Annotated in this window: 52 protein-coding genes (1 of these 52 running past the window's edge); 29 read left to right on the forward strand and 23 right to left on the reverse strand. The window is 69.2% G+C overall.

Going from position 1 to position 55,200, the window contains the following annotated elements; genetic code table 11:
- A protein-coding gene (locus GXW78_RS00560) for a sigma-70 family RNA polymerase sigma factor (RefSeq protein ID WP_211865089.1) crosses the window boundary here: on the reverse strand, positions 1 to 303 show its 5' portion. 192 nt of this gene lie to the left of the window's left edge; 303 of the gene's 495 nt are visible here — the first part of the coding sequence; the start codon lies at positions 301 to 303; the stop codon falls past the left edge of the window.
- Between the two features lie 62 nt (positions 304 to 365).
- On the opposite strand from GXW78_RS00560, the gene GXW78_RS00565 reads away from it, so the two are divergent.
- The 4 genes from GXW78_RS00565 to GXW78_RS00580 all read left to right on the forward strand — a co-directional run bounded on the left by GXW78_RS00565 (position 366) and on the right by GXW78_RS00580 (position 3,659).
- The gene (locus tag GXW78_RS00565) at positions 366 to 1,085 is read left to right on the forward strand and encodes a response regulator (RefSeq protein ID WP_211865090.1); all 720 of its coding nucleotides are present in this window, start codon (positions 366 to 368) and stop codon (positions 1,083 to 1,085) included.
- An 86-nt stretch (positions 1,086 to 1,171) separates the two neighbouring features.
- Positions 1,172 to 1,372: a CsbD family protein gene (locus GXW78_RS00570; protein ID WP_211865091.1), complete on the forward strand. Its 201-nt coding sequence runs from the start codon at positions 1,172 to 1,174 to the stop codon at positions 1,370 to 1,372.
- 123 nt (positions 1,373 to 1,495) lie between these two features.
- Positions 1,496 to 1,660, forward strand: a complete 165-nt coding sequence (locus GXW78_RS00575) for a DUF1328 domain-containing protein (protein ID WP_211865092.1) — start codon at positions 1,496 to 1,498, stop codon at positions 1,658 to 1,660.
- A 160-nt stretch (positions 1,661 to 1,820) separates the two neighbouring features.
- Positions 1,821 to 3,659 (forward strand): ABC transporter ATP-binding protein/permease, encoded by a 1,839-nt coding sequence (locus GXW78_RS00580; protein WP_211865093.1) that lies wholly within the window; start codon positions 1,821 to 1,823, stop codon positions 3,657 to 3,659.
- Between the two features lie 20 nt (positions 3,660 to 3,679).
- Here the strand turns inward: GXW78_RS00580 and GXW78_RS00585 are convergent, their stop codons facing one another.
- A complete protein-coding gene (locus GXW78_RS00585; protein ID WP_211865095.1) occupies positions 3,680 to 4,921 on the reverse strand; it encodes a class I SAM-dependent methyltransferase in 1,242 nt (413 codons plus the stop codon).
- Between the two features lie 109 nt (positions 4,922 to 5,030).
- On the opposite strand from GXW78_RS00585, the gene GXW78_RS00590 reads away from it, so the two are divergent.
- Together GXW78_RS00590 and rlmN are read left to right on the forward strand one after the other, a co-directional pair.
- On the forward strand, positions 5,031 to 5,549 hold the full coding sequence (locus tag GXW78_RS00590; protein WP_211865097.1) for an invasion associated locus B family protein: 519 nt from the start codon (positions 5,031 to 5,033) through the stop codon (positions 5,547 to 5,549).
- Positions 5,546 to 6,727, forward strand: a complete 1,182-nt coding sequence (rlmN, locus tag GXW78_RS00595) for a 23S rRNA (adenine(2503)-C(2))-methyltransferase RlmN (RefSeq protein ID WP_246521729.1) — start codon at positions 5,546 to 5,548, stop codon at positions 6,725 to 6,727. Before GXW78_RS00590 ends, rlmN begins: the two co-directional genes overlap by 4 nt.
- On the opposite strand, the gene GXW78_RS00600 is transcribed toward rlmN, so the two are convergent.
- The 5 genes from GXW78_RS00600 to GXW78_RS00620 all read right to left on the reverse strand — a co-directional run bounded on the left by GXW78_RS00600 (position 6,724) and on the right by GXW78_RS00620 (position 9,336).
- Positions 6,724 to 7,389 carry a glutathione S-transferase family protein gene (locus tag GXW78_RS00600; protein ID WP_211865101.1) on the reverse strand — a complete coding sequence of 222 codons (666 nt, stop codon included), beginning with the start codon at positions 7,387 to 7,389 and terminating at the stop codon, positions 6,724 to 6,726. The genes rlmN and GXW78_RS00600 overlap by 4 nt on opposite strands.
- Before the next feature lie 285 nt (positions 7,390 to 7,674).
- Positions 7,675 to 8,052 carry a rhodanese-like domain-containing protein gene (locus tag GXW78_RS00605; RefSeq protein WP_211865103.1) on the reverse strand — a complete coding sequence of 126 codons (378 nt, stop codon included), beginning with the start codon at positions 8,050 to 8,052 and terminating at the stop codon, positions 7,675 to 7,677.
- Between the two features lie 29 nt (positions 8,053 to 8,081).
- Positions 8,082 to 8,474 carry an MAPEG family protein gene (locus GXW78_RS00610; RefSeq protein WP_211865108.1) on the reverse strand — a complete coding sequence of 131 codons (393 nt, stop codon included), beginning with the start codon at positions 8,472 to 8,474 and terminating at the stop codon, positions 8,082 to 8,084.
- Complete coding sequence (locus GXW78_RS00615; protein WP_211865110.1) at positions 8,474 to 8,947, reverse strand: YbaK/EbsC family protein; 474 nt, start codon at positions 8,945 to 8,947, stop codon at positions 8,474 to 8,476. Before GXW78_RS00615 ends, GXW78_RS00610 begins: the two co-directional genes overlap by 1 nt.
- Before the next feature lie 2 nt (positions 8,948 to 8,949).
- Positions 8,950 to 9,336 carry an MAPEG family protein gene (locus tag GXW78_RS00620; RefSeq protein ID WP_211865112.1) on the reverse strand — a complete coding sequence of 129 codons (387 nt, stop codon included), beginning with the start codon at positions 9,334 to 9,336 and terminating at the stop codon, positions 8,950 to 8,952.
- A 62-nt stretch (positions 9,337 to 9,398) separates the two neighbouring features.
- Here GXW78_RS00620 and hemW point away from each other — a divergent pair, with 62 nt between their 5' ends.
- Positions 9,399 to 10,553, forward strand: coding sequence for a radical SAM family heme chaperone HemW (gene hemW / locus GXW78_RS00625; RefSeq protein WP_211865114.1), 1,155 nt, complete (start codon positions 9,399 to 9,401; stop codon positions 10,551 to 10,553).
- 64 nt (positions 10,554 to 10,617) lie between these two features.
- Positions 10,618 to 12,522, forward strand: a complete 1,905-nt coding sequence (locus tag GXW78_RS00630) for a hypothetical protein (RefSeq protein ID WP_211865116.1) — start codon at positions 10,618 to 10,620, stop codon at positions 12,520 to 12,522.
- A 43-nt stretch (positions 12,523 to 12,565) separates the two neighbouring features.
- On the opposite strand, the gene GXW78_RS00635 is transcribed toward GXW78_RS00630, so the two are convergent.
- The gene (locus GXW78_RS00635; RefSeq protein ID WP_211865118.1) at positions 12,566 to 13,327 is read right to left on the reverse strand and encodes a tellurite resistance TerB family protein; all 762 of its coding nucleotides are present in this window, start codon (positions 13,325 to 13,327) and stop codon (positions 12,566 to 12,568) included.
- Positions 13,328 to 13,458: 131 nt separating this feature from the next.
- Positions 13,459 to 16,548 carry an AAA family ATPase gene (locus GXW78_RS00640; protein ID WP_211865120.1) on the reverse strand — a complete coding sequence of 1,030 codons (3,090 nt, stop codon included), beginning with the start codon at positions 16,546 to 16,548 and terminating at the stop codon, positions 13,459 to 13,461.
- Between the two features lie 56 nt (positions 16,549 to 16,604).
- Here GXW78_RS00640 and GXW78_RS00645 point away from each other — a divergent pair, with 56 nt between their 5' ends.
- On the forward strand, positions 16,605 to 16,952 hold the full coding sequence (locus GXW78_RS00645) for a hypothetical protein (protein WP_211865122.1): 348 nt from the start codon (positions 16,605 to 16,607) through the stop codon (positions 16,950 to 16,952).
- 60 nt (positions 16,953 to 17,012) lie between these two features.
- Here GXW78_RS00645 and GXW78_RS00650 read toward each other — a convergent pair whose 3' ends face one another.
- Positions 17,013 to 17,669, reverse strand: coding sequence for a hypothetical protein (locus GXW78_RS00650; RefSeq protein ID WP_211865123.1), 657 nt, complete (start codon positions 17,667 to 17,669; stop codon positions 17,013 to 17,015).
- Between the two features lie 144 nt (positions 17,670 to 17,813).
- On the opposite strand from GXW78_RS00650, the gene GXW78_RS00655 reads away from it, so the two are divergent.
- The 4 genes from GXW78_RS00655 to GXW78_RS00670 all read left to right on the forward strand — a co-directional run bounded on the left by GXW78_RS00655 (position 17,814) and on the right by GXW78_RS00670 (position 21,337).
- Positions 17,814 to 18,665, forward strand: coding sequence for a SirB1 family protein (locus GXW78_RS00655; protein WP_211865125.1), 852 nt, complete (start codon positions 17,814 to 17,816; stop codon positions 18,663 to 18,665).
- A gap of 128 nt (positions 18,666 to 18,793) precedes the next feature.
- A complete protein-coding gene (locus tag GXW78_RS00660) occupies positions 18,794 to 19,762 on the forward strand; it encodes a Bug family tripartite tricarboxylate transporter substrate binding protein (protein ID WP_211865127.1) in 969 nt (322 codons plus the stop codon).
- A gap of 67 nt (positions 19,763 to 19,829) precedes the next feature.
- Complete coding sequence (locus tag GXW78_RS00665) at positions 19,830 to 20,603, forward strand: (Fe-S)-binding protein (RefSeq protein WP_211865129.1); 774 nt, start codon at positions 19,830 to 19,832, stop codon at positions 20,601 to 20,603.
- Positions 20,600 to 21,337 carry a 2OG-Fe dioxygenase family protein gene (locus tag GXW78_RS00670; RefSeq protein ID WP_211865131.1) on the forward strand — a complete coding sequence of 246 codons (738 nt, stop codon included), beginning with the start codon at positions 20,600 to 20,602 and terminating at the stop codon, positions 21,335 to 21,337. The genes GXW78_RS00665 and GXW78_RS00670 overlap by 4 nt, the downstream gene beginning before the upstream one ends.
- 312 nt (positions 21,338 to 21,649) lie before the next feature.
- On the opposite strand, the gene GXW78_RS00675 is transcribed toward GXW78_RS00670, so the two are convergent.
- Genes GXW78_RS00675 through GXW78_RS00690 form a run of 4 tightly spaced genes read right to left on the reverse strand, consistent with a single transcriptional unit; the run spans position 21,650 to position 27,184 of the window.
- Complete coding sequence (locus GXW78_RS00675) at positions 21,650 to 22,369, reverse strand: maleate cis-trans isomerase family protein (protein WP_211865133.1); 720 nt, start codon at positions 22,367 to 22,369, stop codon at positions 21,650 to 21,652.
- 13 nt (positions 22,370 to 22,382) lie between these two features.
- The gene (locus GXW78_RS00680) at positions 22,383 to 24,098 is read right to left on the reverse strand and encodes a hydantoinase B/oxoprolinase family protein (RefSeq protein WP_211865135.1); all 1,716 of its coding nucleotides are present in this window, start codon (positions 24,096 to 24,098) and stop codon (positions 22,383 to 22,385) included.
- Complete coding sequence (locus tag GXW78_RS00685) at positions 24,095 to 26,176, reverse strand: hydantoinase/oxoprolinase family protein (protein ID WP_211865138.1); 2,082 nt, start codon at positions 26,174 to 26,176, stop codon at positions 24,095 to 24,097. Before GXW78_RS00685 ends, GXW78_RS00680 begins: the two co-directional genes overlap by 4 nt.
- 42 nt (positions 26,177 to 26,218) lie before the next feature.
- Complete coding sequence (locus GXW78_RS00690) at positions 26,219 to 27,184, reverse strand: Bug family tripartite tricarboxylate transporter substrate binding protein (protein ID WP_211865139.1); 966 nt, start codon at positions 27,182 to 27,184, stop codon at positions 26,219 to 26,221.
- A gap of 233 nt (positions 27,185 to 27,417) precedes the next feature.
- Between GXW78_RS00690 and GXW78_RS00695 the strand changes: the two genes are divergently transcribed.
- The 3 genes from GXW78_RS00695 to GXW78_RS00705 all read left to right on the forward strand — a co-directional run bounded on the left by GXW78_RS00695 (position 27,418) and on the right by GXW78_RS00705 (position 31,611).
- Entirely contained in the window at positions 27,418 to 28,812 is a 1,395-nt protein-coding gene (locus tag GXW78_RS00695) for an aminotransferase (RefSeq protein WP_211865141.1), read from the forward strand.
- A 72-nt stretch (positions 28,813 to 28,884) separates the two neighbouring features.
- Positions 28,885 to 30,126 carry an NAD(P)/FAD-dependent oxidoreductase gene (locus GXW78_RS00700; RefSeq protein ID WP_211865143.1) on the forward strand — a complete coding sequence of 414 codons (1,242 nt, stop codon included), beginning with the start codon at positions 28,885 to 28,887 and terminating at the stop codon, positions 30,124 to 30,126.
- Between the two features lie 3 nt (positions 30,127 to 30,129).
- Positions 30,130 to 31,611 carry a M81 family metallopeptidase gene (locus tag GXW78_RS00705; protein ID WP_211865144.1) on the forward strand — a complete coding sequence of 494 codons (1,482 nt, stop codon included), beginning with the start codon at positions 30,130 to 30,132 and terminating at the stop codon, positions 31,609 to 31,611.
- Here GXW78_RS00705 and GXW78_RS00710 read toward each other — a convergent pair.
- Genes GXW78_RS00710 through hisD form a run of 3 tightly spaced genes read right to left on the reverse strand, consistent with a single transcriptional unit; the run spans position 31,608 to position 34,468 of the window.
- Positions 31,608 to 32,378 (reverse strand): enoyl-CoA hydratase-related protein, encoded by a 771-nt coding sequence (locus GXW78_RS00710; protein ID WP_211865145.1) that lies wholly within the window; start codon positions 32,376 to 32,378, stop codon positions 31,608 to 31,610. The two genes, GXW78_RS00705 and GXW78_RS00710, sit on opposite strands and share 4 nt — an antisense overlap.
- An 11-nt stretch (positions 32,379 to 32,389) precedes the next feature.
- Positions 32,390 to 33,154 carry an SDR family NAD(P)-dependent oxidoreductase gene (locus GXW78_RS00715; protein WP_211865146.1) on the reverse strand — a complete coding sequence of 255 codons (765 nt, stop codon included), beginning with the start codon at positions 33,152 to 33,154 and terminating at the stop codon, positions 32,390 to 32,392.
- Between the two features lie 6 nt (positions 33,155 to 33,160).
- Positions 33,161 to 34,468, reverse strand: a complete 1,308-nt coding sequence (gene hisD, locus GXW78_RS00720; protein WP_211865147.1) for a histidinol dehydrogenase — start codon at positions 34,466 to 34,468, stop codon at positions 33,161 to 33,163.
- 165 nt (positions 34,469 to 34,633) lie between these two features.
- Here hisD and GXW78_RS00725 point away from each other — a divergent pair, with 165 nt between their 5' ends.
- Genes GXW78_RS00725 through GXW78_RS00735 form a run of 3 tightly spaced genes read left to right on the forward strand, consistent with a single transcriptional unit; the run spans position 34,634 to position 38,245 of the window.
- Positions 34,634 to 35,503: an FAD binding domain-containing protein gene (locus GXW78_RS00725; protein ID WP_211865148.1), complete on the forward strand. Its 870-nt coding sequence runs from the start codon at positions 34,634 to 34,636 to the stop codon at positions 35,501 to 35,503.
- Between the two features lie 4 nt (positions 35,504 to 35,507).
- Positions 35,508 to 35,990: a (2Fe-2S)-binding protein gene (locus GXW78_RS00730; protein WP_211865150.1), complete on the forward strand. Its 483-nt coding sequence runs from the start codon at positions 35,508 to 35,510 to the stop codon at positions 35,988 to 35,990.
- A complete protein-coding gene (locus GXW78_RS00735) occupies positions 35,987 to 38,245 on the forward strand; it encodes a xanthine dehydrogenase family protein molybdopterin-binding subunit (RefSeq protein ID WP_211865152.1) in 2,259 nt (752 codons plus the stop codon). Before GXW78_RS00730 ends, GXW78_RS00735 begins: the two co-directional genes overlap by 4 nt.
- A gap of 42 nt (positions 38,246 to 38,287) precedes the next feature.
- Here GXW78_RS00735 and GXW78_RS00740 read toward each other — a convergent pair whose 3' ends face one another.
- The gene (locus GXW78_RS00740) at positions 38,288 to 39,259 is read right to left on the reverse strand and encodes a tripartite tricarboxylate transporter substrate-binding protein (RefSeq protein ID WP_211865154.1); all 972 of its coding nucleotides are present in this window, start codon (positions 39,257 to 39,259) and stop codon (positions 38,288 to 38,290) included.
- A 148-nt stretch (positions 39,260 to 39,407) separates the two neighbouring features.
- Between GXW78_RS00740 and GXW78_RS00745 the strand changes: the two genes are divergently transcribed.
- The 3 genes from GXW78_RS00745 to GXW78_RS00755 all read left to right on the forward strand — a co-directional run bounded on the left by GXW78_RS00745 (position 39,408) and on the right by GXW78_RS00755 (position 42,908).
- Positions 39,408 to 40,964: a D-aminopeptidase gene (locus GXW78_RS00745; protein ID WP_211865156.1), complete on the forward strand. Its 1,557-nt coding sequence runs from the start codon at positions 39,408 to 39,410 to the stop codon at positions 40,962 to 40,964.
- Positions 40,965 to 41,028: 64 nt separating this feature from the next.
- Positions 41,029 to 41,988 carry a Bug family tripartite tricarboxylate transporter substrate binding protein gene (locus tag GXW78_RS00750; protein WP_211865159.1) on the forward strand — a complete coding sequence of 320 codons (960 nt, stop codon included), beginning with the start codon at positions 41,029 to 41,031 and terminating at the stop codon, positions 41,986 to 41,988.
- On the forward strand, positions 41,985 to 42,908 hold the full coding sequence (locus tag GXW78_RS00755) for an SMP-30/gluconolactonase/LRE family protein (RefSeq protein WP_211865160.1): 924 nt from the start codon (positions 41,985 to 41,987) through the stop codon (positions 42,906 to 42,908). The genes GXW78_RS00750 and GXW78_RS00755 overlap by 4 nt, the downstream gene beginning before the upstream one ends.
- A 21-nt stretch (positions 42,909 to 42,929) precedes the next feature.
- Here GXW78_RS00755 and GXW78_RS00760 read toward each other — a convergent pair whose 3' ends face one another.
- Together GXW78_RS00760 and GXW78_RS00765 are read right to left on the reverse strand one after the other, a co-directional pair.
- On the reverse strand, positions 42,930 to 44,504 hold the full coding sequence (locus GXW78_RS00760) for an ABC transporter substrate-binding protein (RefSeq protein WP_211865161.1): 1,575 nt from the start codon (positions 44,502 to 44,504) through the stop codon (positions 42,930 to 42,932).
- A gap of 50 nt (positions 44,505 to 44,554) precedes the next feature.
- Complete coding sequence (locus GXW78_RS00765) at positions 44,555 to 45,244, reverse strand: GntR family transcriptional regulator (RefSeq protein ID WP_211865162.1); 690 nt, start codon at positions 45,242 to 45,244, stop codon at positions 44,555 to 44,557.
- Positions 45,245 to 45,345: 101 nt separating this feature from the next.
- Here GXW78_RS00765 and tcuA point away from each other — a divergent pair, with 101 nt between their 5' ends.
- The 5 genes from tcuA (at position 45,346) to GXW78_RS00790 (ending at position 50,564) form a co-directional block, all read left to right on the forward strand.
- Entirely contained in the window at positions 45,346 to 46,743 is a 1,398-nt protein-coding gene (tcuA, locus tag GXW78_RS00770; protein ID WP_211865163.1) for an FAD-dependent tricarballylate dehydrogenase TcuA, read from the forward strand.
- Positions 46,744 to 46,748: 5 nt separating this feature from the next.
- Complete coding sequence (gene tcuB, locus GXW78_RS00775; protein ID WP_211865164.1) at positions 46,749 to 47,867, forward strand: tricarballylate utilization 4Fe-4S protein TcuB; 1,119 nt, start codon at positions 46,749 to 46,751, stop codon at positions 47,865 to 47,867.
- 179 nt (positions 47,868 to 48,046) lie between these two features.
- Entirely contained in the window at positions 48,047 to 48,661 is a 615-nt protein-coding gene (locus tag GXW78_RS00780; protein WP_211865165.1) for a M35 family metallopeptidase, read from the forward strand.
- Between the two features lie 326 nt (positions 48,662 to 48,987).
- Positions 48,988 to 50,160 (forward strand): thiolase domain-containing protein, encoded by a 1,173-nt coding sequence (locus GXW78_RS00785; protein WP_211865166.1) that lies wholly within the window; start codon positions 48,988 to 48,990, stop codon positions 50,158 to 50,160.
- A gap of 5 nt (positions 50,161 to 50,165) precedes the next feature.
- Positions 50,166 to 50,564, forward strand: coding sequence for a Zn-ribbon domain-containing OB-fold protein (locus GXW78_RS00790; RefSeq protein WP_211865168.1), 399 nt, complete (start codon positions 50,166 to 50,168; stop codon positions 50,562 to 50,564).
- Between the two features lie 70 nt (positions 50,565 to 50,634).
- Here the strand turns inward: GXW78_RS00790 and GXW78_RS00795 are convergent, their stop codons facing one another.
- A complete protein-coding gene (locus GXW78_RS00795) occupies positions 50,635 to 51,378 on the reverse strand; it encodes an enoyl-CoA hydratase/isomerase family protein (protein ID WP_211865170.1) in 744 nt (247 codons plus the stop codon).
- A 219-nt stretch (positions 51,379 to 51,597) separates the two neighbouring features.
- Between GXW78_RS00795 and GXW78_RS00800 the strand changes: the two genes are divergently transcribed.
- Positions 51,598 to 51,993, forward strand: a complete 396-nt coding sequence (locus GXW78_RS00800) for a CHAP domain-containing protein (protein WP_408904152.1) — start codon at positions 51,598 to 51,600, stop codon at positions 51,991 to 51,993.
- A gap of 4 nt (positions 51,994 to 51,997) precedes the next feature.
- On the opposite strand, the gene GXW78_RS00805 is transcribed toward GXW78_RS00800, so the two are convergent.
- On the reverse strand, positions 51,998 to 52,645 hold the full coding sequence (locus GXW78_RS00805; protein ID WP_211865172.1) for a hypothetical protein: 648 nt from the start codon (positions 52,643 to 52,645) through the stop codon (positions 51,998 to 52,000).
- Positions 52,646 to 52,812: 167 nt separating this feature from the next.
- On the opposite strand from GXW78_RS00805, the gene GXW78_RS00810 reads away from it, so the two are divergent.
- Positions 52,813 to 53,793 carry a Bug family tripartite tricarboxylate transporter substrate binding protein gene (locus GXW78_RS00810; RefSeq protein WP_211865174.1) on the forward strand — a complete coding sequence of 327 codons (981 nt, stop codon included), beginning with the start codon at positions 52,813 to 52,815 and terminating at the stop codon, positions 53,791 to 53,793.
- A gap of 41 nt (positions 53,794 to 53,834) precedes the next feature.
- Here GXW78_RS00810 and GXW78_RS00815 read toward each other — a convergent pair whose 3' ends face one another.
- On the reverse strand, positions 53,835 to 54,839 hold the full coding sequence (locus tag GXW78_RS00815) for a TerC family protein (RefSeq protein ID WP_211865176.1): 1,005 nt from the start codon (positions 54,837 to 54,839) through the stop codon (positions 53,835 to 53,837).
- Between the last annotated feature and the right edge of the window lie 361 nt (positions 54,840 to 55,200).

The raw sequence follows: 55,200 nt of genomic DNA on the forward strand, positions 1-55,200 counted from the left end.
CGCATCACGCCCCGGCTGGGTCGGTTCGGCCACGTCGGGCATCTCGATGATGGCTAGACCCTTCTGCTCAACCCGTCGCCGCCGTTGCTGGTCGAGGAACAGGTTGCGCAACACCCGGAAGATCCAGGCCCGTAGATCGCTTCCCGGCGTCCACGCATCCTGGCGCTCCAGCGCCCGCAGAACCGTGTCCTGCACCAAGTCGTCGGCCCGCACCGCGTCGCGCGCCAGGAACCGGGCAAAAGCCCGCAGCTGCGGTACGAGGGCGACGATAGCCTCGCGATATGCATCGCGGTGTTGTTTCATACGCCGCCGGCATGGGCTGCATCCATCCACCCGAGCATAGGACCGTTCCAGAAGGTGCCAAGATGAACGCCACGAACCAGACGGAGTTGCTGCGCGTGCTGCCCTATGCCCGCCGTTACGCGCGGGCGCTGACGGGCGCGCGGAGCAGCGGTGACGAGCTTGTCGCCGCCGCGCTGTCGGAGCCGCTGCCCGATATCGCGCCCCGCCTCGCGCTCTATGCGGCGGTTGCCCGTGCCGCGCCGGCCAGCGGGCCCGATGGCCTGCAGCGCAATCTTCTCCTGCTCACTGCCCTCGAGGATCTGACGGTCGACGATGCGGCCACGATCCTCGGCATCGACCGCGAACTGGCGGAACGGGAGTTGGAGGCCGGGCGCCTCGCATTGCGGGCCAGTGCGGCCACCGACATCCTGGTCATCGAGGACGAGCCGGTGATCGCGCTGGACCTGAAGCGCCTGGTCGAGACCTGCGGACACCGTGTCGTCGGTATCGCGGCGAGCGAGGCGGCGGCGGTGCGCCTCGCCGCGCAGAAGCGGCCGGGGCTGATCCTTGCCGACATCAATCTCGGCCGCGGCGGGGATGGCAGCAACGCCGTCGCCCGCATCCAGGAGGCGATGACCGTGCCCGTGATCTTCGTGACCGCGTATCCGGAGCGGCTGCTCACGGCCGAGGGCGTCGAGCCGACCTTCATTATCAGCAAGCCCTTTGAGCCGCTCGCGCTTGCCATCGCGACCTATCAGGCGGTGAATGGCGGGCGCGTGCCGGACGTCTCGATCGCTTCGTGAAGCCGGGGGTGGGCAACCGGGACGCCGCCGGCGCGTTTTTTCCGTCGAGGCCGCCATTAGCGGCGGCTGTGTGACAGGAGAACGCTATGAACAGCGATCAGTTCGCCGGCAACTGGAAGCAGCTCAAGGGCAAGGCGAAGGAGCAGTGGGGCAAGCTGACCGATGACGACCTGACGGTCATCGAAGGAAAGCGGGACCAGCTCGTCGGCCGGGTGCAGGAGCGCTACGGGATTGCCAAGGAGAAGGCCGAGGAAGAGGTGTCCGCCTGGGAGAAGCGCGGCCTCTGATCGCGCGGCTCACTTTGGGCCTTGAGAACGCCGCCGGGGTGTCCCCGGCGGCGTTTTCTTTTCGTGCAACCGCCTTTCCGCCGTCGACGTTGCTATGCCACGACCGCAACGGAGAGGACCCCCATGCTCTACTGGACCTTGATCTTCCTCGTGATCGCCATCGTCGCCGGCGTCCTCGGCTTCGGCGGTATCGCCTCCGCTGCGAGCGGCATCGCGAAGGTTCTGTTCGTTATCTTCCTCGTGCTCTTCCTCGTTTCGCTGATCGCCGGCAGGGGCTTCGCGGGATAACGTGGCGCCGGCCGGGCCATGGCCCGGCCGGGCGACCATCCTGTCGGAAAGGCCGTTCTCCGCCGCGGGTAAATACCGGCTGACGGGCGGGAGGGGGTTCCGGCAGAACTGTCGCGGCGCCGGTGGGGCGCCGCGGACCCGCAAGCCTCGGTGGTGTTGCATGTCCGACGTGACCGCTGCTGGCGCCACCGGGCGCCCTGGGACCTCCGACCTGCGGGGATTCTGGCGGTGGGTTCGAGCGTGGCTGGTCGCGCCCGACCGCGGGAAGGCGCGGCTGTTGATCGCCGGCGTCGTGGCCATGACGCTGGCGCAGGTTGCGATCCAGATCCGCTTCAATACCTGGAATCGCGACTTCTTCGATGCGCTGGACAAGCGCAATCCTGATGCTTTCCAGTACCAGATCATGGTCTTCCTCGTGCTTGCCGCTCTGTCCATGACGGCAGCGGTGTACCAGCTCTACCTCAAGCAGCTTCTGCAACTCGCCTGGCGGGAATGGCTGACGCGGCGGCTGACCAAGGCCTGGCTGCATGAGAGCCGGCAGTACCAGCTCGAAGCCGGGGCCGCCGAGGCGGACAACCCGGATCAGCGCATCGCCGAGGATGTCAGGCTTGCCGCCGACCTGTCCGTCGATTTCGTCGTCGGTCTGCTCGTATCGATTACTATGCTGATCGCCTTCGTGGGCATCCTGTGGTCGCTGTCGGGACCGCTCGACGTCGTGCTCGGCGGGATGAGCTTCCACATTCCCGGCTACATGGTCTGGGCGGCGGTTCTGTATGCGCTGATCGGCTCGGGCCTCACTTGGTGGGTGGGGCGCCCCATGGTCCGCATCCAGGTGCGGCGCACGACCGCCGAGGCCGATTTCCGCTTCGGGCTCACCCGCGCGCGCGAGAGCAGCGAAAGCATCGCCCTGATCCGCGGGGAGGCCGACGAGCGCCGTGGCATCGACCGGCTATTCGGCGAGGTTCGCGGCGTCTGGCGCGAACTCATGCGCAGCCAGCGCAATCTGATGTGGCTGACCAGCGCCTATGGCACGCTGGCAATGATCTTCCCGACCGTCGTGGCCTCCCCGGCCTATTTCGCGGGGGCAATGTCGCTAGGCGTGCTGATGCAGGTCGGCGCCGCCTTCGCGCAGGTGCAGGCGGCACTGAACTGGTTCGTCGACCGGTTCCCCAGCATCGCCGAATGGCGCAGCGCGACGTCCCGCCTGGTCGCCTTCCAGGACGCCCTGGACGATCTGGAAGCCCTGGCGGCCGATCCGGAACAGACGACGATCTCCATGGAGGAGACGAAGGAGGGCGAGCCGGAGAGGCTGGAGCTCGACCAGCTCGAGATCGCCCTGGCCGACGGCACCACGGTCATTGCCGGTGCTTCCGCCACGATCGAACCGGGCGAGCGCGTGCTGATCAAGGGTGAGTCCGGATCCGGCAAATCCACGCTGTTCCGTGCCATCGGCGGGCTCTGGCCCTGGGGCGGTGGGCGCATCATCACTCCGCCGCGCGAAGCCATGGCCTTCCTGCCGCAGCGGCCCTACGTGCCGCTCGGCACGCTCAGCGGCACGCTGACCTATCCGTCCTCGGCGGAATCCTTCGACAAGGACAAGCAGGTCGATGTGCTGGAGCGCGTCGGTCTCGGGCATCTGACAGACCAGTTGGAGGACGACCAGCGCTGGGACCGCGTGCTGTCCCTCGGCGAACAGCAGCGGCTCGCCATGGCGCGGCTGCTGCTGCAGGAACCGCGCTGGATCTTCCTCGACGAGGCGACGGCCGCGCTCGACGAGGAGAACCAGGATCTGATGATGACGATGCTGATCGACTCCCTGCCCGACTCCGCGATCGTGTCGATCGGCCACCGGCCGGGGTTGGACGCCTTCCACACGCGGACGTTGATGCTGGAAAAGCGGGAGGGTGGCGCCGGCTTCCGCCGTGCGGCGCCTAGGGTGGTCAGCGAGCGGACGAGGCGGCGTCGGGAGCGGTTCCTGCACCGGCGGATGCCGGTGTAGCGGGCGGTCGGGCGCGGGCGTTACCGCGCCGCCAGCAGCATCCGGTTCACACGTTCCATTGCCCCCGCGAGGGCGGCGAAATCCTTCGCGAAGGCTTCGCGGGAAACGCCGATCCCCGCCAGCTCGTCGCCGATCGCGCCGACGCTCCGCTGCCCATCCACCCGCGCGAGGATCGCCTGCGCGAGCCGCGGAAGCGGCATCGGCACGGTCAGCCCGTCGAAGGCGACGCGCAGGATACCGTCGGGCGGGATGCTGGTGGCGAGCTTCGTCCCATCTAGTTCCCGCAGCACCGGCACCGATTCCGGGTCGTCCCAGGCCGGCAGGGGGGCGGGTTCGCCCGCCCGGACGCAGTAGGCGATGTGGATGCCCATATTGCCGGTCGTCGCCTCGGCCAGCGCGGCGCGCTGCACCGGGTCGAGGCCCGCCGCGCGCTCGCGCAGACGCGGATCGACCAGAAAGCTGTCCGGGTCGTAGCGGAAAGGTTCGACAAAGCACCGAAGTTCAAGCCCTGCCGACGCTACCAGCGCGGCCAGGGCCGGCACGGTGAAGGCGACGTCGCGGGGGTTCAGGAGCAGGTCGTAGAGCCCGGCATCGCCGCCCTTCACATGGTCGGTGATCCAGGTGTTGCGGCGCAGCCAATTGGTTTCGGGCATCTGGCGCCAGAGCCGCTTGGCGATCTCGACCCGCTCGGCCGGCGGGCGGTTGGGCGGGGCGATCAGCCGCAGCGCGTCCTGCACCATGTAGACGCCGGTGCGTCCGTGCGGTGCGTAGACCATCAGCCCGATGCCACCCCCAGGCGCGAGCACGGAGACCAGCGCGCGCAGGCCGGCGGCGGGGTCGGGCAGGTGGTGCAGCACGCCGCAGCAATCGATGTAGTCGAAGGGGCCGAGCCCGCTGCCCGCGAGGTCGAGGATCGACCCCTCCTCGAACCGGACATTGCCGAGCGAGCGAGCGGCCACCCGCGCGCCGGCGATCTTGCGCGCCGCGGCCGACCGGTCGAGCCAGGTGACGACCCCCGGCCGGCCCGCGCTTTCCATCTGCTGCGCGAGCATCACGGTCGCATCACCCGACCCGCCGCCGGCGACCAGGGCGTTAAGCGGCCGGCCGGCTTGCCGCCTGGCGCCGAAGATCCAGTGGTCGATCTCCCGCAGATGGCTCGGGCTGCCGACGATCAGGCGCTTCGCTTCGTCGCGCGGGTCCCGCTGGGGATAGGGATAGGCTTCGTACTGGGCGGCCAGGGCAGCGTCGGCGGCGTCGGTCATGCGCAGGCTGTAGACCATTTGCCGGCGCAGCGGCACCGGGACACGATTCCGGGCCGCACGAGGATGCCCGCGGTTGCTCCCGGGAGCCGGGCTTCGTATCTAGAGCCCCATGCGGAAGCTCCTTCTCGTTACTGGCCTGATGGCCCTGGCTGTCGGTCCCGCCCTGGCTCAGCAGCGCGGCGGCACCGCCACGCCACAGGGGCCTCGACGGCTGGGCGATTTCCAGTCCTGGACCGCTGCCGTCCACACCGAGGGCGGACAGAAGGTCTGCTATGCCTTCACCCGGGCGACGCGCACCGACCCATCCCGGGAAAACGTCATCCTGACGGTGACGCACCGGGCCAATGGGCGCGATCAGGTGGCGCTGTCCGCCGGCTACGCCTATCCGCGGAACGCCGCGGTGACGGTCACGGTCGGTCAGCGGGAGCTTGCCTTCTATACCGGCGGCAATTCCGCCTTTGCGAGGGACGGACGGGCGGCGGTGACGGCCTTTCGCGGCGGCGCCGCCGCGACGGCCCGCGGCCCGCGCACGGGGGGCCGGGGGAACGCCACCGACACCTTCAGCCTGTCCGGCTTCACCGCCGCCTATGACGCGATCAGCGAGGAATGCCCGGCGGGGCGGCGATGACCACGGCCCCCGCCACGGACGGGCTGGCCGAGGCGGAACGGGCACGCATCCTCGCCAAGTCCGCCATTTTCGCCCCGCCGCCCGCCACCCTGCCGGATGGCCGCCGCGACCTGGTCGGCCTGTCGCGTGAGGAACTCGCCGAGGAAATGCTGGCGATCGGCGAGAAGCCGTTCCGTGCAAAACAGCTCTGGCACTGGATCTACCACCAGGGCGAGACTGATTTCGCCCTGATGACGACGATCGCGAAGCCGATGCAGGCGAAGCTCGCCGAGCGCTTCGTGATCGGCCGGCCGGAGGTCGCGACGCAGCAGGACAGCGCCGACACCACGCGCAAATGGGTTTTCGCCTTCCGCGACGCCCAGCGGGTCGAGACGGTCTACATTCCCTCGGTCGATGAGGATCGCGGCGCGGTCTGCATCAGCACGCAGGTGGGGTGCACCCTGTCCTGCAAATTCTGCCACACCGGCACGCAGAAGCTGGTGCGCAACCTCGGCGCGGCCGAGATCGTCGGCCAGTTCATGGCGGCGCGCGATTCCTACGGCGAATGGCCATCCCCCAAGGACGGCACGGCGCGGCACCTGTCGAACATCGTCGTCATGGGCATGGGCGAGCCGCTCTACAATTACGAGAACGTCGCCAAGGCGCTGAAGATCGTGATGGACCACGAGGGCATCGGGCTTTCGCGGCGCCGCATCACGCTCTCCACCTCCGGCGTCGTACCGATGATGGATCGATGCGGGGCGGAACTCGGCGTTGGGCTCGCGGTGTCCCTGCACGCCGTGACGAACGAGCTACGCGACGAGATCGTGCCGCTGAACCGGAAGTATCCGATCGAGGAGCTGATGGCGGCCTGCCGTCGCTATCCCGGCGCTTCCAATGCGCGGCGCATCACCTTCGAATACGTCATGCTGCGCGGCGTGAACGACAGCGAGGCCGAGGCGCGCGAGCTGATCCGCCTGCTGCGCGGCCTGCCGGCCAAGGTGAACCTGATCCCGTTCAACCCGTGGCCGGGCAGCGCCTACAAGACCTCGACCTCCGAGGCGATCCAGCGCTTCGCCGCCATCCTGAACGATGCAGGCTACGCCAGCCCCATCCGGCGCCCGCGCGGGCGGGACATCCTCGCGGCCTGCGGTCAGCTCAAGACGGAAAGCGAGCGGAAGCGGGCCTCGGCGGCCTAAGACCCGGTTTCACCGCTGCTGCGCGCCACGAATACCGCATGCTGCGCGTCGTAGGCGCGCTGGTAGGCAGGGCGGGCCAGCCCGCGGGCGATGTAGGCCGGCAGGTTCGGATAGGTCTCAAGGATGCCGGACCGTTCCAGCCGGCGCAGCACCGTCACCATCAGCAGGTCCCCGGCGCTGAAGGCACCATCGAGCCAGTCGGCGTCGCCCAGGCGATCCGACAGGCGTCGCACCCGGTTGTGGATGCGGTCTTCGAGAATGGGCCGCCGCTCCTCGAACCAGGTCCTGTCGCGCTCCGTGAAGCCGGCGACCTCGCGTTCGAGGATTGGCGGCTCGATCGTGTTGAGCGCGCAGAACATCCAGCCGATCGCGCGCGCCCGGGCGTCCGGGTCGTTCGGCAGGAGGCCCGCCCGCTGCTCGGCGATCCGCAGCACGATCGCCCCGGATTCGAACAGGGCAAGGTCGCCTTCCTCGTAGGTCGGGATCTGACCGAAGGGCTGGAGCGCTAGATGCGCCGGCTCCTTCATGGTTTCGAACGACACCAGCCGGACGTCATAAGGCTGGCCTACCTCCTCGAAAGCCCAGCGGACGCGCATGTCGCGGGCGAAGCCGCGGCCGCGGTCGGGCGAGTTCCTGAATGCGGTGATGACGGGGAGGGACATGGTCTGCCTCCTGGTTTACGGAGCGGGTCGGAGAGGGATGCTGCCCTGCTCGTTACTTTGGCGGCGGTGCCGCCAAGGCCGAAAGGCCTTTGCAAACCTCAACCTGGCGCCGTGCACGCCCGTCAGAATGCTCGTCGAGGTCCGCTTCCGCGCCCGAACTGCGCTGTGGGAGACGGCAGGCCTGCCGTTGTGCCCTGCGCCAACAGATTGCGGTCCAGGATGCCCAGCATCCTGGCGGGGAGAGCCCGAGAGGGGCGGCGCCCCTCTCGGTCCCGCATCCCCTGACTACTTCTCCACTTCGCCGCCGGCTTCCAGCCAGTTCTTGAACCCGCCGAGGTTCCGGACCTTCTTGTACCCCATCTCCTTCAGCGTCTTGAGCACCAGGGCCGACCGGCCGCCGGAGGCGCAATAGGCAACGACGGTCTTGTTCGGGTCGAAGGCCTTGTCGTGGGATGCGGCGGTGGTGTCGGCGCGGAACTCGACCAGGCCGCGCGGGACGGCGACGGCGCCCGGCACCTTGCCGGAGGCGGCGACCTCGGCCGGTTCGCGCACATCGAGGAACAGCACGTCAGGGCGGCCGACCAGTCCCTTCGCCTCCTCGGCGGAAATGCGCGGCACGGCGGCCTCGGCGGCGGCGAGCATCTGCTGGACGGTAAGCGGCATGGGCGATCCTCCTCGGTTGGTCAGACAGCCTAGCCCCATCCCGACAGAGAGGCGACCAGGCAGGCGGCGGCCCCGAGGGCGATGGCGGCGAAGGTGGCCGACATGCCGACGACGCGGAAGCGGATGTCCTCGACCTGCCGCGTGATGCCCCAGGCGTGGATGACGCGGCCGACGAGCAGCAGCGCGCCGATTGCGTTCACCGCCCAGCCGGGCGTGCCGCTGGCCTCGGCCAGCGCCAGCAGCAGCAGGGCGAAGGGGGCATATTCGGTGAAGTTCGCCTGGGCGCGCACGGCGCGTTCGAGGGCCGGATGACCGCCCGTGCCGATTTCGACATCCATCGCGTGGCGCATCGGCACGATGCGCATGGACAGCCAAAGCAGCAGCGGCGCATGCAGCGCGGCCCAGAGCGCGGTCGCCTGCATCAGCCGTCTTCCTTTACATCTGCCGCCGTCGCGCGGGTCAGGCGCAGCAGCTCGGCGGGGGAGGAGCGGAACACATGCATGGGCGAGCCGGCCGCCGCCCATACGGCATCGAGCGCCAGCAGGTCCTGGTCGAGCAGCAGGATCGGTGGTGAGAGATGGCCGACCGGAGACACGCCGCCGATGGCGAAGCCCGTGGTGTCCCGCACCCAGGACCCGTCGGCGCGCTTCACCGGCTGGCCGATAGCGGCGGCGACCTTGGCCATGTCGACGCGGTTGGCGCCGGAGGCGATCACGAGCACGGCCCGCGGCCCGGCGCGGAAGACGATGGATTTCGCGATCTGCGCGACGTCGCAGCCGACCGCGGCGGCGGCGTCCGCGGCGCTGCACGTGCCTTCGGGGAAGGCCGTGATGGTGTCGGGGTGGCCGGCGGCGGTGAGGGCGGCGCGGACGCGATCGACGGAGGACCCGCTCACGGTCAGCCCATCCCGGCCGCCATGGCCATGACCCCCGCGCCGACCAGCGCGCCGAGGGTCAGCAGCATGCCGAGCCCGCGCAGCGACAGGATGTCCGGCTCCCGCGACACGCCGGCGGCGTGGCACAGGCGCCCGGCCAGCATCGCCGTCCCGGCCACGTGCAGCGCCCAGGGGGCGGCGCCGCAGAGTTCCGCCGCCAGCAGCGTCGCGAGAAACAGCGGCACGTATTCCGTGAAGTTCGCGTGCACGCGGGACGCGCGTTCCAGCAGCGGATCGCCGCCGCTGCCGATCATCACCTGCTTCGGGAAGCGCAGGGCCATCACGCGAATGGTCAGGAGCAGGAACAGCAGGATCAGCGGCGCGGCGTAAAGGGCGGTGATCTTCGGCATCGTGGTTCCCTCGGTTCGACACGGCGGGCCCGACGCGCCATATGCGCCCCGTGGGACACAGCATGACCGAACCCCTCGCCCTGTACATCCATTGGCCGTTCTGCGCCGCCAAGTGTCCTTATTGCGACTTCAATTCCCATGTGCGGGACCGGCTGGACCAGGCACGCTTCCGCGACGCGCTGCGGCGGGAACTGGCACATGAGGCCGCGCGGGTCGGCCGCCGGCCGCTCGCCAGCATCTTCTTCGGTGGCGGAACACCGTCGCTGATGGACCCGGAGACGGTCGCCGCGCTGATTGCGGATGCCCGGTCGCTGTTCGATGCCGGTCCGGAGATCGAGATTACGCTCGAGGCCAACCCGACCAGTGTCGAGGCCGCGAAGCTCGCCGCCTTCCGCGATGCCGGGGTGAACCGGGCGAGCCTCGGTGTGCAGTCGCTGGAGGAGGAGGCGCTGCGCTTCCTGGGCCGCAGGCACGACGCAGCGCAGGCGATCGCGGCGCTGGAGACGGCGCGTGGCATCTTTCCCCGCCTGTCCTTCGACCTGATATACGCCCGCCCCGGCCAGGACGAGGCGTCCTGGCGCGCCGAGCTGCGCCGGGCGCTGGCGCTCGCCGCCGACCACCTCTCCCTCTATCAGTTGACCATCGAGCCGGGGACGCAGTTCGCAACGCTGCACGCCCGCGGTGCCTTTGCGTTGCCCGAAGGGGATGATGCTGCGCGTCTGTACCATGCGACCGCGGAGGAGGCGGCGCGCTTCGGCCTGCGCTCCTATGAAGTCAGCAACTATGCGAAGGCGGGCGCGGAAAGCCGGCACAACCTCGCCTATTGGCGGTATGGCGACTATCTCGGCATCGGCGCAGGGGCGCATCAGCGCCTGCTGATGGATGGGAGGATGCTTGCCACCCGCCGGCATCGTGCGCCCGAGGAATGGGCCAATCGCGTCGAACGCGACGGCCACGCAGCGGTCGAGGAAGAGGAGCTGGTCCCGGCCGACCGCGCGCGGGAGGCGCTGTTGATGGGCCTGCGCCTTGCCGAGGGCATCGACCCGGCGCGCGTCGAGGCACGATCCGGCCTGCCATTCGATCAGGCTATCGACCCCGCCATGCTGGGGGCCCTGCTGGACGAGGACTACCTGACCTGGACGCCCGAGGGCCGCCTGCGCGCGACCGAGGAAGGCATCGTCCGGCTGGATGCGGTGCTGCCCGTGCTGCTGCGGTGACCCGCATCGCTTGACGGACCGCACCGATGCCGGAACGGTGAGGCCGATCACGGAGGCCAGTGCGATGCGGTTTGGTGCCCTTTTCCGGCGCGGCTTCTGCCGCTGTGGCTCCGCCTCGGACCTGGCGCCGCTGAACGCGCAGGCGGTCGCGCCCGTGCGCGGCGGCGACCCTGCGCTCGGCCCTGCCTTCGGGCCGCTGCCGGCGCCGCTCGCGGCCTGGAAGACCTTCACGGATGGGCCGGTCAGCATCGTCTACACGACCGATGCGGCCGCGCATCGCTTCCACGCGCTGGCGCCCGAGGCCTGCGCCGCGCCGGGCAGCGTGCCGGAAGCCTGCGTGGTCGCCGACATCGACCTCGGCCGGCTGACGGACCCGGCGCATCCGGCGCAGGTCCAGCGCACGGCGCGGATGGCGGCGCATTCGCTCGCGGTGTTCCGCGACCTCGGCTTCCGCGTGCCGGACACGCTGACCATCCGCCTCTGCACCTTCGGCCGCGAGAAGGGGGCGAATTACCGTGGCGGGACGGAGGTGTGGCTTGACCACGTCTGGGTCTCGACCCGGCTGAGCGATGCCGATGCGCTGCTGACCGTGGCGCATGAGGTCTTCCACCGGGTCCAGTACCTGTATAATGCGACGAGCAACAAGACGTCGCCGCTATACGCCGCACTGCGCGAAGGCGGCGCTCGGCTCGCCGAGGACTGGGTGCTCGATTCCGGCGACCGCTATCTGAAGGACGGGTCCGAGCTGCTCGGTGATCCTGGTCGCCCGCTGCTGCACCATGCCGCGCCGGGCGGGGAGATCGCGCCGCATTCCTATGCCGCGGCGCTGTTCTGGCGCTGGCTCTGCGAACAGCATGGCGAGCGGGCCGGCGCATCGGATTTCGGCCATGAGGTGATGCGCACTGTCCTCGAACGGATGGTCGACGACAGCGGCTACATCCTGCAGGACCTGCGGGAAGCGCGCGGGCTGGTGTACGGGGAGGGGCACCTCGACCGCTTTCAGCACCTGGACGTGGCGGGCGGCGAAACGCTCTCGACCGAGACGGATTGGGGCAACTTCCTCGTCGCGAACTGGCTGCACGGCACGGGCAAGCCGACGCCGGACCTGCGATTCGACTATGTCGAGGATGATGCGGGCGACGGCGCCTTCAGCGGCAAGCGCCCCTTCGTATGGCCGGGCGAGGCCCTGCGCGCGGAACAGCTCCCCGCCAAGCCGTACAGCTTCGTCATCCCCGGCGGGGCGGTCCGCGCGGGGTTCGCGGCGCGCTACAACACGATCGACGTGACGGGCTCGTCCCCACCGCTCGTGCAGCTCGACTTCGAGGTGCAGGACGGCATGGAGGATCCGCTCGTCCAGGTGCTGATGGTCAGCCGCGACGCCGACGGCCGGGAAAAGCTGAAGGACCTGATCCGCAGCGACCGGACCCGCTGGAGCACCGTCATCCCGACGAAGGGCCTGGCGCAGATCGTCGTCATCGTCGCGGCACGCGAGAAGCCGGGACGCTATCGGCTGGCCCTGTCGGCCGCAGCAGGCCAAGCGGTGCTGCACGTCGCGCCGTGCAACGCCGCGGCGGGCACGAGCTTCGAGACCGACCCGCGCGCCGGCGCCTGGCCCTGGACGTCGCCGGACGTCGCCCTGGACGGAACGGATATCCGCATCCGCGTCACCAACCGCGGCGATGTCGTGAGCGGGCAGGCGACGGTGGCTTTGGCGGCTCAGGGGACGACCGCCGACGTGCCGCTGAAGGCCGCGGCTTGGCGGCCGGTGGGGGACGGCACGCTGCCGCCCATCGAACCGGGTGCCACGGCCACGTTGCGCATCCCCTGGCAGGCCCCGGCTGTCCCGAAGGCCGCGACCGGGTGGGGGCTGCGCGCCACCGTGACCGACGAAGCCGGTGGCGAGAGGCTGGTCGTATTGTCGTCGGTCGGCGCGCTGGCGCGGCCGCGGCGGTTCGATACGGTGTTGTAGGGCAGTCAGCGGGGCGGCGTTGTGCCGCCCCTTCCCGATTGGGCTATCGCTGCCCCGACGCCGCCATATCCGCCTGCCGGTCGAGATGGGCGACGAGGTCGCCCGGCAGCTTCAGCCGGTGGGCGAGGGCTTCGAGATACGCCCGTTCCGACGGATCGTCAGGATCAACGGCCAGGCGGGAGACCAGATACAGCTCGGACGCCTGTTCCTGTGTCGTCGCGGCGGCGGCGACCTCGCTGACGCCGACCGGCGCGTTCAGGGTATCGAAGACGAAGGCCTTGGCCTCGGCATCGAGGCCGGCCTGTTCGACCTGCGCGAAGATGCGGCGATGCTCCTCGGCGTCGATATGGCCGTCGGCGCGGGCGGCGCCGATCATGGCGCGGATCAGCGACAGCTCGAAGGGCTCGCCGCCGGCCGCGGGCGCGGCGCCGGGCAGGAAGCGCGGATCCACCGAAGCGACATCGTTCTGCGTGGGCGGCACGGCGCCGGCCGGCTGGCGGCCCGCCTGCCAGTTCTGCACCGCGCGGTCGGCCAGGGCGCCGAGCAGCGCGGCGCCGCCATGGCTCAGGAAGCTGCCGCCCCGACCTTTCTTCTTGCCGACCAGGAGCGAGAGAAGGCCGCCGGCCGCGGCGGCACCGGCCAGCCCGCCAACCCCGCCCTGGCCGAGGACCTGCCGGGCCTTGTCGGCGATGCCGCCGGCGCCCCCGAGCGCAGAGGGAGCCGCGTTTGGCTGCCCCATGGCCTGATTGGTGGACCCCGAGCCGGCGCCGAGGAAGCGGTTCAACAATGCCTGAGCGTCAATCATGCGGCGTGAGATCGGGATGCGATGCGGCTGCGGCAAGATTGCCGAAAGTTTAAGTTTTCTGCGGAAGAAGGGCCTGCGCCGTGTGATGCAGATCGCAGTCACGTCCGCGCGATGGCCCGACCATCGGCAACTCAGAGAAGATCGGGACCGGCCATGCTGCGGATGCGCGTCGCCAGCGGACGAAGCGACAGGGCCTGCGCCAGGTCGAGCGCAGTTTGAAAGCGGCGGCTGGCCAGCGCGTCATCGCCGGACATCTGGGCGATGCGGGCTTCAACCGCCAGGGCGTGGGCCAGGGCACCGCGCGCGCCCTGCCGCTCGGCGAGGCCGCGTGCTGCCTCGGCCTGCGCGGCGGCTTCCGGGACTTGGCCCTCCGCGAGATGCGCTTCGGCGAGGAAGGCGAGGCGCAGCGGTTGCTGGAACATGAAGCCCATCGCCTCCGCCTCGCGCACCGCGGCGGAGAGGTGGCGCACGCCGTCGGACCAGCGCCCCGCCGCCGTGCAGGCTGCGCCGAAGAAGCCTTCCGCGACCGGCATCATGAGCTGCGTCTCGGACCGACGGCAGAACTCAACGGCCTCCTCGAGCGGCGCCATGGCGGCGGTGGGCTCGCCGGTCATCAGCCGCAGATGGCCCTCCGCGATGGTCGCGAAGATGGAGGTGAAGGGCTTCCGCACCGTCTCAGCCAGCGTCTTGCACGCATCGACGGCTTCCGCGGCGCGCTGGAAGTCGCCGAGTTCGCCGAGTGCGCGCGCGCGATAGCCGAGCGCGACAACGGTCAACGGCCGTTCCAGGCCGAAACGGTCGAGATAGCCCGGCTGCTCGGCGAACTCCGCGACAGTCGCCATGGCGGTTGCGGCGGCCTCGAACTGGCACAACCCCATCTGGCCGAGCGCGGCCTGGAAGCCGGCCCGGACCACCAAAGCGGGGTCGTCGGCGCTGCGGCCGATCGCGGCGGCGCGCTCGGCGGCGCCGATCGCGCCGGCGTTGTCGCCGGCGAGCCAGCGCTGGTGGCTCATGAACAGCGCAAGCTGGCCGAGGCGTTCATGGTCGCCGAGCCGCTCGGCCAGCGTCTCGGCCTCCCGCAGCCGATCGAACAGCGGGCCGACCTGGCCGAGCCGGAACAGCGGCGTTCGCAGGTCGAAGCGCAGGTCGACGGAATCGCGCAGCACCTCGCCGCTCTCGGGCAGGCGGGTCAGCGCGTCCATCGCCTGTTCGAAGAACTGCACGGCCTCCTGGTTCGCCGATCGCGCCGCGGCCTTGCGGCCGGCATCCCGCCCGTAGCGCGCCGCCTTCTCCCATGCCTCGCCGCGGCACGCGTGCAGGGCGAGCGCCTCGATCCGATTGGTCAGCCGGTCGCCATGCTCGCCTTCGAGCACGTCGACGAGCCGTGCATGCTGCGTGCGGCGATGCGACCGCAGCATGCCGGCATAGGTCGTCTCCTGGATCAGGGCGTGACGGAAGTTGAAGGCCGTGCTGTCCGCGCCGCCGGAGACGAGCAGGTTGGCATGCTGCAACCGCGCGAGGGCCGGGCTGATCTCAGCCTCGGTGCGGTCGAGCATGGCCGCGAGCACGGCCGGCTCCAGCTCCCGCGACATGATCGCCGCCGCCTGCATCACCGCCTTGTCGGCCGGCAGCAGCCTGTCGAGACGGGAAGCGATGATGCTGCGGACGGTGTCCGGCAGGTCGAGCGCCTCGATCTCCGCGACCAGCCGATAGGCGCCGCGCTGGCCGATCAGCGCGCCCTGCTCGATCAGCGAGGCGATGCACTCCTCGAGGAAGAAGGGGTTGCCGCCGGTGCGCTCGACCAGCAGGCGGGCGAGGCGCCGATTGCCGATCTCGTCGCCGAGGATCTGGCGGATCAGCTCATGTGTGTCGTCGGGCGTCAGCGGTTCGACATGCAGCGCGTTGATCGAGGACGGCCAAGCATGAGTGAACTCCGGCCGGTGGTCGAGCAGCAGCATCTGCCGCGTCGCCGGCAGTTCCGCTGCGACGCGGTCGAGCACGGCGAGCGTCTCGCCATCCGCCCAATGCAGGTCCTCAACGGTCAGCACCAGGGGGCGAGTGTCGGCCATGTGTCGGAACAGGCCGACAAAGGCGGAATGCAGCCGCCGCTGCCGCTGATCGGGCGCGAGCGCCCGCCAAGCGGCTTCTTCGGCGCCCCGACTGAGGCTCGCGACGAGGGCCGGGATGGCGTCGCCCATCCGGGGGCCCGCATCGCGCAGGCCGGCGTCGACCCGCTCGTGGACCCGGTCGGTGTCGTCGTCGGGCGTGATGCCGAAATGTGCCCGCGCCAGCGTGGCGAGCGGCGCGAGCGGCGTCGCGGAATCGTAGCGCTGGCAATGCGCGTGCATCACCAGCGGGTTGTCCTGCGGCTGTCGCGCGAGGAATTCGTGGACGAGCCGCGACTTGCCGCAGCCGGCATCGCCAACCAGGACGACGCCGGCGCCATGTCCCGCCGCGCTGCGGGACAGGGCGTCCTCAAGCACCGACAATTCGGTGGCGCGGCTGACGAAGGGCGCGTGGCCGCGCCGGGCGGTGAGCTGAAGCCGCGGTCGGCGCGGATCGGCGGCGACCAGCCGGTACACCTCGACCGGCTCGGTGGCACCGCGCAGGTCGAGCTGCCGCGGCGTGTCGGCGGTGACATAGCCTTCCACGAGACGGTAGGTCGCCGCCGAGATCCAGGCTTCACCGGGTTCCGTCGCCTGCTCGATGCGGGCGGCGATGTGCACCACGGCACCGGCGGCATCGAGGCCAGTAGAAAGGTCGTTGGCGACGTCGTGCACCACGACCTCGCCCGAATGGACGCCGATGCGGGCGGCGAGATCGACGCCATGCTGCGCCCGCTGGTCCCGCGCGACGGCGCGCAGGGCGTCGCGCATGGCAAGCGCGGCGCAGCAGGCGTTGAGCGCGTGCTGCTCCATCGCGGCCGGGGCGCCGAACATCGCCATGACGCCGTCGCCGAGGACGCGATTGACCGTGCCGCCGAAGCGGCGGATCGCCTCGACCATCGCGTCGACTGCGGGTCTCAGCAGTTCGCGCGCACGCTCCGGATCCTCATTGTAGATCAGCCGCGTCGAGCCGCGGATGTCCGCGAAGAGCACGGAGAGCGCCTTGCGTTCCTCGCTGGGCGGGGGCGTCGTCAGGGACTGGCCGCAGGCGTGGCAGAACCGCGCCGCTGCGACGACCGGCGTCGTGCATTTCGGGCAGCGCGGCGAATCTTCCACGGCGGACATCGTAGTGCGATACCACACACATCGTTACGGAGAGGATCGACAATCCTATGACCGATGACCCCTTTGACAAGATGCCGCTCGCCAGGGCCCGCGAGGCGGCGTTCGACGCCGATGCGGACCTCGCGACGTACGAGATCCTGTGGACCCCGGGGTCGGTGACACGCGCGGTGTTCCATCCGGGGCCGTTCAGCGTGACTTATCGCCAGTCCGGCCGCATCCAGCGCTACCTGATGAAGGACGGGGAGTGGGAGGCGCAGCCGCCGGAGGATGTCGTCGCCGGGAAGCCGGTCCGCCGCGATGAGACGGGGGTCATCCAGCGCGTGGTCAATCTCGGTGACGGCGACCTCGAGGCCGACAAGGACCAGGAAGGCGGGCGCTCCAAGGTCTGGCCGTGATGCGGTGCCGCGCCAGGGCGCACTGAGCGCACGCCCTGGCGCTGGACGCTCCATCCCCGCTCAGCGGGGGGTTCGCGCGGCGACCGTTGCCATGGCCTGCTGACGTTCGAGGCGGGCGAGGTCCTCGACCAGATAGCCGCGCAGCGTATCGGCGGAATCGATGGTGGCGGTCTGGGCGCGCTCTGCGCGGGCGATGCCGGGCGCCGCCGCCTGGCGGATCTGTTCCGCACGGTCGGCGAACCAGGCATCCCGCGCCGCGGCGGAGGCGAAGGGTTGCGGTGGCAGTGGCACGACCGTGTCATCGTAGCGGCGGGTGATGCCGCTTCGTACCGCGACGAGGTTCTGCGCGACGCCGGTGCCGATCGGCTGCGGGTGGTGGATGTTCGCGGCGAAATCCCGGACCGGTCGGATGGCCACCGTGGTTTCCATGCTGCCGGGCGCGACGCAGGTGGCGTCGATCGCCGCCGTGCTGCGAGGAAGCGGCACGGTGGCGGGTGTGGTGACATCGGCAACGAGGGTGCTCGTTTCCCGGTTGGTCAGCACGCAGCGAGCGCCGCTCGGATCCGAGGCGAGGGCGATGCTGCCGGCATAGGCCGGCGGGCGGGGCGCACCGCCAAGGGCCGTAGCATCGCTGAGGCCGCTGCCGCAGCCGGCCAACGCCAGGGGCGCCAGCAGGAGAAGAGGGGCCGCTGCGATCGGGGGCCTGCGCCTGGGCATCAACTGTATTCCTTGCCGTTCTTCGGTTTCGAGCGTCCCCGGACACGGCGCGGCCGCGGTGCGCGTGGTAACGCAGGATTGATCGGGGGAAGACGAAGCCTTTCACAGCTTGAAGGGCGGGGCTGTCGCCGCGACACTACGGCCATGCCCTTGCCCAGCCAGGATGAGGCCCGGCTCGCCCTCGACGCCGCCGGGCGCCTGCCCGACGCCGAGATCGACATCGCCGCGGTCGCGCTGCAGCTCGCGCGCGTCGACGTACCCGAGGCCGACTGGCAGGCGGCGATGGCACGGCTGTCGACCATCGCCCGCGCCGCGGTGCAGGCCGCGACGGCAGATACCGAGGCCGATGCCGGCGACCTCGAACGCCGCCGCGTCGTGCTGGCCGGCGTGCTGCACGGCCATTTCGGCCTGACCGGCGATACCGAGACCTATGACGACCTGGACAACGCCAACCTGATCCGCGTGCTGGAACGGGGGCGGGGCCTGCCCGTCGCGCTCGGCATCCTTTGGCTGCACGCGGCGGAGGCTGCCGGCTGGGGCGCGCATGGCGTCGATTTCCCGGGGCATTTCCTGATCGCGCTCGAAGGGCCGCGCGGGCAGCTCGTGGTCGATGTGTTCGCCGGAGGCCCGGCGCTGGAAGCCCCCGCGCTTCGGGCGCTGCTGAAGCGGGTGGAGGGGGAGGCTGCCGAACTGCGCCCCGGCCTGCTGCGCCCCATGGCCCGGCGCGACGTGCTGCTGCGGCTGCAGAACAACATCAAGCTGCGCCGGCTGCGCGCCGGGTCGATCGAGACGGCGCTGACCTGCACCCAGGACATGCTGCGCCTGGCCCCCGAGGCCGCGGCGCTGTGGCGGGAGGCGGGGCTGATGAACCAGCGGCTGGACCGCATCGGCGCGGCGCTCGGCTGCCTCGATAGGTTCCTCGAGCTTGTGCCGGAGGGCGAGGCGGCGGTGCGCATCCGTCGGCTGACGGTCGAATTGCGGCAGCGGCTGAACTGAAGGACCGCGGAGGGTTGCTTCCGCTTGGATCGCGACGCGCCGCGCGATCCGATATTGCGCATGACGCTGTCTTGCGGTCCGCGGCGCAGTGCGTAATTTGCCGCCAAACTTAAGCCGGAGAAACTGCCATGAACCGCCGCCTCCTTCTCGCGGCCGGCCTCGCCGCGCCCTTTGCCCGCGCCCATGCGCAGGCGGCTTGGGCGCCGAACCGCCCCATCCGCTTCATCGTCCCGTTCGTCGCCGGCGGCAGCACCGATGTGGGCGCGCGCATCATCGCCGACCGGATGAGCGAAACGCTTGGTCAGCCGGTGATCGTCGAGAACCGCGGCGGGTCGGGGGGCAACATCGGCGGGGATATCGTCGCCAAGGCGCCGCCTGACGGGCACACCATCCTGATGGGCGTGACCGGGCTGCTCTCCACGAACCGCTACATCTACCGCCAGATGGCCTTCGACCCGGATCGCGACCTGGCCCCCGTGTCCATGGCCTACACCGCGGATATGGTGATCGTGGTGACCAACAGGCTCGGCGTCCGGACGCTGGCCGAGTTCGTCACGCTGGCGAAGGCCAATCCCGGCAAATTCTCCTTCGGCTCGTCCGGCCACGGCGCTTCGACCCATACGGCGGCGGAGCTGTTCCGCCAGCAGGCCGGGATCGACATGGTGCATGTGCCCTATCGCGGCTCGGGCGCGGCGGTGAACGACCTGGTCGCCGGCAACATCGAGATGATGCTGATGCAGATCGCCGGTGCCGCGGGCAGCATCAACGCCGGCCAGCTGACGGCGCTGGCGGCGACCGGGCCGCGGCGGCACCCGCTGATCCCGAACGTTCCCTCCATCGCCGAGGCCGGCTATCCGCAGGCCGAGGCGACGTCCTGGGGCTGCGTCATGGTGCCGACCGGCACGCCGGCGCCGGTCATCCTGCGCCTGTCGCAATCGGTGCAGGAGGCGGTGGCGCATCCGCCGGTGAAGCAGCGGATGGAGACCGCCGGCGTGGATGGCGCCGCCTCGACCCCCGAGGAGCTGGCTGCCTTCCTGCGGTCGGAGAGCGCGAAGTGGAGCGCCGTGGTCCGCCAGGCCGGCATCCGCGTGGAATAGCCGATCTGCACGCCGGACGGGCAAACGGGACTGTCCGCGGGGGCGGGAGAATCCTATCCTCCCGCCCATGTCACAGAGTCAGCCGCGCGTTGCCCTGTTCGTCACCTGCCTGGTCGATCTCTATCGGCCGACGGTCGGCTTCGCGGCGATCCGGCTGCTGGAGGATGCGGGCTGCCGCGTCGAGGTGCCGCCGGTGCAGACCTGCTGCGGCCAGCCGGGCTTCAATGCCGGGGACCGGGCGACGGCGCGGGACCTCGCGCGCGCGGTGATCGATGCCTGCGGCGGTTACGACTACGTCGTCGTGCCTTCCGGATCCTGCGCGGGGATGATCGCGCACCACTACCCGTCACTGTTCGAGGACGACCCGCAATATCGTGCGAAGGCCGAGGCGCTGACGGAGCGCACGCACGAACTCGTCTCCTTCCTGCGCGACGTGCGGGGGATGGCATCGGTTGCCGCGCGCTACGACGACAATGTCACCTATCACGACAGCTGTGCCGGCCTGCGGGAGATGGGGGTGAAGGCGCAGCCGCGCGCGCTGCTCGCCTCGGTGGAGGGGCTGCGCCTGACGGAGATGGCTGACCCCGAGATCTGCTGTGGCTTCGGCGGGACGTTTTGCGTCAAGTATCCGGACATCTCGACGCGGATGGTCTCGGACAAGTGCCGGGACATTGCCTCGACGGGTGCCGGCACGCTGCTGGCGGGCGATCTGGGCTGCCTGCTGAACATGGCCGGACGGCTGCGGCGGGAGGGCCATCCGGTGAAGGTGCGTCACGTGGCGGAGGTGCTGGCCGGCATGGCCGGGGATGTGCCGCCGATCGGGGAAGGAAGCGTGTCATGACTGTTCCGGCGGGACCGCTTGCCGAGGTGGCCGCGAAGGGGTTCGCGCGCGTGCCCGGCACGGTGATGGCCGCGCTGATGGCCGAGGGCGGCAAGCCGGCGGCGCTTGCGCCGTTCTTCGCTTCCTGGGAGCGGCTGGAGACCGACGCCTTCATGCGCGACGGCGGGCGGTACCGCCGCCGGCGGATCGCGAATTTCTCGGCCGAGCCAGGCGTGCCCGGGCATGTCCGCGGCGAGCACCGGCCGCACTTCCAGGCGGTGGTGCACAACACGCTGAACGGCGGCGTGGATCGCTGGTTCGCGGCGATGGAGGATGCGGTCGCCGAGAGCCCGCCGATGCTGGCGCTGCTGGAACTCGGCCGGTCGATGGCCGAGGCGCTGCACGGCCCGCATCCCTGGTTTGTCGAGGCGCATCAGTTCCGCATCGAGGCCGTGGCGGGTGCGCCGGGATATCCCACGCCGGAAGGCGTGCACCATGACGGCGTGGATTGCGTGCTGATCGTGATGATCGCGCGCACCAATCTGGAAGGCGGCGAGACGGTCATCGAGGATGATGACGGCAACCGCCTGGCCGAGTTCGTGCTCAGCGATCCGCTGGATACGGCGATGGTGGATGATCCGCGGGTGATGCATGGGGTTTCGCCAGTGGCGCCCGCCGATGCCACGCAGCCTTCCTGCCGCGACGTTCTCGTGCTGACGTGGAAACGGGGCGGGGTGCATAACCGCGTGGGGTGAGGCCGCGGGATGGCTGGTCGGCTGTTGGCCGCGACCGTCGATGCTTGTCTTGCTGCCGGTCGGAGGGGCTCTGCCCCTCCGAACCACCCCGCCAAGTGCTTGGAGCACCTGGACCGCAAATTGTTGGTATCGGGCATGCCAGCCGCGCAGCCACTTCGACCGCGTTTCGGGCGCAGCGGCGGCTTTGGGCGTCGTTCCGACAACTCTGTCCGGCACCACAAGGAGGTTTGCAAAGGCCTTTCGGCCTTTGCTGGGGTGGCTTGGAGGGGCAAAGCCCCTCCAGCGGCAACAGCGGCGATGTGCGCCGCAGGACTATCGAAACAGGCGCCCGCAGGCGATCGATGATGTCGGGACCTGCAGCCGGCGAAGTGCCGCCCACAGCGATGCCTGGTTCGACGTCACGACCGGGACGCCGAGGACTTCCTCCAGCGCTTCGATCTGATCGAGCACCAGCAGGTTCGTGCAGGAGATGAACACCGCGTCGCAGCCCGCGATGGTGTCGCGATTGCGGAGGACCAGCGCGGCGACATCTTCGGACGGGATGGCGCGGATCTGCTCGCTGACGGCGCAGCGGAAGGAATCATAGGCCGGTACTTCGAAGCCATGATGCGCGAGGAACTTCACCTCGTGCTCGTTCATGTCCTCGGGATAGGGCGTGACCATGAAGACGCGGCGGGCACCGACGGCGCGCAGCGCTTCGAGCACGGCGGTGGACGTCGTGAATGCGGGCACGCCGATCAGGCCGGTGATGCGGTCGGCGATCTTCGTCTCATTGCCGAAGCCGTCGAGGAAGGAGCCGCTGGTGCAGCCATACATGACGACGTCGGGCCGCGCATAGGCGAGGTCCGTCGCGGCGCGCATCGCGCTGTCGCCCATCGCCAGCAGGGATTCCTTCGTCAGCTTCGCTTCGGGCCGCGACAGGCGGTTGTGGTTGGTGACGACGCCATCGGGCAGGTAGCGCGGCAATTCGCGCTCCAGCGCCACATTGGCGGGCGGGGCGATGACGCCGATGCGCTTCACGTCGTTGTTCATCGCCCCATTCCCTTCAGCGCGCCGCGCGGCGCTTGGCGGTGGCGGCCGTGTCCGGCTCACCGGCGGCGGTCAGGACGACGCCGTAGTCTGCTTCGGCCTGTTCGCGTTCGATCATGCCGTAGCGGACGTCGCGCGCGACCTGGGCGGGATCACGCTCGAACGGGTCGCCATAGCCGCCGCCGCCGGGCATCTCCACGATCAGCCGGTCGCCGGCGGGGATCACCTGGAAGCCCTTGACCTTCATCGGCGTGCCGGATCCCAGCGACAGCCGCCCGAGACCGCCCGGCGCGCCGCCGCTGCGGCCGCGGGCCGGGTACTCACCGCGTTCGAACCGTGCCTGGATGCCGAAGGCGGCGGGATCGCGATTGGCGATTTCCATCCGCTGTCCGAGGCCGCCGCGCTGACGGCCCGCACCACCGGAACCCTTGCGGTACTCCTTGCGCCAGACGACGAGCGGCGTGATCGCCTCGGTGATCTCCACCGGCACGTTGCGCACGCCCGATGGGAAGGGTGTGGCCGACAGCCCGTCCTGCTGCGGCCGCGCACCGGCGCCGCCGGAGTGGAAGGTGGTGACGTTGAAGGTGCGGACGGCGGATCCTTCCGTGCCCGTCAGGCCGTGGCCGGCGAGCAGCGACAGGTTCCACAGGCTCGACGTGCCTTCCGCGGGCACCGTGCCGGGCATCGCCTGGTCGAGGCAGCCATAGACAACGTCCGGCAGCATGTGGCCGATCACCGAGCGCGCATACACCGCTGCCGGATGCGGCGCGTTGACGATAGTGTTTTCCGGCGCGGTGACGATCACCGCATCCAGCGTGCCGGTGTTGTTCGGGATCCACGGCGCCAGCGCGGCCTTCACGCCGAAGGAGGTATAGGCCTCCGTGTAGCAGATCGGGCAGTTGATCGCGAAGCGCGACAGGCCGGTGGTGCCGGCGTAGTCCACCAGCACGCGGTCGCCGGCGATGGTCAGCGTCGCGGCGAGCGTCACCGGCGCCTCGAAGCCGTCGATGGTCATGGTCGCGGACCAGGAACCCTGCGGCAGTTTCGCGATGACGTCGGCCATGGCGCGGCGGGATCGGGAGATGACTTCCTCGCCGAGATAGTCGAGATCGGCGAGGTTGAATTCCCGCATCATCTCGACCAGGCGCTTGCCGCCGGTCTCGTTGCAGGCAACGAGCGCGTAGATGTCGCCGACGACCTGCACGGGCTCGCGCACATTGGCGCGGACCATGCCGAGCAGGTCCTCGTTCATCACGCCCTGCCGTGCCAGGTACATCAGCGGGATGTAGAGGCCCTCGTGATAGACCTGCCGTCCCTCCGCGCTGACGCCGAGGCCGCCGATGTCGACGACATGCGTGGTGCAGGCGAAGAGCGCGATCGGCTGGCCGTCGAGGAAGATGGGCGTCACGACCGTCAGGTCGAACAGATGGCCGGTGCCCTTCCACGGGTCGTTGGTGATGAGGATGTCGCCATCCTTCAGCGTCTCCGCCGGGAAGGCGTCGAGGAAGTGGACGACCGAGCGCGCCATCGAGTTGATGTGCCCCGGCGTGCCCGTGACCGCCTGCGCCAGCATCCGGCCCTTCATGTCGAAGACGCCGGCGGAGATGTCGCCGGCCTCGCGCGCGGCGGTGGAGAAAGCGGTGCGGACCAGGGTCTGGGCCTGTTCCTCGACGACCGAGAGCAGGCGGTTCCAGAGGATCTGGATTTCGATCTCGCCGATCGCATTGCTCATCGGGCGGTCCTTTCGATCAGCAGATGGCCGGCGGCGTTCGGGCCGGCGGTGAAGCCATCGGGCACCAGGGTGGAGGTCTCGGCTTCAACGATCACGGCAGGGCCGGCGATGCGGGCGCCGGGGGCGAGCGACGAGCGATCATAGATCGCAGCATCGACGGGGCCGCCGGTGCCGGGGTCGATGATGCGGCGCGTGCCGGCAGGCGCCGGTGCCTTGGCCGGGGTTGGATCGGCGATGCGTGCGGGCAGGGGCTTCGCCTCGGCGAGCGACAACGTCCAGGTCAGTACCTCGATTTCGAGCTTCGGGATGATGCGGCCATAGAGCGCGTTGTAGGTGGCTTCGAAAGCCGCCTTGAACACGTCGAGGCTGGTGACGTCATAGGGGCCATCCGGCAGCGTCACCGCGACCTCATGCCCCTGGCCGCGATAGCGCATGAAGCCGGTGCGGATTTCCTGCAGCTTGGCGCCCGGGGCGCCGAGGCGCACCACGGCCTCAGCTTCCGCGCGCATCGATTCGTACAGGCCGTTGATGAGCGGTGCATCGAAGGCGTTGAGGCTGACGAGGCGCGTGCGCACCACCTCATACCCGATCGGCGCGCCGAGGAAGCCGTGCGCGGAACCGACGCCGGCGCCGACCGGCACCAGCACGCGATCCATGCCGAGCTTCGCCGCCATGCGCGCCGCATGCAGCGGCGCAGCACCCCCGAAGGCGATCATGGTGCGGCCGGCGGTCTCCTTGCCGTTCTCGACGGCATGGACGCGCGCGGCGGACGCCATGGTTTCCGTCACGATCTCGGTGATGCCGAGAGCGGCGGTTTCCGGCGTCATGGACAGCGGCGTCGCGACGGAGCTCGTGCAGGCGGTGACCGAGGCCTTCGGGTCGAGCGTAATGTAGCCGCCGGCGAAGAGGGCAGGGTCGATCCAGGACAGCACGAGGTCGGCGTCCGTGACGGTCGGGTTCGTGCCGCCGCGGCCGTAGCAGGCCGGGCCGGGCATCGACCCCGCGCTGTCTGGACCGACCGTGATGCGGCCGAGGCCATCCACGCGCGCGATGGAGCCGCCGCCGGCGCCGATCTCGACCATGTCGATCACCGGGATGCGCACCGGAATGCCGCTGCCCTTCACGAAGCGCGCGGCGCGGGCGATCTCGAAGTGCCGGGCCTGCTGCGGCTTCATGTCGTCGATCAGCGTGATCTTCGCCGTCGTGCCGCCCATGTCGAAGGCCAGCGCGCGGTCGATGCCGTTCTCGGCGGCCAGGATCTGCGCGAGGATCGCGCCGCCGGCCGGGCCGGATTCCACCAGCCGGATCGGGAAGCGGCGCGCGGTCTCTACCGTGGTGATGCCGCCCGAGGACATGATGAGCAGCAGCGGGCAGGTTGAGCCCAGCGACTTCAACCCATCCTCCAGCCGCCGCAGATAGCTTTCCATCAGCGGCAGGACGTAGGCGTTGGCGACGGTGGTCGAGGTGCGCTCGTATTCGCGGATCTCGGGGCAGACCTCGGAGGAGATCGCGATCACCTCCTCCGGCAGGTACCGGGCGAGGATCTCGCGCGCGCGCTTTTCATGAGCGTCATTCTGGTAGGCGTGCAGGAAGCAGACGGCGAGCGCCTCGATGCCTTCCGCCTTGGCAGCGGCGCCGATGCGGTCGAGCGCAGCTTCCTCCATCGGCAGCAGCACCTCGCCATCGGCGGCGACGCGCTCGGGCACCTCGAAGCGCAAGGGGCGCGGCACCAGTGGCTCGGGGCGCTCCATGTAGAGATCATATTGCTCGAAACGGTGCTCGTAGGCGATTTCGAGGGAATCGCGGAAGCCTTCCGTCGTGACCAGCGCGGTCTTGGCGCCCTTGCGCTCGATCAGCGCATTGGTCGCGAGCGTCGTGCCGTGGATGACGAGGGCCAGATCCGCCGCCGTGATGCCGGCCTGGGCCAGGATGGCGGCGGTGCCTTCCAGCACCGCGCGTTCCGGCGCGTCATGCGTGGTGAGGACCTTGGTGGAGAGAGACCTGTCGGGCAAAGCGAGAACGAGGTCGGTGAAAGTGCCGCCGATATCGACGGCGAGGCGCGCAGTCTTGGTCATCATGTCCCTTGCAGCGGTAAAAGCGAGCGGCAGGAGGCGCCCGCGTCAGTCGGCGCGGATGTTGGCGGCCTGGACGACGGCCCGCCAGGTCTCCAGCTCGTTCCGCACGAAGGCGGCGAAGGGGACGGGGGGCATCGGCGCGGCGTCGAAGCCGAGGCGGCCGAGCATTTCCTGGATCTCGGGCCGGGCGAGGACCTTCGCGATGTCGGCGGCCAGGCGGTTGCGGATCGGTTCCGGGGTGTCAGGCGCGGAGACGATGCCGTACCAGTTGGAGATGTCGAAGTTCGGCACCTCGGCCCCGACGGAGGGTGTCTGCGGGGAGGCCGCCCAGGGCGTGGCCGAGCTCACGGCGAGCAGGCGGAGCTGTCCCTGTTGGACCATCGGCCAAGCCGAGGAATCGGAGAAGAAGATGTCCACATTGCCGGCGATTAGGTCGGTCAGCGCCGGGCCGGTGCCACGATAAGGAACATGCACCATGTTGGTGCCGAGGCGCAGGTTCATCAGCTCGCCCGCGAGGTGCGTGCCGGTGCCGACGCCGCCCGAGGCAAAGCGGATGGCATCCGGTTGGCGCTTGATGAGGGCGACGAACTCCGCAAGGTTCTGCGCCGCGAGGCTGTTGCGGCACACCAGCAGCAATGGACTGCGGGTGACCATGCTGATGTAGCTGAGGGTCAGCGGATCGTATGGCGTCGGCCGCACGACAGGGCCGGCCGTCATGTTGCCGGGGCTCACCAATGTCATCGCATAGCCGTCGGGCGGCGACTTCGCCACGGCGTCGACGCCGATCGCGCCGCCGGCGCCGGCGCGGTTCTCCACCACAACGGGCTGGCCAAGCAGTGCGCCCAGCGGTTCGGAGAGGATCCGACCCACCGCGTCGACGCCACCACCAGGAGCGAAGGGAACGATGAGGCGCACAGGGCGTGTCGGATAGGATTGGGCGCGCGCAGGGCGCGCAACGCCGGCAGCGAGCGCGGCGCCGGCGAGGATGCGACGGGTGATCGACGGGCTCATCGATGCAGAACTCCTGTGCGATGGCCGTGACGGAGGCAGTCCCGATGGCGATCCGGTCGTTCACTGCCGGCAGCCTGGACGCGGAGCCTAGACCGGCATCGGCGAAGGGGGAATGGGGCAGGCACGGGAGAATGTGAAGTGCTCACCCTGCGGTCTTCGCACTTTCCTCCGGCGCCAAGCCGCGCGACGATGCCCGCGACATCATTCCCACCCAGCAGCCGCGAGGTGCCGCCATGTCCCTGACCAACCAGCCCGATCCCGAGGCGCGCCGCCGCGTCGTCGCGCAGGACCTGCAGAACGTGATGCATCCGATCGTGCAGCATCGCGCGCTGGAGACGTCCCAGATCGTCGTCACCGGCGGCCAGGGTTCGACCATCATCGATGCGGATGGCACCACCTATCTCGACGCCATGGCCGGGTTGTGGTGCGTGAACATCGGCTATGGCCGCTCTGAACTCGCCGAGATCGCGGCCGAGCAGATGCAGCAGATCGCGTACTACCCGCATACGGCGATGAACCTGCCCGCGGCGCGGCTCGGCGAGCAGATCAACGGGCTGATGGGGGGCGGATACCACAGCTACTTCGCCAACTCGGGATCGGAGGCGAATGAGGCGGGATTCAAGATCGCGCGGCAATACGCGAAGCATGAATTCCCCGGCCAGTTTCGCTTCAAGACCATTGCCCGGCAGTATGCGTATCACGGAACGACGCTCGCGACGCTCGCCGCCGGCGGCATGGGCGAGCGCAAGACGAAGTTCGAACCCTATGCAGGCGAATTCATTCATGTGCCGGCACCAACCTGCTACCGCTGCCCGCTCGGGCTGGAATCCGGCAGCTGCGGCATGGCCTGCGCAAAGCTGATCGAGACGACGATTCTTGCCGAAGGCCCGCAGACGGTCGCGGAGATCATTGTCGAGCCGATCATGTCCGCCGTCGGCGTCGCGGTGCCGCCGGACGAATACCTGCCTTATGTCGAGAGCATCTGCCGCAAGTACGACGTGCTGCTGCATGTCGATGAGGTGATCAACGGCTTCGGCCGCACCGGCAAGATGTTCGCCCACCAGCATTACGGCATCAGCCCGGACATCATGGCGATCGCGAAGGGTATCGTCTCGGCCTACTTGCCCATCGCCGCGACCGTGGTGAAGGACAAGGTGTTCGAGAGTTTCCTCGGCGAGGTCGCGGAAGCGCGCCAGGTGATGCAGGTGAACACCTATGGCGGGCATCCGGTCGCGGCGGCCGTTGCGGTACGCAACATCGAGATCATGCTGGAGGAGAAGCTGCCCGAACGCGCCGCGACCATGGGCGCCTATCTCATGGACGGCTTCAGGGACCGCCTGTTCCGCCATGGCATCGTGGGCGATGTCCGGGGCAAGGGGCTGTTGATCGGCATCGAGCTCGTCACCGATCGGGAGAGCAAGGTGCAGCTCGACGGTGCGCTGGTGCAGGGGGTGGTGGATTTCTGCAAGGCGAATGGCGTGATCGTCGGGAGGTCCGGCGGAGGGGTACGGCATTCCAACACCATCGTGCTGTCGCCGCCGCTGGTGATCACGAAGACCGAATGCGACACGCTGATCGAGGTGCTGGACAAGGCACTGGAGGCGACGGTCGCGAAGCTGAAAGGCTAAGCCGACATGCCCCCTCGCCATGCCGCGCCGCCGGACTAGAATGCATGCGGTGGATGCGGGGGCCTTGGCGGCATGCCTTCTTCAGTGATCGTTCTCGGCGCGGGTATGGTCGGGGTGTCCGTGGCGCTGCACCTGCGGCGCCGCGGCCATGACGTGCTGCTGGTGGACCGGCAGGAGCCGGGCCTCGGGGCATCCTTCGGCAATGGCGGGCTGATCCAGCGCGAGGCGGTGCACCCGCACGCCTTCCCGCGCAACGCCGCCGAGATTATGCGCATCGCGCGCAACCGGTCGATTGACGCCTACTACCACTGGGGCGCGCTGCCGGGGCTGGCCACCCCGCTGCTGCGGTACTGGTGGCATTCGGAGCCGCAGCGCTATGCCCGTATTGCCGAGGCTTATGCGAAGCTGATCGAGACCTGCCTCGACGAGCACTACGCCTTCGCGCGCGACACCGACGCGATGCCGCTGCTGCGGCCGATCGGTTGGATCCGGATGTTCTCGGACGAGGCAACCTTCGGCCTGGCCCTGCGGCAGGCGGAGGAAGGACAGCGGCTGCATGGCGTCAACTTCGCCTCGATGGACGGCAAGGCGTTGGCCGAGGCGGAGCCGGCATTGCTGAAGGCGCGCTTCGGGGCGATCCACTGGACCGATCCAGTATCGTGCAGCGACCCCCACGCGCTGGTCATGGCCTATGCGCGGCAGTTCGAGGAAGCGGGCGGGCGCTTCGTCATGGGGGATGCGACGTCCCTGTCCCGTGCCGGCGCAGGCTGGCGCGTGCAGACGGCCGATGGGCCGAACGACGCAGAGAAGGTCGTCGTGGCCCTCGGCGCCTTCGCGAACAAGGTGACGAAGCCGCTCGGCTACGATCCGCCAACCTTCGGCAAGCGCGGCTATCACAAGCACTTCGCCCTGCAGGGCAACGCGGTGCTGAACCGGCCCGTGCTGGATACCGAAAGCGCCTTCCTCCTCGCACCGATGCGCGCCGGCGTGCGGCTGACGACCGGCGCGGAGTTCGCCGGCATCGATGAGGCGCCGACACCAGTGCAGCTGGCCCGCGCCGAACCCGTGGCGCGCACGCTGCTGCCGCTGGGCGATGCGGTGGAGACCCAGCCCTGGATGGGCGTGCGCCCCTGTACGCCGGACATGCTGCCGATCATCGGCAGGCTGCCGAAGCAGGACGGCGTCTGGTGCGCCTTCGGTCATGCGCATCAGGGCTTCACGCTCGGGCCGACCACCGGCCGTCTGGTCGCCGAGATGATGGACGGTGAGACGCCGTTCATCGACCCCACGCCCTATCGCCCGGAGCGTTTCTGAACCATGCGCATCGCCGTCCTGCAGTTCGCGCATGAGACCGTCACCTTCCTGCCCTTCGACACGACCGAGGACGACTTCCGTTATCCGGGGTCGCCCGCCGTCGGGGAGGCGCTGCTGGCGACCGACCCGAAGGGGTACATGGGCGGCTTCGTGCAGGTGGCGCGCGAATTCGATGGCGTGGAGCTGGTCGGGATCGAATCGCCGCTCTGGCCGAAAACCGGCACCGGCTCCGGCTGGATCACCAACGAGGCGTTCGAGACTTTCGTCGGCAATCAGATCGAGGCCTTGAAGGCGCGGGGGCCGTTCGACGGCGCCTATCTCGCGCTGCACGGCGCGATGGGCGTGCGCGGCGTGCCGCGGCCGGAGGCGGAGATCGCGAAGCGCGTCCGCGCGGCGCTTGGGCCGCAGGCACGCATCAGCGCGACCTTCGATCCGCACGGCAATGAGGATGAGGAATTCCTCCGCCACGCTGACCTTGCCTTCGCGGTGAAGTTCTTCCCGCATTACGACATGCATTTGCAGGGGCAGCGGGCTGCGCGGATGCTGGTGCGGGCGATCCGTGGCGACTACCGCCCCGCCAGCGTGACCCGCAAGCTGCCGATCCTAGCGCCGACGGTGATGATGTGGACCGGGGCGCCGCCCTGGTCGGAGCTGATCCAGCGCGCGCTGGTGTGGGAAGCGCGGGAGCCGGATCTCTTCGTCAACGTCTATTTCGGCTTTCCGTGGTCGGACGTGCCGGATGCCGGCATGACGTTCCAGGTGATCGCGAACGACAATCCGGCGCTGGCGGAACGCGTCGCGGAAGACATGGCGGGCTGGGCGTGGCGGCGCCGGGCGGATCTGGTGAAGGCCGCCACGGTGCATCGTATCCGTGACGGCGTGACGCGTGCGAAGCAGGCCGTCGCGGAAGGGCGCGAGCCGGTTGTGTTGGCCGACCACAGCGACCGCTCGGGCTACGCGACTTGGCTGCTGCGCGAGGTGATGGATCAGGGGCTGTCACGCACGTTGATCGCAACCATCGCGGCGCCGGAGGCGATCGCGTCCCTGGCCGGCGCGAAGCCCGGCGACGCCGTTGATGTCGAGATCGGCGGCCGCGTCGATCCCTCGGCCGGGGAGCCGGTGCGGATCGTGGGCCAGGTGCTGCTGGTCTCGGATGCGACGACGTCGCGGGCGAAGGGGAAGGGCCAGAACTGGATCGCCATCCGTTTCGGCGACCGCAACGTCGTCGTGCTGAGTCCCTTCCTCGTGCAGATCATGGAGCCTGACGAGCTTTGGGGCCTCGGGCTGCGCGCGGCCGATTACGACGTCATCGCCATCAAGTCGCGCGTGCATTTCCGCCGCGGCTTCGACGACAGCGGCTTCGCACCGACCATCCTGCTGGTCGAGCCGGACGAACCCTTCCTGGGCACCGTGCGGCTCGACGCGCTTCCTTACGAGCATCTGCGACCCGCCGACTACTATCCCTACGGCGGCCCGGCGGATTAGCGGTTCTTCCAGTCCGGCTTGCGCTTTTCGGCAAAGGCCTTCGGGCCTTCGATGTAGTCCTCGCTCTCAAGGTTGCGCTGCTGCGCAGGGTAGATCGTCGTGATCGCCTCGCGCAGGGTCGGCTTGTCCATGCCGGCATAGACCGCCTGCTTCGACGCACGCACGGCGAGCGGCGAGCATTCGAGGATCAGCGCCGCCCACCGCTTGGCGGCTTCCAGCGCTTGGCCCTGGGGGACGACCTCGTTGACGAAGCCGAGCGTGTGGCCCTCGGCGGCGGAGACGCGACGACCCGTCAGGATCATGCCGAGCGCCTGCTTCTGGCCGATCATGCGCGGCAGGCGATGCACGCCGCCGGCGCCGGCGATCAGCCCGACGCGGGGTTCGGGCAGGGCGAAGACGGCGTTCTCGGCCGCGACGATCAGGTCGCAGGCCAGAGCGATCTCGAAGCCGCCGCCCATGGCGACGCCGTTCACCGCAGCGATCACCGGCTTGTCGAGATCGAAGCGCAGCGTCAGCCCGGCGAAGCCGGTGCGCGCGGACGGGCCGCGCTTGCCCGCCGCCTGGATCTTCAGGTCATTGCCGGCGGAGAAGGCACGATCGCCGGCGCCGGTGACGATGGCGACCCACAGATCCGGGTTGGCGGCGAACTCGTCCCACACCTGTTCCAACTCGTGATGTGCCTCGCTGTGCAGGGCGTTCATCACCTCGGGGCGGTTCAGCGTGACGATGCGCAGGCGGCCTTCATCCTGCACGATGCAGTGCTTCATGGTGTCTCTCCCTAATCTGCGGTCCAGCCGCCATCGACGACGATAGACGACCCGGTCATCAGTGCCGACGCATCGCCGGCCAGGAAGACGATGGCGCCCATCAGGTCCTCGACCTGGCCGATGCGGCCGAGCTTGATCTTCGCGACCACACTTGCCTTGAAGACGGGGTCCTCGAAGAAGGGGCGGGTCAGCGGCGTTTCGATGAAGGTGGGGCAGACCGTGTTGACGCGGATGCGATGTGCGGCGAGGTCGACCGCCATGGCCTTGGTCATGCCCTCCATCGCCCATTTGGAGGCGCAATAAATGGTGCGGTTCGCGCCGCCGACGTGGCCCATCTGGGAGGAGATGTTGATGATCGAACCCGGCCTGCCCACCGCCATCAGCCCCTTCGTCACCGCCTGCGCGACGAAGAAGGCGGAACGCAGGTTGAGGTCCATCACCGCGTCGTAGTCTTCGTGCGTGACGTCCACGAAGGTCTTGGGACGGTTGGTGCCGGCGTTGTTCACCAAAACGTCGAAGGGCTCCGCGGCCGCGATGGCGCGTTCCGCGGCCGGGACGTCCGTCAGGTCCAGCACCATCGTCGCGGCGGCACCGCCCGCTGTACGGATGGCATCGGCGGCGGCCTCGATCTCGCTCGCGGTGCGCGCGGCGAGCGTTACATGCGCACCGGCTTCAGCCAGGCCGGCGGCTGCCGCGAGTCCGATGCCGCGCCCGGCACCCGTCACCAGCGCGCGCTGGCCGTCCAGCCGGAAGGAGGGTGTTTTCGGAAGCTGCATGGGGCTTCAATCCACTGCCGTCGCATAGGGAACGTTGCGCCCGCCATAGCGGCGGACGCGGATATTGGCTTGCTCCGCATGGCCCGCGAAGCCTTCCAGCATGCACAGGCGTGAGCAGTATTCCCCGATCATCGCCGACGCTTCATCCGTCAGCACGCGTTGGTAGGTGACCGTCTTGAGGAACTTGCCGACCCATAGGCCGCCCGTGTAGCGCGCGGCCTTCCTGGTCGGCAGGGTGTGGTTCGTGCCGATCACCTTGTCGCCGTACGACACATTGGTGCGCGGTCCGAGGAACAGGGCGCCGTAGTTGGTCATGTTGGCGAGGAAGTAGTCCGGGTCGCGGGTCATTACCTGCACATGCTCGGAAGCAATTCGATCGGCCTCGCGGACCATCTCCTCCTCGCTGTCGCAGACGATGACTTCACCGTAGTCTTCCCATGCCTTCCGCGCGATGTCGGCGGTCGGCAGGATGGTCAGGAGGCGTTCGACCTCCGCCATGGTCTCGCGGGCGAGCTTCTCCGAACTGGTCAGTAAGATCGCCGGGGAGTTCGGTCCGTGCTCCGCTTGGCCAAGCAAGTCGGTCGCGCAGAGCTCGCCGTCGACCGTTTCGTCGGCGATGACCAGCGTCTCGGTCGGGCCGGCGAACAGGTCGATGCCGACGCGGCCATAGAGCTGCCGCTTGGCCTCGGCGACGAAGGCATTGCCGGGTCCGACCAGCATGTCGACCGTATCGATCGTCGCTGTGCCGAGCGCCATGGCGCCGACGGCCTGGATGCCGCCCAGGCAGTAGATCACATCGGCCCCCGCCAGATGCTGCGCCGCGACGATGGCCGGCGCGGGGCGACCCTCGAAGGGCGGGGCACAGGTGATGATGCGCTGGCAGCCTGCCACCTTCGCCGTAACCACCGACATATGCGCCGAGGCCAACAGCGGATACTTGCCGCCAGGCACGTAACAGCCGACCGAGTTCACGGGAATATTCTTGTGGCCAAGGACCACGCCCGGTAGCGTCTCGACCTCGATGTCGCGCAGCGCATCCTTCTGGACTTGCGCGAAGTTGCGAACCTGCTCCTGAGCGAAGCGGATATCGTCGAGGTCGCGGGCGGAAAGCTGGGACAGGCAGTCGCGGATCTCGGCGTCGGTCAGGCGGAAATCCTGGCGGTCCCACTTGTCGAAGCGGATCGACAGTTCCCGCACCGCATCATCGCCGCGCGTCGCGATGTCGGCGAGGATGCCCTCGACGGTCGCGCGGACCTTCGCATCGTCCTCGGCCCGCGCCTCGGCGTCGCGGCTGCGCTTCAGGTGACGGGCCATCGTTTCCTCCTGCATCGGCGCCCAAGGCGTCGCCCCGCGGGCCGGCCATTGTCAACAGGGGGGTTCCGCCGAAGCCCCAGCCGTCCTAGCCTTTGCGGGACGGCACGCCCCGGCGTGATCGGGGAGGTGTGCCTGCGATGCGGGCAGCGAGGGATGGAAGCAGGAATGACAGAGATCCGATACCTGGCGCCGGGTTCGCTCGATGAAGCGGTCAAGGCCTTCGCTGCCGCCTCCGGCGCGGCGAGCATCCTGGCGGGCGGCACCGACCTGCTGGTGCAGATGCGGGCGGGTGTGCGGCAGCCCGGAACGATCATCGATATCAAGAAGATCCCGGCGCTGACCGCCATCGAGGAACTGGGCGGCGGCGCCTTCCGGATCGGCGCGGCCGTGCCGGGCGCCGTGCTCGCCGAGCATCCGACCTTCGGCAAGGCCTGGCCCGGCGTGCTTGAGGCCATCAACCTGATCGGGTCGAAGCAGGTGCAGGGACGGGCGTCCCCCGGCGGCAACCTGTGCAACGGCTCCCCCGCCGGGGACAGCGTGCCCGCCATGGTCGCCGCGGGTGCGGTGGTGACGATCCAGGGGCCGAACGGGGGGCGCGAATTGCCGGTGGAAGCGGTGCCGGCGGGGCCCGGGCGTCTCAACCTCACGCCGGGCGAGATCGTCGTCTCCTTCACCTTCCCCGACCGGCCGAAGGGGTCATCCGACGCCTATCTGCGCATGATCCCGCGGACGGAGATGGACATCGCGGTGGTCGGACTCGCCGTGAACCTCTCCATGGACGGCGGCGTGGTCACGGCCGCGCGGGTGGGCCTTGGCGCCGTCGCGCCGACGGTGCTGCTGGTCGGGGACGCGGCGGCGGCGCTGGTCGGCTCGCGGCTGGAGGATGCGGCGCTGGAGAAGGCGGCCGACGCTTGCCGCGCGGCCTGCAATCCCATCAACGACAAGCGCGGCACTATCGCCTACCGCACCAAGGTGGCGGGTGTGCTGTTGAAGCGCGTCGCGGCCATCGCGGCCCAGCGCGCCGGAGGGAACTGACGCCATGGCGAAGATTCACGTGAGCACGACCATCAATGGGGAGCCGCTCGAATACCTTTGCGATGCCTCCGCCTCGATGCTCGACATCCTGCGCGGGCCGCTTGGCCTGACGGGCACCAAGGAAGGCTGCGGCACCGGCGACTGCGGCGCGTGTTCGGTCACCGTCGATGGGCGGCTGATGTGCTCCTGCCTGATGCTGGCGGTCGAGGCCGAGGGCAAGCAGATCGGCACCATCGAGGGCATGGCCCAGGGCGGCGAGTTGCATCCGCTGCAGCAGAAGTTCTTGGAAATGGCGGCGTTGCAGTGCGGCATCTGCACGCCCGGCGTGCTGATCTCAGCGCGCTCCCTGCTCGAGAAGAACCCCGACCCGACCGAGGAGGAGGTGCGCTTCGGCTTGGCCGGCAACCTCTGCCGCTGCACGGGCTATGACAAGATTGTCCGCGCCGTCATGGAGACGGCCGCCGAGATGCGGGAGGCTGCCCGATGAACGAGATGTCCACGAAGTGGATCGGCGCGCGCACGATCCGTCCCGACGGCGCCGACAAGGTGACCGGCCGTGCACAGTACAGCGCGGATTACAACATGCCCGGCATGGTCTGGGGGAAGATCCTGCGCAGCCCGCACGCGCATGCGGCGATCCGGTCCATCGACACGTCGAAGGCCGAGGCGCTGCCCGGCGTGAAGGCTGTCGTCACGGCGAAGGACATGGTGTCCTTCCCCGTGGACAAGGCGGTCGCGCTCGGCATCCAGGACATGCGCTGGATGGCGCGCAACATGCTGGCGCATGAGAAGGCCCTGTTCCACGGCCACCCGATCGCGGCCGTCGCCGCGATCAACGAGCAGGTCGCAGCCGAGGCCTGCAAGCTGATCGTGGTGGATTACGAGGTCCTGCCGCACGCGATCGAGATCGAGGACGCGATCAAGCCCGACGCGCCGATCCTGCACGACTTCATGAAGCATGAGGGCAAGCCGTCGAACATCGCCGGCACCATGGTGCTGAAGGCTGGCGACATCGAGAACGGCTTCGCCGAGGCGGACGTCGTCGTCGAGCGCACCTTCACCACGCGTCCGGTGCACCAGGGCTACATCGAGCCGCATGCCTGCACCGTCTCCTATGCCGCCGATGGGCGGGTGACGATCTGGTCGTCGTCGCAGGGGCAGTTCATGGTCCGCGCGATGACGTCCCTGCTGACCGGCATCCCGCAGAGCAACATCCGCGCGATCCCGGCCGAGATCGGCGGCGGCTTCGGTGCCAAGACGATCGTCTATCTCGAGCCCGTCGCGGTGCTGCTGTCGAAGAAGTCCGGGCGGCCGGTGAAGATCGTCATGTCGCGCGATGACGTGCAGCGGGCGACCGGCCCGGCGCCGGGTTCGCTCATGACGGTCAAGATCGGCGCGAAGAAGGACGGCACGCTGGTCGCGGCGAAGGGCGACTTCTACCTCCAGGCCGGCTGCCTCCCCGGTTCGCCGCTGCGCGGGCCGGTGGGGTGCTCCTTTGCGGCCTACGCAATCCCGAACGTTCTCTCGACCGGCTATGACGTGGTGTCGAACCGTTCGAAGGTTGCGGCCTATCGCGCGCCCGGTGCGCCCCACGGCGCCTTCGCGGCGGAGACCGTCCTGGACGAGATCGCGGAGAAGCTCGGCCTCGATCCGCTCGAGATGCGCATCCGCAACAGCGTGAAGCCGGGCGACAAGGCGATCTACGGCGCGGTCTTCGGCGACGTCACCTTCACCGAGACGGTCGACGCGATCCGCAAGCACCCGCACTACAAGGCGCCCCTCGACAAGAACCCGCGACCGGGCGTGAAGCGCGGCCGCGGGGTCGCCTCGGGCTTCTGGTACAATGCCGGCGGTGAATCCTCCGTCCAGGTGAACATCACCGAGGATGGCAACGTCGTCGTCACCACCGGCCATCCGGATGTCGGCGGCAGCCGTGCCTCCATCGCGAATGTCGTCGCCGAACTGATCGGCATCGAGCATGGGCGCGTCAACGTCATCATCGGTGACACGCAAACCATCGGCTTCTCGAACCTCACCGGCGGCAGCCGCGTGACCTTCGCCTCGGCCATGGTCGCGACCGCGTCCTGCGAGAAGGTGATCGGCCAGCTCAAGGACCGTGCGGCGAAGATCTGGAAGATAGACGCCGACGCGGTGAAGTGGGAGGACGGCATGGCGCTGCCGGCCGGCGACAATGCCGGCAAGTTCCCGCCCCTCTCGCTCAAGGAGCTCGCCGCCAAGGCGAATGAGATGGGCGGGCCGATCGGCACGCAGGTGCAGCTCAACACCACCGGCGCCGATCCCGGCTTCGCCACGCATTGCGTCGATGTCGAGGTGGATGTCGATCTCGGCATCATCCGCGTGCTGCGCTACACGGCGGCGCAGGATGTCGGCCGCGCGCTGCATCCGAGCTATGTCGAGGGGCAGATCCAGGGCGGCGTGGTGCAGGGCATCGGCTGGGCGCTGTCGGAGGAATACCTCTACGACAAGAATGGGAAGGTCGATAACGCGACGTTCCTCGATTATCGCATGCCCGTCTGCTCCGACGTGCCGATGATCGAGGCGCTGGTCATCGAAATCCCGAACTCGAAGCACCCGCAGGGTGTGCGCGGCGTGGGTGAGGCACCGATCGTGCCGCCGCTCGCGGCGATCGCGAACGCCGTCTACGACGCGCTGGGCAAGCGGTTCTTCGCGCTGCCGATGTCGCCGCCGAAGGTGACGGAGCGTCTCGACGCCGCGGATTGATCGTGCCGGAGAGGGGCGGCAGCCCCTCTCCGATCCGCGGCATCAGTCGGCGTAAGCCCCCGCCGCCTGGATGATCGGCCGCCAGCGTTCGATTTCCTCGACATGGTAGCGCCGGTGGAAGGCGATGCTCGAGCGCTCCGGCGTCGCCGGATCGGTCTGAAGTTCCGCGAAGCGTGCCCGCAGCCGTTCATCCTGCATCGCCGCGACCAGCGCGGCGTTGATGCGCTGCTGGACCGCCTCGGGCGTGCCGGCCGGGGCGAACAGCCCGTGCCAAGTGCTCATCGCAATGACGGGCGAACCGGCTTCGGCCGTGGTCGGCACATTCGGCAGGCCGGGAAGGCGCGCCGGGCTGCTCACGGCGAGGGCACGGATGCGGCCGTCGCGGATGAAGGGCACGGTGTTGGTCGCCTGGTCGCAGAGCAGATCGATCCGGCCAGCCATGAGTTCGGTGATGGCGGGCGCTGTGCCGCGGAAGGCGACGATGGTCATGCGGTTCTGCGCCTGCTGCTGCATCAGCAGGCCGCAGAGATTGGCGGCCGAGGCGAGGCCGGCCGTGCCGATGTTCAGCGCCTCTCCGCGCCGGTTGATCTCGCTGACCAGGCTGCGCATGTCCTCGGCCGGGAAGCCGGGGCGGGCGATGACCGTCATCGCCGCATCCGACACGAGGCCGAGCGGAGCGAAGGCCGTGGCCGTGTCGAAAGACAGCCGCCGGAACAGCGTGGCGCCGGCGGCAAGGCCGACATTCGACATCAGCAGCAGGTAGCCATCCGGCCGCGCCTGCGCGACACGCTGCGCGCCGACATTGGCCGGCGGTGTGTTCTCAACCACCACGGGTTGGGGCAGGTGGCGCGCCATCGCTTCGGCGACGATGCGGGAGATGACGTCGGTCGGCCCGCCTGCGGCCGCACCGGCGACGATGACGACCGGGCGGTCAGGGTACTCCTGCGCCCCTGCGGTGAATGGCGCGAGCGCGAGCATCGCGGCGCCGAGGAGAATCCTGCGGTACGGTTTCATGGTGCTTCCCTCCCGGCGGGCGGTTCCCATGGCACCCGCCCGCTTCCTGTCGTTACGCGCATTCTTGCCGTGAATCGTCGGGCCGTCACCACTTCCTGCGCGTGCCCGGCCGATTGCGCCGCTGTCCCCTGCGGGTCAGGATCGCGCCATGACGGATACCCCGATCGAACGCGCTGCCGCGGCGCTGCCCCGCCTCTATCCGGGCCCCGGGGGGGCCGCCGCCGTGCTTCGCGACGGTCAGGTCGTCCTGCGCCATGCCTGGGGGTTCGCGAATGCCGAGCGGCGGACGCCCTTCACGCCCCAGAGCCTGTTCCGGATGTGCTCGATCACCAAGCAGTTCGCCTGCGGCACGCTGTTGGACCAGCTCCCGGACCCGACGGTGCTCGACGCCGATCTGCGGGCGCGTCTGCCGCTGCTGGATGGCGCGACGCCGGGTACGCTGCATCTCGCGCATAATCAGTCAGGTCTGCGCGACTACTGGGCCTTGGCCATGCTGCACGGCTCGCCGGCGGAGGCCCCGTTCGGTCCGGATGAGGCCCGCAGCGTCATCGCGGGGACGCGCTCCCTGCAGTTCCGGCCCGGCGCACAGTATTCCTATGTGAACCAGAATTTCCGCCTGATCACCGAGATGCTGGAAGCCCGAACGGGCCGTGGCTTCGCCGAACTGCTGCGCACCGGGATCTTCGAGCGGGCCGGCATGGAGACAGCCTTCCTCGCTGCCGACACGCGCGCAATGCCGGATGGCACCGAGGGGTATGAGGGCACGCAGGAGTCCGGCTTCCGCCCTGCGGTGAACCGGATCCATTGGACCGGCGATGCCGGGCTGGGCGCGTCGCTGGACGACATGATCGCCTGGGAGAAGCACATCGATGCGACGCGCGACGATGCCGCGTCGCTGTACTGGCGGCTGTCGGGACCGGTTTCCTTCGCGGACGGCGCGCCGGCGTCATACGGCTACGGGCTGGCGCGCAGCACGGAGTTCGGTCGCGCCGCGACCGGGCATGGTGGCGCGTTGCGCGGCTGGCGCAGCAACCGCATCCATCTCGCGGGCGAACGCATCTCGGTGGTGGTGATGCTGAATCACCTGTCGGATGCGCATGCGGCGATGCTGGACCTTCTTGCGGCGCTGCTGGGGGAGGAGCGTACGACACCGCCGGCCGACCTGCCGCCCCCGGATTGGTGCGGCGCCTGGATCGACCCGGAGACCGGCCTTTCGGTGCGCATCGATGCAGCGTCCCCCGGCAGGGTCCGGCTGCGCTTCGGCCATAGTGCCGAGATGCTCGAGCTGCGGCCCGATGGCGCTGCGTGCAGTCCGCAGACCCGTCTGACCATGACGCCGCAGGGGCTGCGCATGGAGCGGACGAAGGACCATCGCTCGGTGACGCTGCGGCCTGCCGAGGGCCGGCCGAGGATCGACGCCACCGGGCGCTACCGCTGTGCGGAACTCGATGCGGAGCTGGCGATCGCCGATGCCGGGGGCGTGCTTTATGGCGGCTTCTCGGGCTTCCTCGGCCGTGGCCGGATGGAACTGCTGGAGGCGATCGGGCCCGACCTTTGGGCGCTGCCTTGTCCGCGCGCGCTGGATCACACGCCACCGGGTGACTGGACCATTGCCATTCGCCGCGACGCGGCGGGGAAGGCGACGGGCGCCACGATAGGCTGCTGGCTGGCGCACGGGCTGCAATACGAGCGCGTCGGCTCCTGACGCGCGCCACTGGACCGGGACCGCGCCGTGACGCAGGCTGGCGCGAAATCAGGAGGAACCGGCCATGACCTTCCGCCGTCGTGCGGTGCTGGGCGCCGCCTTGCTGCCGCTGTGCCGCCCGGCGCTGGCACAGGGTTTTCCGACGCAGCCGCTGCGCCTGATCCCGCCCTATCCGCCGGGCGGCGGTACCGACACCGTCGCGCGGCTGCTGCTGCCGCACATGATGTCCCAGCTCGGCCAAAATATCGTGGTGGAGAACCGCGGCGGCGCGGGTGGCGCCATCGGAGCGGGGGAGGTCGCGCGCTCGCCGAAGGATGGCCACACCATGCTGCTCGATAGCATGGGCCATGTGGTGAACCCGACGCTGATGACGGGGCTGCCCTTTGACTACGCGACGGCCTTCGCGCCGATCACGCAGCTCACCTGGCAGCCGCAGATGCTGGTGGTCGCGGCGAATGCGCCGTGGCGGAGCGCGGCGGACCTGGTCGAGGCCGCGAAGACGAGGCCGATCTCCTACGCGTCCTCCGGCAACGGCACGGGCGCGCATCTCGCCATGGTGGAGTTCGCGCGCATCGCCGGCGTCGAGATGACGCACGTGCCCTATCGCGGCGGCGGACCGGCCATGACGGACCTGATCGCGGGGAATGTCGGCTGCGCGTTCGCCTCCGCAGCCGCAGCCACGGCACATGTGCAGGGTGGGCGGCTGCGCGCGTTGGGAGCTGCCGGGCTGCGGCGCATCTCCTCTCTGCCGAGCATGGCGACGCTCGACGAGCAGGGTTATCGCGGCTTCGACTTCGATGAATGGAACGGGCTGTGGACCGTCGCGGGCTCACCACCTGCCGCGGTGATGCGCCTGCACGCGGCGGCCATCTTCGCGCTGAACCAACCCGACGTGCGGCAGCGCATGGAGCAGATCGGCATCGTCCCGCTGGGCAGCAGCCCGGAGGAATTCGCCGCATTCGTCGCCGCGCAGCGGGAACGCGCCGCGCGGCTCATTCGCCTCGCCAACATCACGCTGGGATGACCATGTACGCCGCACCGCCTTCCGTCACGGCCGAGATCCACACCGAAGTGCCGCAAGCTCTGCGCATCCGCGATCGCGGCAGCGAGTGGCTCTATGGCCGGCCTGGCCCGACGCCGGATTGCTTCCTGGAAGGCCCGTCCTTCGATCGCGACGGGACTCTGTGGCTCACGGACATCGTCTTCGGCCGCCTGTTCAAGGTGAGCCCCGCCGGCGAGTGGAGCGTCGCCGCCGAGTATGAGGGCGAGCCGAACGGCCTTGCCTTCCATCGCGACGGCTGGGCGGCCATCACCGACCAGAAGCTTGGGCTGCTGCGCTTCGATCCGGCCAGCGGCAAGATCTCCCCGCTGCTCCCGCGCGCGCGGCGCGAGGCCTTCCGCGGCATCAACGACTGCACCTTCGCGATGAACGGCGATCTCTACTTCACCGACCAGGGGCAGACCGGTCTGCATGACCCTGCGGGCCGGGCCTATCGCCTGCGCGCCGGGGCGAGCCAGGCCGACGCGCTGGTGTCCAACGTGCCGAGCCCGAACGGGCTCGTGCTGACGCCTGACGGGCATACGCTCTACGTCGCGGCGACGCGCGACAACGCCATCTGGCGCGTGCCGATCACCGAGGATGGCGGGGTGATCCGCGTCGGCCGCTTCATCGCCATGTCGGGCGGGCTGGCGGGGCCGGACGGCATGGCGCTGGACGCCAAGGGCAATCTCGTCGTTGCCCATGCCGGCATGGGCACCGTCTGGATTTTCTCGCGCCTTGGCGAGCCCTTGTTGCGCATCCGCTCACCGCGCGGTCTCGGCACCACCAATGTCTGCTTCGGCGGGCCGGAGAACCGCGACATCTTCATCACGGAGAGCGAGACCGGCACCGTGCTGCGGCACCGCTGGGAGCATCCGGGCCAGGCCCTGTTCGCGCACGTCTGACGCCGGATCGCGGCGCGCCGGTCAGCGCGCCGCGGGACGCGCGTAGTACGCGACCATCTGTTCGTCCATGCGCGGCGTGTATTCGATGCCGCGCCGCGCCGCGACCACGACCACCTGGTTGTAGAGCGGGATAAAGGGCACCTGCTCCAGCGATTCGCGGGCGACGCGCTGCAGCATCGGCTCGCGTTCCGCTCCGGTCTGGCCGATCACCTGCTGGATGATTCCGTCGAGCCGCGGATCGCTGAAGCCGCCGCGATTGCCCTGGCCGAACGCCGCATCCGGCACGCGCGTATGGACGCCCGTCGACAGGATGTAGGAAGCGTCGCGCGAGGACGACAGCGACAGGCCATAGAGCATCAAGGGCAGGTCGTTGCGGTTCGCTAGGGTGCGTGGGGAGAAGACGTTCCAGGGCTGCGTCTCGACGCGCACCTGGAAGCCGGCGCGCGTGAGCATCTGGCCGGCCGCCTGGCAGACCCGCGCATCGTTCACATAGCGGTTGTTGGAACAGCCGAGCGTCAGGGTGAAGCCGTTGGGATAGCCGGCTTCGGCAAGCAGCGCCCGGGCGCGCGCCGGGTCCGCGGCCGGCAGGGCGATGGACGGATCGTAGCCGCCGAACTGTTCCGGCACCATCTGCACGGTCGGGACGGCCTGCCCGTCCAGCGCGCGTGCCGCCAGCGCCTGACGGTCCAAGGCAAGCGAAAGCGCCCGCCGCACCCGCACGTCGCGCAGCGGATTGTGCGGCAATTGCTGACCGTTCGCGTCGGTCAGCAGCGGGAACTGGTCCAGCCGGACATTCGGCAGCAGGTACATGATCCGGTCGGAGTTGCGGCGGAAGACGCTGAGCCGCTGGTCGCGCTGCAAGCGCTCGACATCCGCCGGCGGCACGCTCTCCACGATGTCGACATCGCCGCTGAGCAGCGCCGCGAGGCGCGTCGCGTCATTGCCGATGACGCGAATGTTCACGCGCTCATACGCCGCCTTGTCGCCCCAGAAGGTATCGTTCCGGACGATCGTCATGCCTTCCTGGCCGCGCGCCTGTTCCAGCCGGAACGGCCCGGTGCCGATCGCGGCGCGGCCGCTGTTGAAGTCGGTGGTGCTCGCATTCTCGGCCGCGCGCTTCGACACGACGAAGATGTTGGTGAGCTGGCCGGGCAGGACCGGATTCACCTGGTCGGTGTGCAGGCGCACGACCAGCGGATTGACGATCTCGACGCGGGTGATGGTGCGCAGGTTCGAGCTGTAGGGGCCGGGGTTGTTCGGGATGCTCGGTACCCGCGCGATCGAGAAGGCGACATCCTCGGCCGTGAAGGGCGAGCCATCGTGGAAGGTGACGCCGTGGCGCAGCCGGAGCTCCCAGATGCGCGGCTCCACCATCTCCCAGGATTCCACGATGCCGGGGATGAAGCGGCTCTCCGGGTCGCGGTTGATCAGGCTGTCGTAGATGTGGCGCGCCGCAGCCATGTTCGGCCCGGCAAAGAGGAAATGCGGGTCGAGGCCGAACGGCGCCTCGACCGCCATGTTCAGGCTTTGCGCAGGCGCGCGCTCTGCGAGCCCGACCATGCATGCGGCGGCAAGAAGAAGCCGAAGGCGCGTCATCAGAATCTCCCGATCGATCGGCGCCAACCTTCGACCGGGCGGTCGCCCTGTCAATCCGGGCCGGCCGATCCTGGCGCTGCCAGTGGAACGCCCACCGTGCCCACCATCCAGGCAAGGCGATGCTTCTGCGCGGCGCGCGCGTGGCGGCGCGCGGTTGCTTCCGCCGCCTCGCCATCGCGTTCCTGGATCGCCTTCAGTATGGCGCGATGTTCCGCATGGGCCTGTTCCGCGCGGCCGTCGCGCGTCAGCAGCGTGGGCAGCAGCGACATCGTCGCGCCGAGCTGCTCCAGGCTGCGCAGCAGATAGCGGTTATGCGCGGCCAGATAGAGCAGGCCATGCAGCCGCTGGTTCTCGGCTGCCAGCGCCGAGGCATCGGCGAAGACGGCGGGTTCGCGCTCCACGATCTCCGCCATCGCCGCGATCTCGGTGTCGCTCGCGTGCTGGGCGGCGAGGCGGGCGGCCGCGCCTTCCAGGATCTCCCGCATGACATAGAGTTCGACCACCTGCTGATGGTCGGGCCGCGTCACGGTCAGGCCGCGGCGCGCCTCGTGGGTCAGCAGCCCTTCGGATTCCAGCCTTGCGATCGCCTGGCGGACCGGTGTGCGCGACACGCCGAAGCGGGTGGCGAGGTCGACCTCCGTCAGGCGTTCGCCGGGCGCCAGCGCGCCATCGCGGATTGCCTCACGGATGCGGGCGTAGGCGCTCTCGCCGCGGTCGCGGGTCAGGGGGCTGCCATCCATGGGGCGCAGCATACCAGTCCGGACGTACCCAGAACAACCATCTGGACTTCGCGGGATACATCTGTACACATCATGACAAATCCGAGTGGAGCCGCGAACGCATGGCCGATCTGAGCCAGACATTCGACGTCCTGATTGCCGGCGGCGGCAATGCCGCCCTGTGCGCCGCCATCACCGCCCGGCGGGCGGGCGCGACCGTCGTGGTCGCCGAGCATGCGCCGAAGCCCATGCGCGGGGGCAATTCGCGCCACACGCGCAATGTGCGATCCCTGCATCACGGCCCCACCGGCGTGCTGACGGAATCCTACCTCGAGGAGGAATACTGGGACGATCTGCGGCGCGTCACCGCGGGCAAGACCAACGAGCAGCTCGCGCGTGTCTGCATCCGTGCGTCCGAGGAAGCGCCCAAATTCCTCGAATCCTGCGGCGTGGTGTTCCAGCCGTCGCTGTCGGGCACGCTGTCGCTGTCGCGGACGAACGCCTTCTTCCTCGGCGGCGGCAAGGCGCTGATCAATGCGCTGTACCGCACGGCGGAAGAACTCGGCATCACCATCCTCTACGATACCGAGGTCCAGCATGTCGTCGTGAATGACGGCTTCGCGACCGAGGCGATCGTCTCCCATCGCGGCTTTCCCGCGACGATCAAATTCAAGGCGTTCATCGCCTCGGCTGGCGGCTTCCAGGCGAATCGCGAATGGCTGCGGCAGTATTGGGGCGACGCGGCGGACAACTTCCAGATCCGCGGCACGCCCTACGCGCAGGGCCGCATCCTGAAGGACCTGCTGGCGCAGGGCGTGCAGGAAGTGGGCGACCCGACGCAGTTCCACGCGGTCGCCAACGATGCGCGTGCGCCGATGGAAGATGGCGGCCTCGCCATGCGGCTCGATTGCGTGCCCTTCTCGGTCGTCGTGAACCGCGATGTCGAACGCTTCTACGATGAGGGCGAGGATGTCTGGCCGAAGCGCTACGCCATCTGGGGCCGCCTGATTGCCCAGCAGCCGGGGCAGGTCGCCTTCGCGATCAATGATTCGCAGGCGCAGATGAACTACCTGCCGCCGGTCTTCGCACCGTATCGCGCTGGTTCCATCGCCGAACTCGCCGCGCAGATCGGGCTGGATGCGGCGAAGCTCGAGAAGGTCGTCGCCGACTACAACGCTGCCGTGCAGCCCGGCACCTTCAAGGCGCAGTCGCTCGACGACTGCCGGACGGAAGGGCTGACCCCGCCGAAATCCCACTGGGCACGGCGGATCGACCAGCCGCCCTACTACTGCCACCCGCTACGGCCCGGCATCACCTTCACCTTCCTGTCGGTAAAGGTGAACGAACATGCCCGCGTGATGATGGCGGATGGCAAGCCATCCGGGAACATGTTCGCCTCCGGCGAGATCATGTCCGGCAACATCCTGGGCCAGGGCTATCTGGCCGGCTTCGGCATGGCGATCGGCACGGTGTTCGGGCGGCTCGCCGGCGCCGGCGCGGCATCTCTGGTGAGGAACTGATCCCCATGGCCCAGGAATCCCAGGCCGTCGTCGATGCGCGCCGTTTCATGGATGTCTGCAATGCCTGCCGGTATTGCGAGAGCTACTGCGCCGTCTTCCCCGCCATGACGATGCGGCGGAGCTTCAGCGAGGGCGACCTGACGCATCTCGCTAATCTCTGCCACGGCTGCAAGGGCTGCTACCACGCCTGCCAATACGCGCCGCCGCATGCCTTCGGCATCAACCTGCCGGCGACCTTCGCGGAGATCCGCCAGGAATCCTACGCGGCCAACGCCTGGCCGGCCGGGCTCGGCCGGCTGTTCGAGCGCAACGGGACGCTGGTGTCGCTGTTCGCATCGCTCGGCGTGGCGCTGGCGCTGATCCTCGCGGTCGCGCTGCAGGACCCGACGGTGCTGTGGTCCGCGCAGCGTGGGGCAGGGGCCTTCTTCCGCGTCGTGCCGCACTGGCTGATGATCACGCTCGGCGTCGCGACCTTCGGCTTCGCGATCGTCGCGATGGCGATCGGCGCCCGGAACTACATCCGCTCGACCGGCGGCGCCGGCGGGGCCTTCGCCACGGGGCCTGCCGTGGAGACGGCATCCGACATCGCCACCATGCGCAACCTCGGCGGTGGCGGGCATGGCTGCAACGATCTCGACGACAGCTTCTCGATGCGCCGGCGCTGGCTGCACCAGGCACTGATGTACGGCTTCCTGCTGTGCTTCGCGGCCACCTGCACCGGCACGATCTACCACTACGTCTTCGGCTGGATGTCGCCGCATTCCTTCTTCTCGCTGCCCGTGCAGTTCGGCTTCTGGGGCGGCCTGCTGATGATGGTCGGCGCGGCGGGGCTGATGCAGGTGAAGATCGTCACCGACCCCGGCCCGGTCTCGACCAAGGTCGCGGGCGGCGAGTTCGCCATGCTCGGCCTGCTGTTCCTGATCGCCGCGACGGGTGAGCTGCTGCTCGCGGTGCGGCACACCGGGGCGATGGGCATGATGCTCGCCATCCATCTCGGGCTGGTCTTCGCGTTCTTCCTGCTGATGCCCTATTCCAAGATGGTGCACGGCCTGTATCGCGGCATCGCGCTGCTGCGGAACGCGCAGGAGAAGCGGCGGATGACGCCGGTGGCGTCAGGCGGCTGAGAGCAACGGCACGAGGCTTTGCCTCGTGCCGACGCCGCGAATGCGGCGCGCCGGCAGTCCGGCCGACGGTCGAAACATTGGACCGCCGGTGTGAGTCCCGCCTGAATCATTTCAGCGCCGGCCCGGTTCCGACGCTGCATTCTCCCTCTGCCAACACGATCCCCCCGAGGCAGAGAGAGATGCGCAAGACCCTTCCCATCGCCGCCGCCCTTGCCGCGCTGACGCTCGCGTCGCTCCCGGCAGCCGCGCAGGGCGTGAAGGGCCAGGAGCGCCAGGTGCTGTCGCAATCCGGCGCCTGCTCCGACGAACAGCGCGTGGTCATCCGCCGCGCCTTCGCCGATGCCCGTCAGATGACGAATGCCTCCATCGCCGCGCTGACGCTGGAGCCTGAGGCGACCCGCCCGCACCTGATGCGCTTCTTCGGCCGTAACCCGGCCGGTGCGATCGCCAAGAACTTCCGCGCCATCTCCATCGGCCTGGATCAGCGCGAAGCCCGCCTGACCTACGAATGCAACCGGGCCGACGGGTGCCGTGGCCAAACCTTCGCCTATGTCCGCTGGGGCGGGAATGCGCGGGAAGTCATGGGCGTCTGCCCGACCTTCTTCCGCGCCCAGCGCACCGGCCAGGACAGCCAGGGCGGCATCATCCTGCATGAGATGAGCCACCTTGCCCTGGGCACGCGCGACCATGCCTACCAGCCTGCCCGTGTCGAGGCGCTGGCCAAGGATGACCCCGCTGCCGCGCAGATGAATGCCGACAGCTACGAATACTTCGCCGAGTTCCTGCCGCGCTGAATTGCCCCCCAGCCAGGCAGCGAAGCCCCGCCGGGTCCCGTGCAATCCCGCACGGACCCGGCGGGTACTTTTTTTGACGCCCTCAAACGGCGGGCGCTGGCCATCCGTCCGGCTTGCCTTCGCGCCATGCGCTGGTGCGCTGGGGGCAGCGGTCGGTCTGGGCGCGGTCGCGCTGTGCGCTCCCGGATCGCGGCGTGGCCGCGATCCGTTCTTCCGCTTGAACGCCCAATGAGCCGACCGAACGGTCGGGCGCCCCCCTCGACAGGCGGCCATTCCGCTGCTTCCCTGCGGCCCGACTGGAACCAGCAGGAGGAACCGCCCCCGCCATGAGCATCAACGGCGCAGCCTATATCGTCGGGGCCTTCGAGCACCCGACGCGCAAGGCCGAGGGCCAATCGGTCGCCCAGCTCCATGCCGAAGTCGCCTTCGGCGCCCTGCAGGATGCCGGCCTGTCCAAGGACGACGTCGACGGCTTCTTCTGCACCGGTGCCGCCCCGGGCCTCGGGCCGATCAACCAGGCCGACTACATGGGCCTGACCAAGCTCCGCCACGTCGATTCCACCGACATGGGCGGCTGCTCCTACGTCATGCATGTCGGCCACGCCGCGCAGGCCATCAAGGAAGGCCGCTGCAACGTCGCGCTGATCACGCTCGCCGGCCGGCCGCGCGCCGAAGGGATGGCGACCGGCACTGTGCCGCGGTCCTGGGCACCGAACATCCCGGACGATCCGTTCGAGATCCCGATGGCGCGCACCGTCGTGACCTCCTACGCGAACGTCGCCAGCCGGCACATGTATGAATACGGCACGACGTCGGAGCAGCTGGCCTGGATCAAGGTCGCGGCCTCCACGCATGCCCAGTACAACCCGCACGCCATGCTGCCGAAGGTTGTGACGGTCGAGGACGTGGTGAATTCGCCGATGGTGGCGGACCCGCTGCACCGGCTCGATTGCTGCGTCATCTCCGATGGCGGCGGCGCGCTGATCGTCGCGCGTCCGGAAATCGCGAAGTCGTTGAACCGCCCGAAGGTGAAGGTGCTCGGCTGCGCCGAGGCCACCAAGAACCAGGGCGGCGGCGCGATGGACCTGACCTATTCCGCGGTGAAGCAGTCCGGCGCGGCAGCCTTCGCCGAGGCCAAGGTCACGCCGAAGGACATCCAGTACGCCTCGATCTACGACAGCTTCACCATCACGGTGCTGATGCAGATCGAAGACCTGGGCTTCGCCGAGAAGGGCAAGGGCGGCGCCTTTGTCGCCGACGGCAACCTGATCTCCGGCGTCGGCAAGCTGCCCTTCAACACCGATGGCGGCGGGCTGTGCAACAACCACCCGGCGAACCGCGGCGGCATGACCAAGGTGATCGAGGCGGTGCGCCAGCTCCGCGGCGAAGCGCATCCGAAGGTCCAGGTGCCCGGCTGCAAGCTGGCGCTGGCGAACGGCGTGGGCGGCCTGCTCGGCCACCGCCACGGCGGCGCCACCCTCATCATGGAGCGGGAGTGATCACCATGGCGACCCCAGCAGCCAACCGCGCCATCCCGGCGCCGAAGGAAGACCCCACCACCAAGCCGTTCTGGGACGCCGCGCGCGCCGGCAAGTTCCTGATCGGGCTGTGCAAGGATACCGGCAAGCACTTCTGGTATCCGCGCGGCTGCTCGCCCTTCACGCTGTCGAACAACGTGGAGCTGGTCGAGGCGAAGGGCACGGGCACGATCTACTCCTTGACCGTCATGCGGTCGAAGGAGCCGCATGCGCCGGCCTATGTCGAACTGGACGAAGGTCCGCGCATGTTCACCAACATCGTGGATTGCGACCTCGACGCGCTGAAGGTCGGGCAGAAGGTGAAGCTCGTCTTCAAGCCGACTGAGGAAGGCGGCGCCCCGGTGCCGATGTTCACACCGGCCTAAGTGTCGTCGGAGGGGGGCGCTGCCCCCCTCCGGATCTCTCCTTACCGAAGCCGCGGCGGATTGTTCGCCGTCACTTCCGCTGCATGGCGGCCCGGTACGCCGCGACCCGCGCCACGAGCCCCGGCCGAGCCACGGATCGCGCCAGCGCCGCCAGATCGGCATCGTCGTCCACCCGTCGCGTCCGGCCATGGAGCGCGGCAACCGTCGCCGCATCGAGGCGCTTGGCCGCCGCTCGTGCGGCCGTGACCGCGCCATCCACTGCCGCAGCCTCGATGATGTCCGTGACCAGGCCCAGGGCCTGGGCGCGCTCCGCTTCCACCGCCGCGCCAGCCAGCAACAGCCGCCGCGCCGCCGCGTCCCCTACAAGTCCGGCGAGCCGCCCCGTGCCGAGCACCAGCCCGAAGGCTGGCCCCGGGAAGGCGAAGCTCGTGCCGGGCAGGGCGACCCGAAGGTCGCAGGCGGCGAACAAGTCTGCGCCGGCGCCGAAGACGCGCCCACTGGCGACGGCCATCGTCGTGACCGGCAAGCCGTGGATGCGCTGCAGCAGCAACTCGATGCGGATGATGCGCAGCGCCAGCTCACCATCCGTGATCGTGCCCAGGTCAGCCAGGTCGAGGCCGGTGCAGAAGTTCCTGCCCTGCGCGCGCAGCACGATCATCCGCGCGCCGGCGCCGATGGCATCATCCAGTGATGCCTCGATCGCGCCCACCATCTCGGCGCTCATCGCGTTGCCGCGTTCGGGGCGGGCGAGCCACAGCATCGCTACCCCGTCCTGGATCTCGCTGACCACCGCCGGCGTGACATGCCCGTCCATCGATCAGTTCCTTCTTATGCACAGCGCGCGGCCGCGCAGTTCCTGCTGCGCGGCCAGACCGAGTCGTGCTAAGTAGAATACAGGGGAATCAGGGGGTTCGGGATCGTGCTTCGCATGGTCGCGATGCTGGCGGCCTTGGCACTGGGGGCCTGTGGCAGCACGCGCGGCACGGCGCCGGGGGGCGCTGTGCCAGGATACTCGGGCGGGAATGTTTCCTGCGTGCCCTACGCGCGTGCGCGTAGCGGCATCGACCTGTCCGGCGACGCCTGGCAGTGGTGGGACGCAGCGGCGCAATCCGGGCGGTATGACCGGTCGCCCCGGCCGCGCGCCGGATCGGTGCTGGTGTTCATGCGGACCCAGCGGAACCGCACGGGGCACCTGTCGGTGGTGACGCGGGTGGTTTCGGCGCGGGAGATCCGCGTCGACCATGCCAACTGGGCCTCCGGCGGCAATCGCGGGCGCGTCGCGCGGGACCAGCCCGTGGTCGATGTCTCGCCCGACAACGACTGGTCGCTCGTGCGCGTCTGGTATCCGCCGGTCAGCGGGCTCGGCCGGTCGAACTATCCGACCTTCGGCTTCATCCATGGCGGCCGGCTGATGGCCGCGGCGCACTGAGCACCTACGGTGCCGCGGGCGCGTCCGAGGCCAACCGTGCCTGCCGTCGCAGCCGGTCCAGCCGCGCCAAATCCTCGTCCTGTTCGCTGCGCATCACCAGACCGGCCGGATCGCAACTGCTGTCGGGCTGGGCGCGGCAGCGCTCATCCGCCAGGGCGAGCTGCGCGGCGCGGCTGGCCAGGATCGCCTGGCGGCGGCCTTCGAAGAACTCGCTCCGCATCTCGTCGGTGGCGAAGACCGCCGGCACCATCGCAACGGTGATCTGGCCCGGGTATCGCATGGTCCGCGCCGAGGCGAGGCTGAAGACGGTGGCAGTGGCACCAATGATGCCGTTCGGCGCCATGCGAAACACCGCCGGGTCATCGGCAGGACGCATCAGCACGGCGGTCTCGAGAAAGCCCTCGGCCTGACAGCGGACTTCCAGCACCGCATGGGACCGAGGCAGTTGCACCGTGCCGGGCGCCGCCGGCACGCTCGCGACCTGCCGGTCGCCGCGATGGACGGCGCATTGCGCGCCGGCCGGGTCGGACGCGATGGCGGTTTCGCCGTTCCAGGCAGGCTGCGGATTTGCTGCGCGCAGCGATGCGTTCAGGGCCGCGGTGGCGCAGCCCGCCAGCGCGGGTAACAGGAGGAGAACCGATCCCAATCGCATGGATGCAGTCATGGGTTGTGCCCCGCACGCGTGAATGCTCGCCCATGGTGTATCGCCGACGGCGCACGGCCGGCGCAACCCGCTTGAGCCAGGGCTGGACCTTGGGCCTTGGGCGGGCATAGGAGTGCCTCCCCGGTCGCCGCCTTGCTCCGTTGGAGGAGAACGCCATGACACCTACCCGCCGCGGCCTCGTCGCCGGTCTGCCTGCTGCCCTTCTGGCTCCGTCCGTGTCGCCGGCGCAGGAAGCCTGGCCCGACCGGCCGGTGCGCTTCGTGGTGCCCTTTCCCGGCGGATCCAGTCCCGACCTGACGGGACGGGTGGTGTCGGAGCACCTGTCTCGGGCGCTTGGCCAGCCGGTGGTGGTGGACAACCGCGCGGGCGCGGGCGGCAACATCGGCACCGAGGCGATCGCCAGGGCGACGGACGGCCACATCATCGGCCTGTCGATCAACGGGCCGCTGTCGACAGCGCCTGCGCTGTATCCGAACCTGCCCTACGATCCGCTGAAGGACCTCATCGCGGTGTCGCTGCTGGTGCGCGGGCCGCAGTTCCTGGTCGTGAACAACGATCTGCCGGTGAATGACCTGCCCAGCTTCCTGGCGCAGGTGCGCGCGAATCCGGGCAGGCTCGCCTTCGGTTCCGTGGGGTCGGGGTCGGGCGGGCATCTGGGGATGCTCGACCTGCTGGCGAGGTCCGGCGGGCTGGACATGCTGCATGTCGCCTATCGCGGCTTCCCGGCGGCGACGCTGGACCTGGTGGCCGGGCGCATCCAGGCGATGATGGTCACCACGGCCGCCGTGCTGCCGCAGGTGCAGGCCAACCAGATCCGCCCTATCGCGGTGACCTCGGCAAGCCGTTTTCCGGCGACCCCGCAGGTGCCGACCCTGGCGGAGCAGGGGTTGGCGAACGCCGAATCCTATGGCTGGCAGATCATGGTCGTGCCGTCCTCCACGCCGCCGGAGCGCGTGGCGCGGCTGGCGGCCGAGACGCAGCGCGGCCTGCGCGAGCCGTCTGCCCGCCAGCGGCTCGAAGGGGCGGGGTTCGAGGTGATGGCGACGTCGCCGGCCGAGGCGGCCGCCTTCCTGAAGGAGGAGACGGACCGCTGGGGCGGCATGATCCGCCGCCTCAACATCCGGCTCGACGGCTGACGGCCGGTTCGGCCGGGGGCGAACCCCCGGCCGAGGGGAGGTCAGCCGGCCGCCGCGGCGTCGTCCCGGCGGGTCTTCCACAGGGACCAGAGCACGCCGCTCGCGATCATCGATAGGGTCACGCCGAGCGAGATCGCCGGATCGACTTTGCCGACGATCTGGTTCCAGAAGATCTTGCCGCCGATGAACACGAGCACCAGGGCAAGCGCGTACTTCAGGTAGTGGAAGCGGTGCACCATCGCCGCCAGGGCGAAGTAGAGCGCCCGCAGGCCCAGGATCGCCATGATGTTCGCCGTGTAGACGATGAAGGTATCCGTGGTGATGGCGAAGATGGCCGGCACGGAATCCACGGCGAAGACCAGGTCCGCGATGTTGATGACCACCAGGGCGAGGAATAGTGGCGTCGCCGCCCGTACCATCCTGCCGGTCTTCGGGTCCGGCTCGCGGACGAAGAACTTCTGGCCATGGAGCGCATCCGACACGCGCATGTAGCGACGCATGAATCGGACGATCGGGTTCTTCGAGATGTCCTGCTCCCCTTCCGGCACCACCAGCATCTTGATGCCCGTGGCGATCAGGAAGGCGCCGAACAGGTAGAGCACCCAGCCATACTGCTGCACCAGCGCGGCGCCCGCGGCGATCATGATGCCCCGCAGGACGATGACGCCGATGATACCCCAGACCAGTGCCCGATACTGATACGCGCGGGGAATGGTGAAGTAGCCGAAGATCAGGCTGATGACGAAGACGTTGTCGATCGACAGCGCCTTCTCGATGAAGAAGCCGGTGAAGAAGGCGACGCCCGCGTGGGTGCCGTCGCTCGTCGTGAGCGAACCCGCGTCATACGCCCACCAGATGCCGGTACCGAACAGGGTCGCGAAGCCGATGTAGAAGGCCGAGAGCCACAGGCTCTGGGCGATCCCCATTTCCTTGTCCTTGCGGTTCAGGACGCCGAGGTCGAAGGCCAGCAGCGCCAACACGATCGCCAGGAAGCCGCCCCACATCCACAGGGGCTTGTCCAACCATTCCGCCGACAGGAATTCCATCCCTGACGTGCTCCTCTCTGGCGCGGCCCGATACCAATTGCAGGCCATGCAGAGAGGGCCCGGACCGCGCGGTTTCCCACGCGATCCGACATCACGGCCGCCGCCCACCATTAGGACGCACGCCGCCAGAGGGGCCCGGATCGAGGCCAGAAGTGGCGACAGGCGCCTCCACTGTCAAGCGGAACACGCAGCGGGATGGCCGCGCTGCGATCGTGAAGGGCGGAAGGTGGGGCGCCCATTGCGCCGATCGCCCGAAAGCGCCATCTCCATTTGCACGGGGGCGGCGGTCCTTCTAGGTTGCCGCCCGTTCATGCGGATTTGCCCGGCGCACGAGGCGGCGGGCCCTTCGGGATTGAGGCGT

Origin of the sequence: Neoroseomonas terrae (assembly GCF_018129025.1) — a bacterium.
GTDB lineage: Bacteria > Pseudomonadota > Alphaproteobacteria > Acetobacterales > Acetobacteraceae > Neoroseomonas > Neoroseomonas terrae.

Coding starts and splice junctions, on each gene's coding strand:
- GXW78_RS00795 (WP_211865170.1), bottom strand. CDS start 51,378: ATGGACGGGCATGTCACGCCGGCGGTGGTCAGCGAGATCCAGGACGGG.
- GXW78_RS00815 (WP_211865176.1), bottom strand. CDS start 54,839: ATGGAATTCCTGTCGGCGGAATGGTTGGACAAGCCCCTGTGGATGTGG.
- rlmN (WP_246521729.1), top strand. CDS start 5,546: ATGACCACGGCCCCCGCCACGGACGGGCTGGCCGAGGCGGAACGGGCA.
- GXW78_RS00695 (WP_211865141.1), top strand. CDS start 27,418: ATGTCCCTGACCAACCAGCCCGATCCCGAGGCGCGCCGCCGCGTCGTC.
- GXW78_RS00750 (WP_211865159.1), top strand. CDS start 41,029: ATGACCTTCCGCCGTCGTGCGGTGCTGGGCGCCGCCTTGCTGCCGCTG.
- GXW78_RS00755 (WP_211865160.1), top strand. CDS start 41,985: ATGACCATGTACGCCGCACCGCCTTCCGTCACGGCCGAGATCCACACC.
- GXW78_RS00685 (WP_211865138.1), bottom strand. CDS start 26,176: ATGATGACCAAGACTGCGCGCCTCGCCGTCGATATCGGCGGCACTTTC.
- GXW78_RS00580 (WP_211865093.1), top strand. CDS start 1,821: ATGTCCGACGTGACCGCTGCTGGCGCCACCGGGCGCCCTGGGACCTCC.
- GXW78_RS00565 (WP_211865090.1), top strand. CDS start 366: ATGAACGCCACGAACCAGACGGAGTTGCTGCGCGTGCTGCCCTATGCC.
- hemW (WP_211865114.1), top strand. CDS start 9,399: ATGACCGAACCCCTCGCCCTGTACATCCATTGGCCGTTCTGCGCCGCC.
- hisD (WP_211865147.1), bottom strand. CDS start 34,468: ATGGCCCGTCACCTGAAGCGCAGCCGCGACGCCGAGGCGCGGGCCGAG.
- GXW78_RS00785 (WP_211865166.1), top strand. CDS start 48,988: ATGAGCATCAACGGCGCAGCCTATATCGTCGGGGCCTTCGAGCACCCG.
- GXW78_RS00810 (WP_211865174.1), top strand. CDS start 52,813: ATGACACCTACCCGCCGCGGCCTCGTCGCCGGTCTGCCTGCTGCCCTT.
- tcuA (WP_211865163.1), top strand. CDS start 45,346: ATGGCCGATCTGAGCCAGACATTCGACGTCCTGATTGCCGGCGGCGGC.
- GXW78_RS00670 (WP_211865131.1), top strand. CDS start 20,600: ATGACTGTTCCGGCGGGACCGCTTGCCGAGGTGGCCGCGAAGGGGTTC.
- GXW78_RS00585 (WP_211865095.1), bottom strand. CDS start 4,921: ATGACCGACGCCGCCGACGCTGCCCTGGCCGCCCAGTACGAAGCCTAT.
- GXW78_RS00725 (WP_211865148.1), top strand. CDS start 34,634: ATGACAGAGATCCGATACCTGGCGCCGGGTTCGCTCGATGAAGCGGTC.
- GXW78_RS00760 (WP_211865161.1), bottom strand. CDS start 44,504: ATGACGCGCCTTCGGCTTCTTCTTGCCGCCGCATGCATGGTCGGGCTC.
- GXW78_RS00765 (WP_211865162.1), bottom strand. CDS start 45,244: ATGGATGGCAGCCCCCTGACCCGCGACCGCGGCGAGAGCGCCTACGCC.
- tcuB (WP_211865164.1), top strand. CDS start 46,749: ATGGCCCAGGAATCCCAGGCCGTCGTCGATGCGCGCCGTTTCATGGAT.
- GXW78_RS00575 (WP_211865092.1), top strand. CDS start 1,496: ATGCTCTACTGGACCTTGATCTTCCTCGTGATCGCCATCGTCGCCGGC.
- GXW78_RS00780 (WP_211865165.1), top strand. CDS start 48,047: ATGCGCAAGACCCTTCCCATCGCCGCCGCCCTTGCCGCGCTGACGCTC.
- GXW78_RS00715 (WP_211865146.1), bottom strand. CDS start 33,154: ATGCAGCTTCCGAAAACACCCTCCTTCCGGCTGGACGGCCAGCGCGCG.
- GXW78_RS00730 (WP_211865150.1), top strand. CDS start 35,508: ATGGCGAAGATTCACGTGAGCACGACCATCAATGGGGAGCCGCTCGAA.
- GXW78_RS00655 (WP_211865125.1), top strand. CDS start 17,814: ATGCCCTTGCCCAGCCAGGATGAGGCCCGGCTCGCCCTCGACGCCGCC.
- GXW78_RS00665 (WP_211865129.1), top strand. CDS start 19,830: ATGTCACAGAGTCAGCCGCGCGTTGCCCTGTTCGTCACCTGCCTGGTC.
- GXW78_RS00620 (WP_211865112.1), bottom strand. CDS start 9,336: ATGCCGAAGATCACCGCCCTTTACGCCGCGCCGCTGATCCTGCTGTTC.
- GXW78_RS00745 (WP_211865156.1), top strand. CDS start 39,408: ATGACGGATACCCCGATCGAACGCGCTGCCGCGGCGCTGCCCCGCCTC.
- GXW78_RS00605 (WP_211865103.1), bottom strand. CDS start 8,052: ATGCCGCTTACCGTCCAGCAGATGCTCGCCGCCGCCGAGGCCGCCGTG.
- GXW78_RS00630 (WP_211865116.1), top strand. CDS start 10,618: ATGCGGTTTGGTGCCCTTTTCCGGCGCGGCTTCTGCCGCTGTGGCTCC.
- GXW78_RS00570 (WP_211865091.1), top strand. CDS start 1,172: ATGAACAGCGATCAGTTCGCCGGCAACTGGAAGCAGCTCAAGGGCAAG.
- GXW78_RS00680 (WP_211865135.1), bottom strand. CDS start 24,098: ATGAGCAATGCGATCGGCGAGATCGAAATCCAGATCCTCTGGAACCGC.
- GXW78_RS00675 (WP_211865133.1), bottom strand. CDS start 22,369: ATGAACAACGACGTGAAGCGCATCGGCGTCATCGCCCCGCCCGCCAAT.
- GXW78_RS00590 (WP_211865097.1), top strand. CDS start 5,031: ATGCGGAAGCTCCTTCTCGTTACTGGCCTGATGGCCCTGGCTGTCGGT.
- GXW78_RS00660 (WP_211865127.1), top strand. CDS start 18,794: ATGAACCGCCGCCTCCTTCTCGCGGCCGGCCTCGCCGCGCCCTTTGCC.
- GXW78_RS00705 (WP_211865144.1), top strand. CDS start 30,130: ATGCGCATCGCCGTCCTGCAGTTCGCGCATGAGACCGTCACCTTCCTG.
- GXW78_RS00700 (WP_211865143.1), top strand. CDS start 28,885: ATGCCTTCTTCAGTGATCGTTCTCGGCGCGGGTATGGTCGGGGTGTCC.
- GXW78_RS00600 (WP_211865101.1), bottom strand. CDS start 7,389: ATGTCCCTCCCCGTCATCACCGCATTCAGGAACTCGCCCGACCGCGGC.
- GXW78_RS00710 (WP_211865145.1), bottom strand. CDS start 32,378: ATGAAGCACTGCATCGTGCAGGATGAAGGCCGCCTGCGCATCGTCACG.
- GXW78_RS00735 (WP_211865152.1), top strand. CDS start 35,987: ATGAACGAGATGTCCACGAAGTGGATCGGCGCGCGCACGATCCGTCCC.
- GXW78_RS00650 (WP_211865123.1), bottom strand. CDS start 17,669: ATGCCCAGGCGCAGGCCCCCGATCGCAGCGGCCCCTCTTCTCCTGCTG.
- GXW78_RS00805 (WP_211865172.1), bottom strand. CDS start 52,645: ATGCGATTGGGATCGGTTCTCCTCCTGTTACCCGCGCTGGCGGGCTGC.
- GXW78_RS00740 (WP_211865154.1), bottom strand. CDS start 39,259: ATGAAACCGTACCGCAGGATTCTCCTCGGCGCCGCGATGCTCGCGCTC.
- GXW78_RS00610 (WP_211865108.1), bottom strand. CDS start 8,474: ATGCAGGCGACCGCGCTCTGGGCCGCGCTGCATGCGCCGCTGCTGCTT.
- GXW78_RS00635 (WP_211865118.1), bottom strand. CDS start 13,327: ATGATTGACGCTCAGGCATTGTTGAACCGCTTCCTCGGCGCCGGCTCG.
- GXW78_RS00690 (WP_211865139.1), bottom strand. CDS start 27,184: ATGAGCCCGTCGATCACCCGTCGCATCCTCGCCGGCGCCGCGCTCGCT.
- GXW78_RS00790 (WP_211865168.1), top strand. CDS start 50,166: ATGGCGACCCCAGCAGCCAACCGCGCCATCCCGGCGCCGAAGGAAGAC.
- GXW78_RS00645 (WP_211865122.1), top strand. CDS start 16,605: ATGACCGATGACCCCTTTGACAAGATGCCGCTCGCCAGGGCCCGCGAG.